This window comes from Bradyrhizobium ottawaense, assembly GCF_002278135.3.
Lineage (GTDB): Bacteria > Pseudomonadota > Alphaproteobacteria > Rhizobiales > Xanthobacteraceae > Bradyrhizobium > Bradyrhizobium ottawaense.
Window position 1 is genome coordinate 1194204 of the sequence record NZ_CP029425.2, and the last position, 55509, is coordinate 1249712.

The following is a 55509-nucleotide window of genomic DNA, read 5'->3' on the forward strand; positions in this document are numbered from 1 at the left end:
CGGCGCCATCAACTTCATCACCACGATCTTCAACATGCGCGCGCCGGGCATGACCCTGCACAAGATGCCGCTGTTCGTGTGGTCGATCCTGGTGACGGTGTTCCTGCTGCTGCTGTCGCTGCCGGTGCTTGCCGGTGCGATCACCATGCTGCTGACCGACCGCAATTTCCACACGACCTTCTTCGCGCCTGACGGCGGCGGTGACCCCGTGCTGTTCCAGCATCTGTTCTGGTTCTTCGGTCACCCCGAGGTGTACATTCTGATCCTGCCCGGCTTCGGCATGGTCAGCCAGATCATCTCCACCTTCTCGCGCAAGCCAGTGTTCGGCTATCTCGGCATGGCCTACGCCATGGTCGCGATCGGCGGCATCGGCTTCGTGGTGTGGGCGCACCACATGTACACGGTCGGCATGTCGTCGGCGACGCAGGCCTATTTCGTCGCTGCGACGATGGTGATCGCGGTTCCGACCGGCGTGAAGATCTTCTCGTGGATCGCCACGATGTGGGGCGGCTCGATCGAATTCCGGGCCCCGATGATCTGGGCCGTGGGCTTCATCTTCCTGTTCACGGTCGGCGGCGTCACCGGCGTCGTGCTGGCGAACGCCGGCGTCGACCGCGTGCTGCAGGAGACCTACTACGTCGTCGCACACTTCCACTACGTGCTGTCGCTCGGTGCGGTGTTCGCGATCTTCGCCGGCTGGTACTACTGGTTCCCGAAGATGTCGGGCTACATGTACAACGAGACGCTCGCGAAGGCGCACTTCTGGGTCACCTTCATCGGCGTCAATCTGGTGTTCTTCCCGCAGCACTTCCTCGGCCTGTCGGGCATGCCGCGCCGTTACGTCGACTATCCCGACGCGTTCGCGGGCTGGAACCTGGTCTCGTCGGTCGGCTCCTACATCTCCGGCTTCGGCGTGCTGATCTTCCTCTACTGCGTGCTCGACGCCTTCATGAAGAAGGTGCCGGCGGGCGACAATCCGTGGGGTGCAGGTGCGACCACGCTGGAGTGGACCTTGCCCTCGCCGCCGCCCTTCCATCAGTTCGAAGTGCTGCCGCGCGTGCAGTGATCGATCTCCCGCGGCGCCCGTGACGGGCGCCGCGGCTCTATAACGAAGCGAGTTGAATTAAGTGTCCGTCCTCGACCACAACGCCATCGACATCAATCCCCGCATCTCCGAAGCGGAGGTCGGCGACTACATCGCGCTCTTGAAGCCGCGGGTGATGTCGCTGGTGATCTTCACCGCGCTGGTCGGGATGGCGATGGCGCCCGGGCATTTCCACTGGGTGCTGGCGATCACCTCGCTGCTCTGCATCGCCGTCGGCGCGGGCGCCTCGGGCGCGCTCAACATGGCGCTGGAAGGCGATATCGACTCCAAGATGTCGCGCACGGCGAACCGGCCGATTCCGCGCGGCCGCATCACCCGCCCTGAAGCCATGGCGTTCGGCCTGACGCTGTCCTTCTTCTCGGTGATGACGCTCGGCATCCTCGTCAACTGGATCGCGGGCGCGCTGCTCGCCTTCACCATCTTCTTCTACGTCGTGATCTACACCATGTGGCTGAAGCGCTGGACCGCGCAGAACATTGTGATCGGCGGTGCCGCCGGTGCGCTGCCGCCGGTGGTGGCCTGGGCCGCGGTCACAGGCACGGTCGACGTCGAGCCGCTGCTGCTGTTCGCCATCATCTTCTTCTGGACCCCGCCGCACTTCTGGGCGCTGGCGCTGTTCCGCTCCGACGATTACGCGCGCGCCGGCATTCCGATGCTGCCCAACGTCGCCGGTCCCGACGCGACGCGGCTCCAGATCCTGCTCTACACCATCGTGCTGATCGCGGTCGCCGCCGCGCCCTGGGCGCTCGGCTATTTCGACGCCGTTTACGGCATCGTCTCGCTGATCCTCGGCGCCGGCATGCTGGTGCTCGCGATCAACGTCTATCTGCGCCGCGAGCGAGCTGCGTCGCTGCGTGCGACCCGCAAGCTATTCGCCTTTTCGATCCTCTATCTGTTCGTGCTGTTCGCGACCCTGCTGGCCGAGGTCGTGTTCCGGGCACTTGCTCCGCTGGTAGGGGGCGCATGATCGCAGGGATGGTCGACAAACCCGAGCCAGATGGAATCGTCCTCACCGAGGCGCAGAAGAAGAGCCGTCGTCAGCGATCGATTGCGATCGCGCTCGCGCTCGGCGTGCTCGTGGTGCTGTTCTTCGCCGTCACCATGGTCAAGGGGCCGGCAGTCCTCGTGCGGCCGATGTAGGAAACATGGATCACGAGCCGACCATATCGCAGGATGTCAGCGCCAAGCCGGCCAAGCGTGAGCCGACCAAGGGCCGCGGGCTGGGCCGCGATGTGGTGGTTGCTTCCATCTGCGGCGGCGTAGTCGCGCTGATGGTCGGTGCCTCCTACGCGGCGGTGCCGTTCTACAACTGGTTCTGCCGCGCCACCGGCTTCAACGGCACGACCCAGGTTGCGACCTCCGCGCCGGCCACCGGCCCGATCGCGCGGAAAATCTCGGTGCGCTTCGATTCAAACGTCGCGCCCGGCCTGCCCTGGAAGTTCGAGCCGGAGCAGAGCGAGATCGAGGTCAATATCGGCCAGGTCGTGACCGTCTTCTACACCGTGACCAACCAGGCCGCGCGCACCACTGCCGCGCAGGCCGCCTACAATGTCGCGCCGCTGACGGTCGGCTCCTACTTCCAGAAGATCAACTGCTTCTGCTTCACCGAGCAGACCATGGCGCCCGGCGAGAAGCGCGAGATGCCGGTCGTGTTCTACGTCGATCCGTCGATCGCCGACGATCACGAGAACGACGGGCTGAACACGATCACGCTGTCCTACACCTTCTATCCGGTGAAGGATCCCGTGGTGAAGCCGCTGGCATCGGGCGAAGCAGACAAGCGCAAGGGAAATCTCTGACCGCCGGGGCTCGCGCTCGGAAGGTCGGAAACAAGGGGATAAGTGCCTGACAGGCACGGGATTGAGGAGAGAGACCGAAATGGCTACGGCGCACACCAAGCATCACGACTATCACCTGGTCGACCCCTCGCCATGGCCGGCCGTCGGTTCGCTCTCGGCCTTCATCATGGCGGTCGGCGCGATCACCTGGATGCATCACATGTTCTCGGCCGCGCCGATCGTGTTCGGCGTCGGCACCGTGGGCGTGCTCTACACTATGGCGAGCTGGTGGGGCGACGTGATCAAGGAAGCCCAGTACAAGGGCGACCACACCCGCGTCGTGCAGCTGCATCACCGCTATGGCATGATCCTGTTCATCGCCTCCGAGGTGATGTTCTTCGTCGCCTGGTTCTGGGCCTATTTCAACGCCGCGCTGTTTCCGGCCGACGCCGTTCACGCCACCCGCGATGCCGTATTCGGCTGCGGCCTCGGCACCCAGGCCGGCGCCTGCGCCGTCCCCGGCACCTGGCCGCCGAAGGGCATCGAGACCTTCGATCCCTGGCATCTGCCGCTCCTCAACACGCTGATCCTGCTCACGTCGGGCACCACCGTGACCTGGGCGCACCATGCGCTGCTGGAGAACGACCGCCAGGGCCTGAAATACGGCCTGATCCTGACCGTCGTGCTGGGTGCGCTCTTCACCTGCGTGCAGGCCTACGAGTACAGCCATGCGGCGTTCTCGTTCGGCGGCAACGTCTATGGCGCGACCTTCTTCATGGCGACTGGCTTCCACGGCTTCCACGTGCTGGTCGGCACCATCTTCCTGCTGGTGTGCCTGTTCCGCGCTTACGCCGGCCACTTCACGCCGAAGCAGCATCTCGGCTTCGAGTTCGCCGCCTGGTACTGGCACTTCGTCGACGTGGTCTGGCTGTTCCTGTTCCTCTGCATCTACGTCTGGGGACACGGCGCCGAGACCATGGCCCACGGCGCGCACTGAGCCGCGACAACGAGATCAGAAAGGGCGGCCGCCGGGCCGCCCTTTCGCTTTTGGGCCGCCGGAAGCTCCCGCGAAAATTGTGATAGAGTCTGCCATCATGAACGACACCGCCGGCAAGCCCGAGCCTGAAACCACCGTCCTGCAAAGCGCGCTGCGCGGGCTTGCCTGCCGATGCCCGCGCTGCGGCCAGGGCAAGCTCTATGCGGGCTTCCTCAACCTCGCACCCGCCTGCGACCGCTGCGGTCTCGACTACGCCTTCATCGATACCGGCGACGGGCCGGCGATCTTCATCATCATGCTGGCCGGTGGGATCGTGGTAGCAGCTGCGCTCATCGTCGAGGTCAAATACCAGCCGCCTTACTGGCTGCATGCGGCGCTGTGGTTGCCGCTGATCCTGGCCACCACGCTGCTGCCGCTGCGCGCGATGAAGTCGCTGCTGATCGCGCTGCAATTCCACCACAAGGCGGCGCCGGGCCGGTTGGTCGACCGCGCGAAATGAACCAGCCTGCGCGCAAGCCCCGCGTGGCCGGCTTCGCGCTGTTCACGCTGTTCCTGACGGCCGTCTTCGTCGCGCTCGGTGTCTGGCAATTGCAGCGCCGGACCGCCAAGCACGCGCTGGTCGCGGCGCTCACCGAGCGCCTTGCAGAGGCGCCCGTCGCGCTGCCGCCGTCTTCGCAATGGGCTGCACTCAATCCCGCGCGCGACGAATTCCGCCGCGTCAGCTTCACCGCGACCTACGCAGCCCTGCCGGATGCGATGGTCTATTCCTCGGGCTCGGCGGTGCGCAAGGACGCCTCCGGCCCCGGCACCTGGGCGTTCCTGCCGGCGCGACTTCCCAGCGGCGAGACGGTCGTGATCGATGCGGGCTTCGTCGAGAACACCATGCAGGACCGCAGCGTCGAGGATGGCGCGGTGAAGAAGCTCGTTACCGGGCAGCCGGTCGCGCTCACCGGTTATCTGCGCTTTCCCGAGCCGTCCGGCTGGCTGACGCCGGCGGAGAACCGCGACAAGCGGCTCTGGTTCGTGCGCGATCATCCGGCCATCGCAAGCGCGCTCGGCTGGGGCGCGGTTGCGCCGTTCTATGTCGACCTCGAGCAACCGGTGCCCGAGAACGGCATCCCGCGCCCGGGGCCGCTCGACGTGCATTTGAAGGACGACCACCTGCAATACGCCGTCACCTGGTTCATGCTGGCAGGCGCCGTGCTGATCGCCTTCGCCGTGTGGGCAAGAGGCCGGCGGCAGAGCTGGGCTCGACCGTAGATACCCCGTGGGAACCCGGTATCGCCCGGGGTTTATTATTCAGCGCACATTCACGAGTGTGGTTCTAAGCCGCCGGTGAGTTTCCGCGGCAGACAGGATTGCGGCGTGAGCGATTTCGACCAGATGGGAATTGTCGTCGATTGGGTGGACGCCTGCCGGAAGGGCGACCTCACGTCGTTGCTCGACCTCTATGCGGACGACGCCCAGGTCGAATGCACGTGCAACGGTGCGCAGCGCTATCGCGGCCGCAGCGAGCTCGAGGCCTATTGGCAGCCGCGACTCAGTGCCTTCTCCTTGGCCGGCTTCGGGCTGGAGGAGATCCATCCCGCGCCCCATGGCGTCGATCTCGAATATTCCGTCGCCGGCGCGCTACGGATTCACGCCTCGTTTCGCTTCAGCCCCGAAGGCAAGATCCGTAGCACGCTGTGCGAGCCGGCGCAACAGAACGCGCATCATGGCTGCGCCTGTTAGGGCATGATCCCGAAGGGCCGCGTGGGCGTAAAGTGTGCGGCGGTTTTCCGACAAGGTCAGCTCAACCAATTGGCTGGACCGGCGCCTCGCGTGCCGGCTCGGCCGGAAGGCGGCAGCGTACATGGGTTCGCCCATCCACGCGCAACAGTGACAGCGATCCGCTGAGCGCGCGCACGCGCTCATGCATGCCGGTCAGGCCGCGGCCGAAAACGTTGCCGTCGGGAAAGCCGCCGCCGTCGTCGGAGATCTCGACGACGAGCGCCTTATCGGTGACGGCTGCCTGGACATGGGCGTTGCTGGCCTTGGCGTGGCGCAGCACGTTGGTCAGCGCCTCCTGGATCACGCGATAGACGGTCTGGGCCAGCGGCCCGGCGATGCCGTCGAGACCCGGATCGATCGTGTCCGTCAGGACGATGTGCGGCGCCTGCTTGCGAAAGTTCTGGAGCAGCGTCTGCACGCTGGTCGAAAGGCCAAGCTCCTGAATGTAGAGCGGCCGCAACCGATCGAGGATACGGCGGTTGGTCTGCTGGAGCGCCTCGACCGATTGCAGCACATCCTGGGCCGACTTGCCGAGATTTCCCGCCGGCGGCGAGGCGTCGACCAGCGCGATCGTGCCGGCGCGGATGCTGAACAGCAGCGGTCCGAGCTCGTCGTGCAATTCGCGGGCGAGATCGCGCCGCTCGTCGTCCTGGAGCGACACCAGGCGGTGCATCAGATCGCGATTGTCCTGGCTCAATTGCGCCAGCGTCGCGGCTAGCGCATTTGCTTCCGCACAGCTCTGCCGGATCTCCGGCGGCCCTCCGACCGGGATCGGCTTTGCGTAGTCGCCGCGCCGCATCCGTGTGAGGCCTTCACCGAGATGCTGCAGGGGACGCAGTGCCGATCCCGCGAAGACGTAAGCGATGATTCCGGTGAGCACGGTCAGCATGGCGACGAGGCCGGTCAGCGCCAGGAAGCCGATCCACTTCTCGAACAGGTCGGCCGACAGGTCCGGCAGGAACACGATATCGCCGACACGCTTGCCATCGATCAGCACCGGGGTCGCAGCGTCCATGTCCGGTACCATGAGCAGGTTGACAAACCACTGCGGAACCCCTTGCAGGTTGTGCCGGCCGTCCTTTCGCGGCTCCGCGGCAGGGCCTTCCGCGGAACGGAACTGGATGTCCGAGGAGGTGGTCAAGGATTGGACAAAGGCGTCGAGCGTCTTCCGCGGGTCGTCCGACGCGCGCAGAGTGTTGTTGAGTGCGGTCGCGATCGTCCGGGTCGAACGTCGAGCGGGCTCGTTCTCGTCGGCGAGCTGGCCGGCCGCGAAGATCTGGAGCAGAACGCCGCCCAGGATCAGCGTTGCGAGAAAGCTCGCGCCAAGTGGAAGAAACAGTTGCGTTCTGAACGAGAGCCGTTGCCACATTAGGTCAATTCTAACGCGCATCGGCGGGATTTACTCTTTCCATTTGTTCCCGCCGGTCTATGAGTCGAACAACAAGAGAGTGCGCGATGCAAGATACCGCCAAGCCGGCGACCAGGGTCCTGATTGTCGATGACCACCCCGTGGTGCTGTCCGGTTGCCGCACCCTGTTCGCTTCGGACCATTCGATCCGTATCGACGAGGCGACCGACGCCAAATCCGGCCATCGCGCCTATGTCAGCAAGCGGCCCGACGTGACCGTGATCGACATCAGCCTGCCCGATGTCTCCGGCTTCGAGCTGATGCGACGCATCCGCAAGGACGACCCCGACGCCAAGATCATCATGTTCAGCATGAACGACGATCCGGCCTTCGTGGTGCGGGCGGTCGAGCTTGGGGCGCAGGGCTATGTCTCCAAGGGCGATGATCCCAGGATCCTGCTGAAAGCGGTGCGCAAGGTGGTCGCGGGCGACAATTACATCTCACCGCAACTCGCGGAAGCCGTGACGTTTTCCGGCGCGGCGATCAAGGCCAACCCGGCCTCGCAGATGACGCCGCGGGAGCTCGAAATTCTCCGCCTGCTCGGACGCGGCGACAAGATCGTGGAAGTCGCCGAGGCGCTCGGCATCTCCTACAAGACCGTCGCCAACACCACGTCCCTGCTCAAGCAGAAGCTGGGAGCCAAGAACCATTCCGACCTGATCAGGATCGCGGTTGAAATCGGGCTGAATTGACGGCCCGGGGCACTGACGGCCCGGGCACTGACGGCCCGGGCACTGGCGGCCCGGCACCGACGGCACCGAACCGGCTGCTCCAGGATGCAGCCGGTTCGGCGAGACGGATTGGTGTCGGCGTGCAGCCGGGCAATGCATGGACACCGCCGACACCCATCCGCGGACACAATGGGTCGAGGTGGCATTCGTTCCGGACCCCCGCAATTGTCGGGATAAAACGGCAATCCTTGGCGCCGGTTCGCTGGAACGCGCTCGCCAAAGCTTGGCCAATGTCGGGAAAAATAGGAACATCTTCCCGCGCTCGTCGTTTTCGCCCTTGACGATTTCGTGACTGACGGCGAAAGGTTGCCGGACAAGTTTCCGCGGGGGCGGCGACCCCAGAGACAAACCGGTCTGCACATATCAACGACAGACCTTCCAAGAGAGGGCTGCGGCACCGCCGCAGCCCTTTTTGCTGGGCAGGGGTGAAGGCGGGAAGCGGTTTCCTGATGCCGCAAAACACTTTATGGTGGCCCAAAGCCTCTGGCTGTTAACAAGTAATTTCGTAAAATCAAAGGCTTAACGAGCGGGCGCAGGCCCGGTCGGCCTTTGGAGGGCAGTTTGACTCGTTATATCTCGACCCGGGGCGAGGCCCCCGAACTCGGCTTCTGCGACGTGATGCTGACCGGGCTTGCGCGCGACGGCGGCCTGTATGTGCCGACGATCTGGCCGCAGCTCTCTGCCGAGACCATCGCCGGCTTCTTCGGCCGCCCCTATTGGGAGGTCGCGGTCGACGTGATCCGTCCCTTCGCCGGCGGCGAGATTTCGGACGCCGAGCTTGGCCGCATGGCGAACGAGGCCTACGCGACCTTCCGCCATCCGGCGGTGGTGCCGCTGCGCCAGATGTCGCCGCACCAGTTCGTGCTGGAGCTGTTCCACGGTCCGACGCTCGCCTTCAAGGACGTGGCGATGCAGCTGATCTCGCGGCTGATGGACCACGTGCTCGCCAAACGCGGCCAGCGCACGACCATCGTGGTCGCCACCTCAGGCGACACCGGCGGCGCTGCGGTCGAAGCCTTCGCCGGCCTCGAGAACGTGGATCTCATCGTGCTGTTCCCGCACGGCCGCATCTCCGAGGTGCAGCGGCGGATGATGACGTCGACGGGCGCGGCCAATGTCCATGCCCTCGCCATCGAGGGCAATTTCGACGACTGCCAGGCGCTGGTGAAGGGGATGTTCAACAACCATCGCTTCCGCGATGCGACCTCGCTCTCCGGCGTCAATTCCATCAACTGGGCGCGCATCGTCGCCCAGGTCGTCTACTATTTCACCTCCGCCGTTGCAGTCGGCGCGCCGGCGCGCGCGGTGGATTTCGTCGTGCCGACCGGCAATTTCGGCGACATCTTCGCCGGCTACGTCGCCAAGCGGATGGGCCTGCCGGTGCGGACCCTGCGCATCGCCGCCAACGTCAACGACATCCTGGCGCGCACGCTGAAGACCGGGATCTACGAGGTGCGCGAGGTGCACGCGACGGCGTCGCCGTCGATGGACATCCAGATCTCGTCCAATTTCGAACGGCTGCTGTTCGAAGCCGGCCGGCGCGATGCCGCCGGCGTGCGCCGTCTGATGGATTCGCTGAAGCAGTCAGGACGTTTCGTGCTGCCAGATGCGACGCTGGCCGCGATCCGCGAGGAGTTCGACGCAGGGCGCGCCGACGAGACCGAGACCGCGGCTGCGATTCGCGCCGGCTGGCGCGAGGCCGGCGAGCTGGTCGATCCCCATACGGCGGTGGCGCTCGCCGTCGCCGACCGCGATACCACCGACACTGGGGTGCCGAGCATCGTGCTCTCCACCGCGCATCCGGCCAAATTCCCCGACGCTGTCGAAGCGGCCTGCGGCCAGCGGCCGCAACTGCCGGCCTGGCTCGACGGATTGATGACCAAATCCGAACACATGAAGGTGATGAAGAACGATCAGGCCGAGGTCGAGCGGTTCGTGCTGTCGGTCAGCCGCGCCGCAAAGCAGGGAGTTGCCGGATGAGCGTCGAGATTTCCAAACTTGCCTCCGGCCTGACCGTCGTCACCGACAAGATGCCCCATCTCGAGACCGCGGCGCTCGGCGTGTGGGCCGGCGTCGGCGGACGCGACGAGAAGCCGAACGAGCACGGCATCTCGCATCTGCTCGAGCACATGGCGTTCAAGGGCACGACGAAACGCTCCTCGCGCGAGATCGTCGAGGAGATCGAGGCGGTCGGCGGCGACCTCAATGCCGGCACCTCGACCGAGACCACGTCCTATTATGCGCGGGTGCTCAAGGCCGACGTGCCGCTCGCGCTCGACGTGCTCGCCGACATCCTCGCCAATCCCGCCTTCGAGCCGGACGAGCTGGAGCGCGAGAAGAACGTCATCGTGCAGGAGATCGGTGCCGCGCAGGATACGCCCGATGACGTCGTGTTCGAGCATCTCAACGAGCTCTGCTACCCCGACCAGCCGATGGGCCGCTCGCTGCTCGGCACGGCCAAGACGCTGCGCGCCTTCAATCGCGATTCGCTGCGCGACTATCTCTCGACGCATTATCGCGGGCCCGACATGGTGGTGGCCGCGGCCGGTGCGGTCGATCACAAGCAAGTGGTCGCTGAGGTCGAGAAGCGCTTCGCAAGTTTTGAGGCGACGCCGGGTCCCAAACCGCAGGCGGCCATGTTCGGCAAGGGCGGCGCCAAGGTGGTGCATCGCGAGCTGGAGCAGGCGCATCTGACGCTGGCGCTGGAAGGCGTGCCGCAGAGCGATCTGTCGCTGTTCTCGCTCCAGGTCTTCACCAACATCCTCGGCGGCGGAATGTCGTCGCGCCTGTTCCAGGAGGTGCGCGAGAAGCGCGGTCTCTGCTACTCGATCTATTCGTTCCACGCGCCCTATACCGACACCGGCTTCTTCGGCCTCTACACCGGCACCGATCCGGCCGACGCGCCGGAGATGATGGAGGTCGTGGTCGACATCATGAACGATTCGGTCGAGACCCTGACCGAGGCCGAGATCGCGCGGGCCAAGGCGCAGATGAAGGCGGGCCTCCTGATGGCGCTGGAGAGCTGCTCTTCCCGCGCCGAGCAGCTGGCGCGCCACGTGCTGGCCTATGGCCGGCCGCAGACGGTCGAGGAGCTGGTGGGCCGGATCGACGCCGTCAGCGTCGAATCGACCCGGGATGCCGCGCGTGCGCTGCTGTCGCGGAGCCGGCCTGCCGTTGTCGCATTAGGCAGTGGCAGGGGTCTGGACACGGCGGTGTCTTTTGCGGAAGGATTGACGCGGGCACGTGCCAAGGCGCGGCTGCATTAGGAGCCGCGCGCGGGCTGAGCTGCCCCGGGAAGCATCACCATGGCCCTCTTTCGCCTGCCGTCCAGTGGACCCGCCGCCCTCGCGCCGCGCGGTAACGGGCTGTTGCTGCGCGCGCCGCAGATGTCGGACTTCCTGCAATGGGCGCATTTGCGCGAGACCAGCCGCGATTACCTGACGCCCTGGGAGCCGATCTGGCCGTCTGACGATCTCACCCGCTCCGGCTTCCGCCGCCGCCTGCGCCGCTATTCCGAGGACATTGCCGCGGACCGTTCCTATCCCTTTCTGATCTTCCGGGAACTCGACGGCGCCATGGTCGGCGGCATCACGCTGGCCAATGTCCGGCGCGGCATCGTGCAGGCCGGCACCATCGGCTATTGGGTCGGCCAACCCCATGCCCATCGCGGCTACATGACGGCTGCACTGCGGGTGCTGCTGCCGACGCTGTTCGGCGAGCTCAATCTGCACCGGGTCGAGGCCGCCTGCATCCCCACCAATGCGCCGTCGATCCGGGTGCTGGAGAAGTGCGGTTTCTCCCGTGAAGGCCTGGCGCGCCGCTATCTCTGCATCAACGGGGTCTGGCAGGACCATTTGCTGTTCGGCCTCCTGCATGAGGATTTCCGCGGCTGAGCGGCTCGCTTCATTGGGCCAAGTCCCCTGGCCAAGTCCTCTGGCCAAGTCCCCTGGTCAAGTCCCCTGCCAAGTCCCTGGCCCAGTCCCCCTTTTTGCTGCCTTGGGTTCGCCGATTTTGGCGATATAACCCGCATGCCCCGGCCGGCGATCGGCCGGATAATTGTCATTGGAGTACGGGCTTTGATGGTGAAGCAGCTTCGGTCATCGCGGAATGTGCTGCGGCGGATGCCGGCGATCGCGCTGGCATTGTCGATGTCGTTCGCGACGGTTTCGCCGGTGGCCGCCCAGTCCTTGACCGACCGCTTCAAGAGCCTGTTCGGCGGCAAGTCGGATGAGCCGGCCCCGCCCAAGCCCGCGCCTGCGCCTGGCCAGCCGGCGGAAGACGACCTCGATTGCCCGCAGGTGACGGTGCGTGCGGGTGCATCGACCTACGCGGTGGGGGCGGCCGGAAAGCCGGCCGTCGGCAATGAGATCCGCTTCCAGGCCTCGATCACCAAGATGGCGCGCGAATGTGCCCGCAGCAGTGCCGGCATCACGGCCCGGATCGGAATCCAGGGCCGCGTGATCGCCGGTCCCGCCGGTGCGCCCGCCACCGTCGAGGTCCCCTTGCGTGTCGCGGTGGTGCAGGGCGGCGTCGGCGAGAAAGTGATCGCCTCGAAGGCTTACCGGACTACGGTCGAGATGTCGGAAGGGGGCAGCGTGCCCTTCACCTTCATCGTCGAGGATCTGGCTTATCCGACGCCCTCCGCCGCGACCGCCGATTCCTATGTCTTCTATGTCGGCTTCGACCCGCAGGCGCTGTCCCCCGAGCCGAAGGGACGGAAGAAGAAGTAGGGGGCTCGTGCCCCGGACGCAGCGCAGCGCTTCTTCAGCGGTGCGCTGCAGAGCCGGGGCCCATGCCGCCCGGCACACTGGGTCCCGGCTCTGCGTCGCGTCATTTCATGACGCGACGCGTCCGGGACACGAGAGTCTTTAGACAAAAAAAGCCGGCGCTCATCGCGCCGGCTTTTTGATTGGTGAAGGCAGAACGCTCAGTTCAGCTTTTGCCGGACCTCGGTGATGCCCTTGGCGATCAGATCGTCGGCAACCGAGCCCTTGACCGACTGCGACAGGATCGTCGAGGCGGCCTGGACGGCGGCTTCCGCGGCTGCGGCACGGACATCGGCGAGCGCCTGGGCTTCGGCGAGCGCGATCTTGCTCTCCGCGGTCTTGGTCCGGCGGGCGACGAAGTCTTCCATCTTCGCCTTGGCCTCAGTCGCGATGCGCTCGGCTTCGCTCCTGGCGTTGGCGATGATGTCGGCGGCCTCGCGTTCGGCCGAGGCGGTGCGCGCCTTGTAGTCGGCGAGCACCTTGGCGGCTTCCTGCTTGAGACGCGTCGCGTCGTCGAGCTCGGCCTTGATGCGGTCGGCGCGATGGTCGAGCGCAACCATCGCTTTCTTGAAGACCCCGAGATAGCCGAACAGGACCATCAGGATCACGAAAGCGATGGCGACCCAGGTTTCAGGATCGAAGAACATATCGACTAACCCTTCAAGGACGCATCAACGGCGGCATTGACCGACGCCGCGTCCGGAACCACGCCGGTGAGCTGCTGCACGATCTGGCCTGCCGCATCGGCGGCGATGCCGCGAACGTTGCTCATGGCGGTTGCGCGGGTCGAGGCGATGGTCTTCTCCGCCCCGGCGAGCTTGGCCGCCAATTGCTCTTCCAGCGTCTTGCGCTCGGCGTCCGCCTGCGCATTCGCCTTGTCGCGGGATTCGTTGCCGATCGCCTGCGCGCGCGAGCGTGCCGAAGCAAGCTCGTTCTCATAGGCCTTCAGCGCCGCGTCGGACTGGTCCTTCAGCTTCTGCGCTTCGGCGAGGTCGCCCTCGATCTTGTTCTGACGGGCCTCGATCGCACCGCCGACACGCGGCAGAGCAAGCTTGGACACGATCACGTAAAGCAGGACGAAGAAGATCGCGAGCGACACCAGCTGTGAAGCGTAGTTGCTGCTCTCGAACGGCGGAAAACCGCCACCGTGGTGACCACCGTCAGCCCCGGTGTGAGCGCCCGCCGCCGGACCTTTTGCGCCGCCATGACTTTCAGCCACGGAGTTCTCCTGTTGCTGTCACACGCGCCGTCCCAATGGGATGGAACGGCGCGAAAAACGTCGTCCTCAGAGCGGAACGAACAGCAGCAGCAGCGCGATCAGCAGCGAGAAAATGCCGAGCGCTTCGGTCACGGCGAAGCCGAAGATCAGGTTGCCGAACTGGCCCTGAGCGGCCGACGGGTTGCGAACGGCTGCGGCGAGGTAGTTGCCGAAGATCACGCCGACGCCGACGCCTGCGCCGCCCATGCCGATGCATGCGATGCCCGCGCCGATAAGTTTTGCTGCTGCCGGATCCATTTTAGACTCCTTGGAAGAAAGATTGGGTTTTGGGTGGAAATTCCCCGGACCGCTCAGTGTCCCGGATGAATGGCGTCGTTGAGGTAGATGCAGGTCAGGATCGCAAACACATAGGCTTGCAGGAACGCGACCAGAATCTCGAGCGCGTAGAGCGCGACCGTGAGAGCCAGCGGCAGCACGCCGCCAACCCAGCCCAGCGCCCCGAGCGAGAAGCCGAGCATGGCGACGAAGCCCGCGAACACCTTCAGCGCGATGTGGCCGGCCAGCATGTTGGCGAACAGACGGACGCTGTGGGAGACCGGCCGCAGGAAGAACGACAGGACCTCGATGAACATCACCAGCGGCAGGATGTAGCCGGGGACGCCGTGGGGCACGAAGATAGAGAAGAATTTCAGGCCGTTCTTGGCGACGCCGTAGATCAGCACGGTGAAGAAGACCAGAAGCGCCAGCGCCGCGGTGACGATCAGATGGCTCGACACCGTGAAGGTGTAGGGGATGATGCCGACCAGGTTCGAGACGCAGATGAACATGAACAGCGAGAAGATCAGCGGGAAGAACTTCATGCCTTCCGCGCCGGCCGTCGAACGGATGGTCGAGGCGACGAATTCGTAGGAGATTTCGGCAACCGACTGCAGGCGCCCGGGAACCAGCTGCGTGCCGCTGGCGAGCATCAGGATCGAGATCACCGCCACCGCCACCAGCATGTAGAGCGACGAATTGGTGAAGGCGATCGTGTGATTGCCGATATGGCCCAGGGTGAAGAGAGGCTCGATGTTGAACTGGTGGATCGGGTCGATTTTCATCAGCGCGGCATCTCTTGGTCTGCCGGGCAATGCCGGCGGGTCTCGGTCTGCCGGCCGGGCCGGCCCGTACCGGCAAGGCCGGCACGATCATTCCTCTGGTCCGGATCGGCTAAGACCCACCGCGCCTGTTTTGACCCGCACCCGCCGTTCTCACCACATTCACCACGCCGGCGACGAAGCCCAGCAACAGGAACACGATAAATCCGAAAGGCGACGTCGACAGCAAGCGGTCGAAACCCCAGCCAATCCCCGCTCCGACGACGACCCCGGCGACCAACTCGGAGGATAACCGGAAACCAAGCGCCATCGCCGAAGCTCTGGCCGCTCTGTCTTCACCGTCACCTGCGGGTTGCTCGGTCTTGATTCGTTGGTCCCGGAGTTCGGACAACCGCTGATCAAGTTTTCCGAGCCGTTCGGAAAGCGCAGCTTCCTCGGACGATCTATCGCGATCCCCATTCTCGCCGTGTCCCGTGCCCTGTGTCATGCAACGAAGACCCGAAACGCCGCGGCTGAATGGAAATTGCGCCCGCCACCCTCAAAAGCCGCGCGGACCATACTGATGGCCCATAATCAAGTCAAGCCAAGTCACGATTGCGTCGCTTTCGGTTATGTAGCTGATTTGTTTGATGATATTGGCGCACACGGCAGCGCTGCACACAGCGTGACGCCGCACCGCAGCAGCAGGCCTCAGGATCGGCGGATGCGGCCGCCCTTACGCCACGCTGCCGGGATCGAAGACGCCGCCGCGATCGTTGATGCGGGTGCGTGTTTTGGGCGGCGGATCGCCTCACCGGGGTGTAGAATTTGCGAGAGGGCCACCTGCACGTCGTGGCGGAGAGCGCGATGAGACCAGTGACGTCATCCACAACATCATGGCTTGCGCTGGCGGCGTTCGCCGCCGCGATGGCGATCGGCGGCGACCTCGAGGCCGCGCAATCCACGCCCGACAGCGAGAACGGCCGCTACAGCATGGCGCCGATCCCCGAGGGCGTGCTGCGGCTCGACACGCGCACCGGCACGGTATCGACCTGCACCAAGAACGGCATCGGCTGGGCCTGCTACGCGGTGCCCGACGAACGGACCGCGCTCGACGCCGAGATCGGCCGACTCCAGGCCGAGGTCGAGAGGCTGAAGGGACAGCTCGCGGCCGGGCCGACGGTGTCCGGCAAGATCGACGAGGCGCTGCCGAAATCCGACCCGCTGAAGAAAGCGGAGCCCAAGGGCGCCGAGGGCGAGCGCAAGATCGAGATCCCGCTGCCGAGCGATCAGGACGTCGACCGCGTGATGTCGTTTCTGGAAAGGGCCTGGCGGCGGCTGATCGACATGGCCAACCGCGTCCAGAAGGACGTGTCGGGGAAGATTTGAGGACCCCTTCGCGCCATCCATGCGTTGAGGTGCCGTAGGTGGGCAAAGGCGTTCTTACGCCGTGCCCATCATGTTTCCACGATGCTGAGAAAGGACGTGGGCACGTCGCTTCGCGCCTTTGCCCACCCAACGGCAGTGTTCGATCAATCGAGATATTTGATGACATCAGCCAAATCCATCACGCGCTCGGCGCCATCGTCGGTGCAAGCCGCCACCGTCGCATCGTCATTGCTGACCGTGCAGACACCGGGCCGCGGCTTCACCGATCTGACCAGCGAGGCTGCAAAATTCATCGCCGAGGTTCACGCGCGCGACGGCGCGCTGACGCTGTTCATCCGCCATACCTCGGCCTCGCTGACGATCCAGGAGAATGCCGATCCGTCCGTGCTCGTCGATCTCACCACGGCATTATCCCGGCTCGCGCCGGAGAATGCCGGGTGGATCCACGACACCGAAGGACCCGACGACATGCCGGCACATATCAAGACGATGCTGACCGGGGCCTCGCTTCAGGTTCCGGTCCTGAACGGCCGGCTTGCCCTCGGCACCTGGCAGGCGATCTACTTGATCGAGCACCGCAAGCGCCCGCACCGGCGCGAGGTGGTGCTGCAATTCGTCGGCAGCAATCAGTAAAGCAATTTTAGCGCTCAAAACAAAACCGGCCGCGGATCGCTCCGCGGCCGGTTCGTTGTGCTTATCGCTGCTTTCGATCAGGTCGCCTTGATGTCGACGTCCTTGGTCTCGGGCAGGAAGAAGAAGCCGATCACGACGGTAATCGAGGCGAAGATGATCGGATACCAGAGGCCGGCATAGATGTCGCCGGTCGAGGCCACGATGGCAAAGGCGGTCGCCGGCAGCAGGCCGCCGAACCAGCCGTTGCCGATGTGGTAGGGCAGCGACATCGAGGTGTAGCGGATGCGGGTCGGGAACAGTTCGACCAGCATCGCCGCGATCGGGCCGTACACCATGGTGACGTAGACCACGAGCACGAACAGCAGGCCGATGATCGCCGCCACCTGCGGACGGAAGATGTCGAACGGATGCGCCATCTTCACGATTCCGGCGTCGCCGCCCTTCGGATAACCGGCCGCCTGCACCGCGGCGAGCACCGCCGGGTTGCCGTCCTTGGCGTTGGCGTAGGCGATGTCCTTGCCGTTGACCACCACCTTCACGCCCGAGCCGGCTGCGCCCGGCGTGGTCGTGTACCTGACCGACGACTGCGACAGATAAGCGCGTGCGGTGTCGCAAGGTGCGGTGAAGACACGGGTGCCGACCGGGTTGAACAGGTCGCCGCAACCCGCGGGATCCGCCACCACGTCGACCTTGACCGATTCGATCGCCTTTTCCAGTGCCGGGTTGGCATTGGTGGTGATCATCTTGAAGATCGGGAAGAAGGTCAGCGCCGCGATCAGGCAGCCGCCGAGGATGATCGGCTTGCGGCCGATCTTGTCGGACAGCATGCCGAACACGATGAAGAAGCCGGTGCCGAGCAGCAGCGACCAGGCGATCAGCAGGTTGGCGGTGTAACCGTCGACCTTCAGGATCGATTGCAGGAAGAACAGCGCGTAGAACTGGCCGGTGTACCAGACGACGCCCTGGCCCATCACGCCGCCGAGCAGCGCGAGCAGCACGAGCTTGCCGTTCTGCCAGTTGCCGAAGGCTTCGGTCAGCGGCGCCTTCGAGCTCTTGCCCTCGTCCTTCATCTTCTGGAAGATAGGGGATTCATTGAGGCGAAGCCGGATCCAGACCGAGATGCCGAGCAGCAGCACCGAGACCAGGAACGGGATGCGCCAGCCCCACGCCGCGAAGTCGGTCTCGCCGAGGGCGCTACGGGTGAACAGGATCACCAGCAGCGACAGGAACAGGCCGAGCGTCGCGGTGGTTTGAATGAAGGAGGTGTAGTAGCCGCGCTTGCCGTTCGGAGCATGTTCCGCGACGTAGGTCGCCGCGCCGCCATACTCACCGCCGAGCGCCAGGCCCTGGGCGAGGCGCAGCGCGATCAGGATGATCGGAGCCGCGATGCCGATGGTGGCCGCGTTCGGCAGCAGGCCGACGATGAAGGTCGACAGACCCATGATCAGGATGGTGACGAGGAAGGTATATTTGCGGCCGACGATGTCGCCGATGCGGCCGAACACGATCGCGCCGAACGGACGCACCAGGAAGCCGGCTGCGAACGCCAGCAGCGCGAAGATGTCGCGGGTTGCCGGCGGATAGGCCGAGAAGAACTGCGCGCCGATGATGCCGGCCAGCGAACCGTAGAGGTAGAAATCGTACCACTCGAAGACGGTACCGAGCGAGGAGGCGAGAATGACGAACCGTTCGTCCTTCGTCATCCCTCCCGCGCCTGCTTGAGATACGGCCATTGTCGACATGTTGAGTCGCTCCCCGAATTGCGTTTCCTCGCGCCCCAGACGTCCGGACATGCCGGATCAACCCAGGTCTTGCCCGCAAGGTAACATCGGCGTGAAACCCGCCCCAATACGACTTTCGGCCTTGCGCACTGACGCGTAGCTGACGCCCGGTATCGGGCACCGGCGCGCCGCCACGTAGGCTTCCGGATTAACCCCTTTGCAGCAAAGGGATAATGTGCACTTGCATGCCACGGCCGCTCGGGGAAGAATTGACATACCCGGGATTGGTCCGCCGGCCCGCGAACGACAGCAAGAGAACGATGAACGCTCCCTCGACCCATCTCGTCATCGCCGATGACCATCCTCTTTTCCGCGACGCGCTGCGACAGGCGGTGGCCGGCGTCCTGACCTCGGCCAGGATCGACGAGGCCGGATCGTTCGAGGATCTGACCAAACTCCTGGAACAGACCTCGGATGTCGACCTGATCCTGCTCGACCTCTCGATGCCCGGGATCTCAGGCTTTTCCGGCCTGATCTATCTGCGCGCGCAATATCCGGCGATCCCGGTGGTGATCGTCTCGGCGTCCGACGACAGCGCTACGATCCGCCGTTCGCTCGATTTCGGCGCCTCCGGCTTCATTCCCAAGCGATTCGGCGTCGAGACCCTGCGCGACGCCATCCTCAAGGTGATGGAGGGCGACGTCTGGGTTCCCGCCGATACCGATTTGTCGGCTGCGGCCGATCCCGACATGACGCGCCTGCGCGACCGCCTGGTGACCCTGACGCCGCAGCAGGTCCGGGTCCTGATGATGCTGTCGGAGGGCCTGCTCAACAAGCAGATCGCCTATGAACTCGGGGTCTCCGAGGCCACCATCAAGGCACATGTCTCGGCGATCCTGCAAAAGCTCGGCGTCGAGAGCCGCACCCAGGCGGTGATCGCGGCCGCCAAGATCGCCGGCGGCCAGTGGAAGCAGGGCACGCCGACGGGGTGAGCGCCAAGCTCTCAAAACCCGTCATCCCGAGGCGCCCCATGGAGCGCGTTGCGTCCCATGCCTCGCACCTCATCAGGATGGCGGGGTTGATAACCTCCGCAGCAGTTCGTTGCCGATCCTGATGTCCTCCGTTTCGGCACCTTCAGCAAAGCCCTTCAGAACCGATTGAAGCAACCGTTTTGCTTCGTCACGCCGGCCGCGTTCGGCAATTAGCCGGGCGAGGTCGATCGCGGCCCGCAGCTCCCAGGCTTTCGCGCCCTTGCCGCGGCTGAGCTCCAGCGACTGCACCAGGCAGGCCTCCGCGCCCTCGACCTGCGGTTCCGGCAGGTACGATAGGACCTTGCCTTTCATGCGCAACAGCTCGGGCATGTAGAGGTGATCGCCGCTCTGCGCGACGAGGCGGATGGCGTCGTCGATCAGCTGTGCGCTCTGCTCGGTCTGGCCGAGCGCCAACCATCCCTGAACCAGCGCGATGTTGAACGTCGTGGTCAGCAGCTCGTAGCCGGCATCGTGGAGCTCGCGCAGGCAAGTCCTGATCGTCTCGACGCCACCGGCCGCATCGCCGCGCCGGATCGCCAGCTCGCCTTTGACGCCGCGGCCGACGGCGAGATAAGGCCCCATCGAGCGCGACGTCGCATGCGCGATGAAGCGGTCGATATTCGCGTCCGCACCGTCGAGGTCTCCGCTCCACAGATCAATCGCGACCGTCCAGATCAGCGCAATGCAGAGCGTGATCGGGTGATCCATCTGCGCGGCCTCGGTGACCGTCTGCCGCGCCAGCTGCAGCGCATCCGCGGGGCGGCCCTGCAACCAGAGCTCGCGAGCCAGCGTGATGCCGGCCCGGTTGCGATGATCGAAGCCGTGGACGGTGCTGATTCGCTCCGTGCCCGGTCCCCGCCAGGCGACCTCCAGCATCTCGCGCGCGTCGCGATGCTCGCCTGCCAGATGCAAGGAGACGCCGAGGAGGGAATGGGCGAGGGCGATCGAGGCGGGATCGCCCAGCGACCTCGCGACCGCGAGGCTCTGCTGCGCATAGCCGAGCGCGGCGTCGAACTCTCCCATCCGCTCGTGAAAGATATGCATCCGGCCGAGCAGCTGGAGCTGGTTGATGTCGTCGCCGCGCGCCTGCGCGATCGCAAGGCTCCGGCTCAGGGCGCTGCGCGCCGCTTCGCTGCCGCCGCGGGTGAACATCAGGGTCAGTCCGAGGGCGGCCTGGATGTGCATTTCCTCGGCGCTGCCGCGCGAGGAGGGGTCCATCGCCAGCAGCGCCCGTTCCGACCAGCGCCGGCATTCGATCAACAGGGACATCGCCAGGAAGATCGGCGCCGCGGCGGCGGTGAGCGCAATGCCGATGCCGAGATCACCGCCCGCCCCGAAGCACCAGTCGAGCGCGGCGCGCACATTGTGAAGTGCGGAGAAGTGAGCAGCTCGTTCGTCCGCGCTCGGCACGGCGGCCCATGTCATGCCGGCCTGTTCCAGCCATCGCCGGTAGTAAGTCGCGTGGCGCGCGGCGAGAGCCGCGCCGTCGGGCTCGATCTCGAGCAGATAGGCGCGCGTCGTGTCGAGCAGGCGGTAGCGCATCATGGCGCCGATGGGGCGCGGCGCGACCATCGATTTGGCCACGAGACTGTCGACGGCGTCGAACAGGCGGGCCTGGTCGACGCGCTCGTCCGGCACGACCTCGAGCGCCGCGTCGATGGTGAAATGCCCGGCGAAGACCGCAAGCCTGCGCAGCACGAGGCGTTCGAGATCCGACAGCAGTCCGTAGCTCCAGTCGAGCGTGGCCTGCAATGTCTTCTGCCGGGGCGGCGCCGTTCGCTGGCCCTGCCAGAGCAGATTGAGGCGCTCGTCGAGCAGTGCGGCCGTCTGCTCCAGGCCGTAGGCTTCGACCCGGCCGGCGGCGAGTTCGATCGCCAGCGCCATGCCGTCGAGCTTGCGGCAGATCCTCGCGATGATCGCGGCATTGGCGTCGTCGAGACTGATCTGCGCGCCGCTGGCCGTGGCACGTTCGAGGAACAGTTGCAGCGCCGGATAGGTCTGCGCTGCGGCGACCGTCAGTCCGGAGCCGTCGGGCGGAACGGCAAGCGGCGCCAATCGATAGACCTGCTCGCCCTCGACGCGCAGGGCCTCGCGGCTGGTCGCGAGGATATGGACATGTGGCGCCGCCTGGAAGATGTCCGCCGCCAGCGGTGCGGCCGTCGCGATGACGTGCTCGCAATTGTCGAGAACCAGCAGCATCCGCTTGTCCCTGACATGCGCGAGCAGCGCGGGCAGGGGATCGTCGGTCTCGGCCGGCAAGCCCAGCATCAGCAGGATCGAGGTGATCACGAGATCGGGATCGCTGAGCGCGGCGAGATCAACAAAGTGCGCGGCATCGGAGAAGGTCTCGAGCAGGTCGTGAGCGATCGCCACTGCGACCGCCGTCTTGCCGACGCCGCCCGGGCCGGCGATCGTCACAAAGCGCGAGGCGATGAGCCTGTCGGAGACGGCGGCGATCTCATCGTCGCGCCCGACCATCCGCTGTAACCGGTTCGGCAGTTTCACCGGCGGCAATTCCAGCCGCGGCGCGGGGCGCTGGGCTGCCGCAATGCCTGTTTGCGAAATCGGCGCTGCGAGTTGCGAAATCGGCGCCACGAAGCAATAGCCGCGGCCGGACAGCGTCGTGATGTAGCGGGCGCCGTCCTTGCCGTCGCCGAGCGCCTTGCGCAGCGCTGCGACGTGAAAGCGCAGATTGGCCTCCTCGACGGTGATGCCGGGCCACACCAGCGCCATCAGGTCCCATTTGCCGACGACCTGGTTCGGCCGCGACATCAGCGCCATCAGCGTGTCGAACGCTTTCGCGCCGAGCGGCAACGCGACGCCGTCGCGCATCACGAGCCGTTCATGTGGCGTCACGGAGAATGGCCCGAACGATAAAGTTCCCGTTGCGGTGCCGGCCGGCTCTGTCATGGCAAATCTCGGGTCCCTTCGACAGGCCCCGATAGCCAGATGATCGCGATCCGGCAAGGCCGTCGCTGCATCGGCATCAGACCGCGGATGCAGGCCTTGTTAAGCGCGCGAGGTCTGGCCTCACAACTTCTCACAACTCCCAACGGGTGTCCTGCACCAGCCACTGCTAGTCAGTTGCGCAACGGAAAGGACAGCTTCATGACGCAGGCGGCAAAAACACTCTACACGGCCAAGACCCACACCAGCGGCGGCCGAGGCGACGGCATATCGCGCAGCTCCGACGGCCGCCTCGACGTCAAGCTGTCGCCGCCGGGCGCCGCAGGCATCGGCACCAATCCCGAGCAATTGTTCGCCGCCGGCTGGTCGGCCTGCTTCGAAGGCGCGATGGAGATCGCGGCGCGCCAGCGGAAGATCGAGCTTCCCAGGAAATGCGCGATCGATGCGGAAATCGATCTCGTGCTCGACGAGGGCGCCTATTCGCTCCGGGCGCGCCTCAATGTCAGCCTGCCGGGCCTCGACCCCGAGATCGCGCGCGGCATCATCGATGATGCGCATCGGACCTGCCCCTATTCCAAGGCCGTTCGCGGCAACATCGACGTCACGGTCGCGCTGATCTGACGCGCCATCACCAACCATCAAGAAAGGTAGCTCCACCATGAAGCAGATCATCGACCAGCATCGCCGCCAGTTCTTTGGCGTCGCCGCAGGAACCGTGGCCGTCGGTCTTGGCGTGATCGACCTCGCGCGCGCCGAGACCGAAGCGCCGAAATCGTCCGCATCGATTGCGTCCTTCGGGGCGATCAAGCAAATCGATGCCGGCGTCCTCAATGTCGGCTATGCCGAGGCGGGTCCTTCGAACGGTCCCGTGGCGATCCTGCTGCACGGCTGGCCCTACGACATTCACGCCTTCGTCGACGTCGCGCCGATCCTGGCCAAGGCCGGCTATCGCGTGATCATCCCTCACTTGCGCGGCTACGGCACGACGCATTTCCTTTCGAGCGAGACGCCGCGCAACGGCGAGCCTGCCGCGATGGCGGCCGACGTCATCGCGCTGATGGACAAGCTCGATATCAAGAAGGCGGTCGTCGCCGGCTTCGATTGGGGCGCGCGCACCGCCGACATCATCGCCGCGCTGTGGCCGGAGCGCTGCCGCGCGCTGGTGTCGGTCAGCGGCTATCTGATCTCGAGCCAGGCCGCCGGCAACGCGCCGTTGCCGCCGTCTGCCGAGCTGCAATGGTGGTACCAGTTCTATTTCGCCACCGAGCGCGGCCGTGCCGGATACGAGAAGTACACGCATGATTTCGCCAAGCTGATCTGGAAGCTCGCCTCACCGCAATGGAAGTTCGACGACGCCACCTTCAATCGAAGTGCGGCGGCGCTGGACAACAAGGATCATGTCGCGATCACGATCCATAACTACCGCTGGCGGCTCGGGCTCGCCCAGGGCGAAGCGAAATACGAGCATCTCGAAAAGAAGCTGGCAGCGGCTCCCGTCATCGACGTGCCGACGATCACGATGGAGGGCGACGCCAACGGCGCGCCGCATCCCGACCCGAGCGCCTATGCCAGGAAGTTCTCGGGTCGATACGAGTTTCGCCTGATCACCGGCGGCATCGGCCACAATTTGCCGCAAGAAGCACCGCAAGCCTTCGCCAAGGCCGTCATCGACGCCGACGGCGCCTGAGCATCTACGACACCTCGGTCCAGCCATGGGCCGGACCGGGGATCGCCCATTGAACCCAGCTTGATGAATGGTCATGACGCCAGCCGAACCTGAAAAGAACAAATCTCCTTACGCCACGATGATCGTGCTCGCCGTGGTCCTGCTCGTCGTGCTCCTGACCTGCGTGCCGTATCTCGTCACGATCGCTTCGGCGGAGGGGCCGGCGGCACGCGACACGGCCGACGCCTCGCCGATCTTCGGCGTCACGATTCCGCCGGGCTACAAGCAGTGGGAGCTGATCGCGCCGGCCGAAGAGGCCGCGCCGCTCGACGAGCTCCGCGCTGTCGTCGGCAACCGGACCGCAATCGACGCGTATCAGGCCGGCAAGCTGCCGTTCCCCGACGGCACCATTCTGGTCAAGCGCGCCTGGAAGCGCAAACAGTCACCGGAGTTTGCGTCCGCGACCATCCCCGGCGCCGCCACCACGGTCCAGGTGATGGTCAAGGATTCCAAAAAATACGCCGCGACGGGCGGCTGGGGTTTTGGCCGTTTCATCAACGGCAAGCCGGTCGACGAGGCCCAGCACCGCACCTGCTGGGGCTGTCACGAAGCCCGCGCGGGCAGCCGCGACTACGTCTTCACACGGCTTGCGCCCTGAAGCGGACCTCGGCCGGCAATCATTTCGCCGCCATCCGCAAGGCGCACATCTGCGCGATCCTGCAAAAGCCCGGCATCGAGAGCCGGACGCAAGACGCGATGGTTGCCACCAGGGCAGGCAGGGCATACCGACGGGCTGAGGCGTTTCCTCGCTAACTCGCGGATGTCCGGTCTTGAGGCAGAGCCAAGTCATTCGGCTCGTTCAGAACATTGCCGGTTTTGACCCATTGCGGACGTTCAAGCGATGCCGCTCAATGACCGAGCGACAGAGGGCCTTGACCACCGGGTTTGCTTATCGCAGCCCGAGGCTGCCGCTGGCTATCAAGTCACTCTCGGTCAATAAAAACGACCGAAGGCTCGACCTCGATGAGGAACGCCTCATTCGCGAGGCTCGACACCCCGATCCAAGTTGCGCAAGGCGGATTCTCGCCGAAGGCCGCCTTGAGAGCTCCGGTGATGGCGCTGCTCTCATGCATATGACTTTGCCTGATATAGAGCCGAAGTGCACCGACGTCGCATAGTTTTGCACCGACGGACGCCAGGGCGGCCGCAAGATTCTCCAGACTTTTCTCGAGTTGGAGCCGAATATCACCGGCACCAACGACGTTTCGATCTGCGTCCCAAGCCACTTGGCCAGACGCATGGACGGCGTCGCCGAGGCGCGTTGGGACGATTGCTACCTGCGCAAAGCCGTAGTGCCGGCTATCAAAGAGTCCAGTGGGAGCATGTACCGTTCGGCTCATTGCGAAACCTTGGTTATGCCGACGATCGGCGGTGATCCTACGAGGATAATACCCATGATTCCGGCAAGCCGCACTTCCGGTTATGAAGTTGGACAATATCCGCGTTTTGCGCTGCTGGAGGAGATCAGCGGACATTCAAGTGCGTTCTTCAAGGCATGATTTTGCGGGCGACGTGCCCGGGTCACCCCAAGGGCTTGGGTGATCGTCAGGCAAAACAGCAACGGCTGGGTCAATCGGCTTGATCGAAAATATTCGTATTTACAGAAATTCGGCTTTGTCGTAGGTATTGCTCACCCTGATCCGGCGAAAAGGGGCGGTCGTACGTCGTCACGAGCCGCGGATCGGGCTGCGGTGGACGCATTGGCGCCGTCGCGGATGTGAGACGCGGGGCGGGGTGATGGATTGAGCCGATCCCCGTGAGCTTCTCGCAAGCCGCGTTGTACGAACGGCGCTGTGTGCGTACGGCAAAACCGTGTGGTCCTGGCCGTCGTTGCTACGGTCAAGTCTTACGGAGGCGACATGGCGCCAACCGGCGCCATGCCGGCGAATTCCGTGAGGCGAGGGAGGCCAGAGGGAAAGTTCGGCTCCCGGGAGAGCACGGCATAAGCCGTCCGACCATCGCGCAGGGAAGGCCGTGTGTTCGGCGTCACCTGTATGCTGCTGTGCGGTTCTTCCTGCGTGTGCATTTCGCGCAGCGGACCGCGGGTGCCAGCCGGCACCCGGCCTTCCCTGCGCCCTTTTCTCCAGGAGGGCGTGACGAGAAGCGCAAACCTCGGGCGAAACGCGCCGCGAGAAGGCGAAGGCGTGTCTGCGAAACGAGATGCCGATTTGAGGACGACAACATTTCACCTTGCTCCGTCATTGCGAGGAGCGAAGCGACGAAGCAATCCAGAATCTTTCCACGGGAGGATTCTGGATTGCTTCGCTTGCGCTCGCAATGACGATGTGGAGGTCGCGGTGCACCCTTCCGTCACCGTACCCGGCTCAATGGCCAAGCCGTTGTCCCTGGAGGCGCTCTTCATGAGCGCGGGCGCTGGCAGTGCGTCTCACTCCGCCGCCACCATCTGCTGCGTGCGCCACTGGCCGAGGAGCGCGCGGAGCGAGGCCGGCTTGACCGGCTTGTTGAGCACTGCGACCTTCTCGTCGCGCGCAGCGACCTGCACGGCGGGGCTGCGGTCGGCGGTGATCAGGATCGCGGGAATGGCGTCGCCGAAGCGACGGCGGATGTCGCGGATGGCGGCGATGCCGTTGCCGCGGTCGAGATGATAGTCGACCAGGAGGCCGGTGACGCGCCGTCCCGCCGTCTCGATGGCGGCGATCGCGCCTTCGGGATCGGCGACCGCGATCACCTCGGCGTCCCAGGCCTTCAGCAGCGTGCGCATGCCGTCGAGGATCGCCGCGTCATTCTCGATACAGACGATCAGGGCACCCGAGATTGGCGTCCGCGCCAGCGGCGTCGCGCTGGTCACCGCGGCGGTGTGGGTGATCGCTTTCGCCGTCGGCACGGTCACGGAGAAGACCGAGCCGCCGCTTCTGTTGCCGTCGATGGCGATGCCGTGCTTGAGCACCCGCGCCAGCCGTTCGACGATCGACAGGCCGAGCCCCAGCCCGCGCGCGATCCGCGCGCCCTGCTCGAGGCGGTGGAATTCCTTGAAGATCTCGCCGCGCTTGACCGGCGGAATGCCGACGCCGGTGTCGTAGACGCAGATCTTGAGCGAAGGGCCTTGTCGGCGACAGCCGACCAGCACGCGGCCGCGCGGGGTGTATTTGATCGCGTTCGAGATCAGGTTCTGCAGCAGGCGCCGCAGCAGGAGCCGGTCCGATTCGACCGGCAGCGAGCACGGCACGAAGGTGAGCTCCAGGTTCTTGGCGCGCGCGATCGGCGCGAACTCGATCTCCAGCGAGCGCATCAGATCGGCCATCTTGAAGCTCGAGATCGAGGTCGTCATCGCGCCGGCGTCCAGTCGCGAGATGTCCAGCAGCGCGCCGAGGATCTCTTCGATCGCCTGCAGGGATTCGTCGATGTTCTCGACCAGCCGCGTCTCCTCGCCGCTGTGCTGGCGCTCAACCAGGCTCGTGACATAGAGCCGCGCCGCGTTCAGCGGCTGGAGGATGTCGTGGCTGGCGGCGGCGAGGAAGCGTGTCTTGGAGATGCTGGCGTCTTCCGCGGCGCTCTTGGCCAGCGCCAGCTCGGAATTCAGCCGCGTCAGCTCCTCGGTGCGGTCGCGCACGCGCTTTTCCAGTGTCGCGTTGGCGCGCTCCAGTGCTTCCGCCGCCTCGAAGGTGGGGGTGACATCGGTGAAGGTGATGACGAAGCCGCCGCCGGGCATGCGGTTGGTAAGCACCTCGATCACCATGTGGCGTTCCGGCAGACGTTCGAGATATGGCTCGCTGTCGGTGGTGTAGGCGGCAAGGCGCCGCTCCAGCATGGCCTCGCGCTCGACCGGGTCGTCCGGATCGCTCACGCCGATGAATTCCAGGATCTCGCGCAGCGGCTCGCCGAACTGGACGATATGCGGGGGGACGTTGAGGAGATCGCCGAACTGCCGGTTGGAGCAGATCAGCTGCAGATCGGCATCGAACACGGCGATGCCCTGACGCACGTGGTTGAGCGCGGTCTGCAGGATCTCGCGGTTGAAATGCAGGGCTGCGTGCGAGTCGTCGAGCAGCTTGAGTGCGGCTTTGGCCGAGACCGTGCGCTTGCGCAGCAGCAGTGACATCACGAGGCGCGAGGAGGCCGCGCCGATCGAGGAGGCGATCAGGTGCTCGGCGTGCTGCAACAGCTCGAAATCGGCGGGCGCTCCAGCCTCCAGACGAACGTTGCGCCGTGCGGAGAATGCCTCGAAGGAATGCCGGGCGCGGTCGGGTCCGAGATATTGCGCCACCGTGGTCTGGATGTCCTGCACGGTGACGGTGGTGCGCCAGCGGCGGAAACTAGGCGAGATCGGCGCAAGCGTATTGGGCACGAACAGATCGGCCTGCAGCAGCTCGATGGACGAGGGCCTTCGCGCCAGCGACAGCAGCACATAGGTCAGGATGTTGAGCGACAGCGACCAGATCACGCCGTGCATCAGGGGAGGCAGATCGGCGCCGAACAGCGCCTGCGGCCGCAGCGCCTCGATGCCGAACGGACCGTGCTGCAGCAGCAGGATGCCCGATGTCGAGGAATCCATGAAACTCGGAATGAACAGCGTGTAGAGCCACACCGCGAAGCCGACCAGCATGCCGCCGATGGCGCCGCGCGCGGTCGCGCGCCGCCACAGCAGCCCGCCGAAGAAGCTCGGCGCAAGCTGCGCGATGGCGGCAAAGGAGAGCAGGCCGATCGCCACGAGCTGGGTATTGCCGAGCGCGCGATAGTAGAAATAGGCCATCACCATGATGGCGAAGATCGCGAGCCGGCGCGAGCGCAGCAGGAAGTCGCTGAAATCCGCGCCGCCGGCGCGTCCTTCCGGCCGTCGTTGCAGCACCAGCGGCACCACGAGGTCGTTCGAGACCATGATGGAGAGTGCGACGCATTCGACGATCACCATCGCGGTCGCCGCCGACAGGCCGCCGACGAAAATGGCGACGCTGAGAAGCCCCGCACCGCCCTCCATCGGCAGCGCCAGCACGTACATGTCAGGGTCGGCCGCGCCGAACGGGAAGGTGACGAGGCCGGCGAGCGCGATCGGGATCACGAACAGATTGATGGCGACGAGATAGAGCGGGAACAGCCAGCGCGCGCGACCGACCTCGGCATCCGAGGAGTTCTCGACCACGCTGACGTGAAACTGGCGCGGCAGCAGCATGATCGCGCAGAGCGACAGCAGCGTCATGGTGAGGAAGTTGCCGATCGACGGCGAATAGTTGATGGCGCGCACCGCCTCCGGCGTCTTCATGGCGCGCTCGATCAGTTCGTGCGGCGAGAACATCCAGAAGGTGACGAAGATGCCGGCGGCGAGGAAGGCGATCAGCTTGACGATGGATTCGGTCGCGACCGCCAGCATCAGGCCGTGCTGATGCTCGGTCGCGTCGGTCTGACGCGTGCCGAACAGCACGGCGAAGGCCGCCATCGCCAGCGTCACCATCAGCGCGACGTCGCCGACGATCGGGATGTGGGAGAAGGCCTGGTCTTCGCTCAGGATCGTTTCGAGCGAGGAGGCGACCGCCTTGAGCTGGAGCGCGATGTAGGGCACCGAGCCGATGATCGCGATCAGCGCCACGGTCGCCGCCACCGCCTGGCTCTTGCCGTAGCGCGCCCCGATGAAGTCGGCGATCGAGGTGATGTTGTGGGCTTTCGCCAGCTGGATCACGCGGCGCAACACGCCGGCCCCTAACCCGATCATCAGGATCGGGCCGACATAGATGGCGAGGAAGTCGGTCGAGGCGCGGGTGGCGAAGCCGACCGAGCCGAAGAAGGTCCAGGAGGTGCAGTAGATCGCCAGCGAGAGCGGATAGATCAGCCCGGAGGCACGGCCGCGCCCGGCCGGCGAGCGGCGGTCGCCATGGCTCGCCACCAGGAACAGGAAGCCGATATAGCCGAAGGCGGCGGCGATCACGCCCCAATCGTGCAGCATGGCGAGCGCGCTTTCTCCCAGGGCGCTGCCGCGCCCGAGCTCATTTTCGCTGCAAATCTAGCGCGTTGGGCGGGGGGAGGCGACAGCGAAATGCTCGGAAGGGCGGGAACTGGGGTTGTCGTTAAGGTGCGCAGCTTGGGGTTTTCCGAGAGAATCCCCGTGTGGCACCCCCCTCCCTGACCCTCCCCCACAAGGGGGGAGGGAACGGAGAGAGCCTTGCTCCTCGCGACAAAGATGCGACTGGCGCTCGAGTTATTGGGCTGGATGACGTGAGGCGGGCACACCTGTCTCGCTCACTCCCCCCTTGTGGGGGAGGGTTGGGGAGGGGGGTAGCTCCGGGAGCGGTAGAAGTGAGGCAGGAGAGGCGAAACGCCTATTCCGCCGCGAGCGACTTCTCGCGCAGTGGCAGGCCGAGACAGTCCCACACCTGCAGCAGGGCCTCGGCGAGCTGATCGATCAGGCCGTCGTCGTGATAGGGCGAGGGCGTGATGCGCAGCCGCTCGCTGCCCTTGGCGACCGTCGGATAGTTGATCGGCTGGATGTAGATGCCGTGCTCCTCGAGCAGCAGGTCGGACGCCTGCTTGCACCTCTCGGGATCGCCGACGAACAGCGGCACGATGTGGGTGTCGCTCGACATCACCGGCAGGCCGGCGGCGTTGAGGATCGCCTTGACGCGGGCGGCACGGTCCTGGTGGCGCTCGCGCTCCCAGTTCGAGGTTTTCAGATGCTTGATCGCGGCAGTCGCGGCCGAGCAGATCGCCGGCGGCAGCGCGGTGGTGAAGATGAAGCCCGGCGCATAGGAGCGCACGGCATCGATGATCTGGCCGTTGGCGGCGATGTAGCCGCCGAGGCAGCCGAACGCTTTCGCCAGCGTGCCTTCGAGGATGTCGATGCGATGCATGACGCCGTCACGCTCGGCGATGCCGCCGCCGCGCGGGCCGTACATGCCGACCGCGTGGACTTCGTCGACATAGGTCATCGCGTCGTACTTCTCGGCGAGATCGCAGATCCTGGCGAGCGGGGCGACGTCGCCGTCCATGGAATAGAGGCTCTCGCAGACGATCAGCTTCGGCCGGTTCGGGCCGGCCGCTTTCAACAGCTCCTCGAGATGCGCAAGATCGTTGTGGCGGAACACGACCCGCTCGCAGCCGGACTGGCGGATGCCCTCGATCATCGAATTGTGGTTGAGCTCGTCCGACAGGATCAGGCAGTTCGGAATGAGTTTTGCGATGGTCGGGATGCCGGTCTGGTTCGAGACATAGCCCGAGGTGAACAGCAGCGCGGCTTCCTTGCCGTGGAGATCGGCGAGCTCGGCCTCGAGCTGGACCAGCGGATGATGCGTGCCGGCGATGTTGCGGGTGCCGCCGGCACCGGTGCCGACGCGCGTCGCGGTCTCGACCATGGCGCCGACCACTTTCGGGTGCTGGCCCATGCCGAGATAATCGTTGGAGCACCAGATCACGACGTCGCGCTTGCCCTTGGGCGAGTGCCAGACCGCGTGCGGGAATCGGCCGGCCGTGCGCTCCAGGTCGGCGAACACGCGGTAGCGCCGCTCGGAATGGAGACGATCGAGGGCGGAATCGAAGAACTGGTTGTAATCCATCGGCAAAACCTGCAACGGAACCCGGCCAAGGCGGCCGCTCATTTTTAGAGCTTTTCCAGCTCCAATGTCCATGCGCCCGCACACATTTGTGACGAGGCGCGCGGGTCCATTGATAGCGGCGTATCGCCGGCGATAGTTGATGTGGATCAAACGCCTAACGCTGGTCCGCCCGCGCGGGCCGAGGCTCCCGGGAAAGTCCGGGACCGTTGCCGCTGGCTTGGACATTTTGTCCATGGGGCGCGCGCCGTCCATGATTGCTGAGCCGGTCGCGCCGATGTCGTAGCCTTTGGCGAGGCGCGGATCGGCGCCCGGCAAGCGCATGCGAAAGGACGCCCGATGAAGCGTGTCATGGTTCTGAACGGTCCCAACCTCAATATGCTCGGCATTCGCGAGCCGCACATCTACGGCACCACGACGCTCGCAGAGGTCAACGCGAGCTGCGAGGCGGCTGCCGCAACCCTCGGGCTCAAGCTCGCCTTCCACCAATCCAACCATGAAGGCGTGCTGGTCGACCTGATCCAGTCGGCGCGGCAGGACGCCGATGCAATCATCATCAATCCGGCCGGCTTTTCCTTCACCTCGGTCGCGATCATGGACGCGATCAAGACGTTCGAAGGGCCGGTGCTGGAAGTCCACATCTCCAACATCCACGCCCGCGACGAATATCACCGCCACTCCAAGATCTCGTTCGTGGCGAGCGGGGTGATCTGCGGCCTGGGCCCGTTCGGCTACATCGCCGCGCTGCACGCGATCGCGAATATGAAGTGACATGCCGCCACAAGCCCGGGCATGACGAAGCGACTCACGTCGTCCTGAACTGCAGCACGCCGTCCTTCGTCTCCGCCGTCAGCCGGCCCTCGACGATCATGTAGTTGACGTGGGCGACGAGCTCTCCGGCGGCAAAGCCCATCTGGTGTTCGTCGAGCACATGCTTGTTGAACACGACGGGTACCAAGGCGCGCGAGGTCTGCGGCACCTCGCGGCAGGCTTCCGCGATCAGGCGGCAGCGCTCTTCATGGTGGTCGGCGAGCTGCTTGATGCGGGTCTTCAGCCCGTAGAACGGCACGCCATGGCCGGGCAGCACCAGGACGTCATAGGGCAGCGTCGTGGTGAGGCTGGCGAGCGAGGCCAGATATTCGCCGAGCGAGTTCTGGTCGGGCTCGACCGCCCACACGCTGACATTGGGCGAGATCTTGCTCAGCACCTGGTCGGCGGAGAGGAACAGCTTGTCGTCGGCGCAATACAGCATCACCTGGTCGAGCGCGTGGCCGCCGCCGGTGATCACCTTGAAGCGGCGCGTGCCGATCACGACGTCGTCGCCATGGGAGATGCGGCGGTAGGAGGGCGGCAGCACCGAAACGCGCTTGAGATAATCCTGGCCGCGGCCGAGCAGCTTTTCGGTGAGCGACTCGTCCATGCCATGGCGACGGAAGAACAGCCGCTGCGCCTCCTGCCGCTCCGCGGTGCCGCGGTTCTGGTGATAGACCGATTGCAGATATTCGACCTGCGACATCACCAGCGGGCAGTTGAACCGCTCGACAACCCAGCCTGCAAGCCCGACATGGTCGGGGTGGGAGTGGGTGACGATCAGGCGCGTGATGTGGACGCCCTTCAGCGGCCCGTCGAACAGCTTGGTCCAGGCCTCGATCGTCTCCTCGTTGCCGAAGCCGGTATCCACCATCGCATAGCCGTCGCCGTCGGCGAGCAGGTAGATGTTCACGTGGTTGAGGCGGAACGGCAATTTCAGCCGCGCCCACAGCACGCCGGGCCTGACCTCGACGATCTCGTCGTGGCCAGGGTGCTGCTCCCAGGGGTAGCGCAGGGCTTCGGCTGAGGACTGTGCGGTGTCGGTTTTCGCGTTCATGCTACCGGCTTAAACCCAGCGCGCGCGGGGCGCCAGCCGAAAAAGGCTGGCCCGTGGTCTCCGCATGGCGGTCATACCGGGCGTGTTTTTCCGTAGCCCGGACGAAGCGCCGTCCGGGCTACGGGCCGGCGCTGTTACGCCGCCCGCATGTTGTTGAGGAACGCGTCGATCTCTCCGCGCAGCATGTCGGCTTCGCGGCGGAGCGCGTCGGAGGCGCCCAGCACTTCGTTTGCCGCGGCGCCGGCTTCGGCGGAAGCCGTGGAGACGCCGACGATGTTGCTGGAGACCTCGCTGGTGCCGCCGGCGGCATGCTGGATGTTGCGCGCGATCTCGCGGGTGGCGGCGCCCTGCTCCTCGACCGCGGCTGCGATCGTCGTGGTCACGTTGTCGATCTCTCCGATGATCCGGCCGATGCCCTGGATGGCGCCGACCGCCGAGGTCGTGATCTCCTGCATGCTGGCGATCTGGGTGCGGATTTCCTCCGTGGCCTTGGCGGTCTGGCTCGCGAGGCTCTTCACCTCGGAGGCAACCACCGCAAAGCCGCGGCCGGCCTCGCCCGCACGCGCCGCCTCGATGGTGGCGTTGAGCGCGAGCAGATTGGTCTGCGAGGCGATGGTCTGGATCAGGTCGACCACGACGCTGATGCGGCTCGCGCTGTCGGCGAGGCTCTGCACCGTGGTGTCGGTGGCGCCGGCCTCGTCGACCGCCTTCTTGGCGATCGCGGCCGAGGTCACGACCTGCTTGCTGATCTCCTCGATCGAGGACGACAGCTGCTCGGTGCCTGACGACACGGTCTGCACGTTGACCGAGGTCTCCTCGGCGGCCGAGGCGACCGCGTTGACCAGCGCGTTGGACTGGTCGGCGGTGGTCGACATGCTCTGCGCGGTCGATTGCATCGAATTGGCCGACTGCGCCAGATTGTCGAGCGCGGAGCGCACCGTGCTTTCGAATTCGGCGATCTTGGCTTCCATGCGCGCGGCCCGCTCGGCCTTGGCGATCCGGTCCTTGTCCTGCTCGCCGGCGAGCGCCCGGGCTTCGATCATGCTGTCGCGGAACACGGTCAGCGTTTCCTTCATCACGCCGATCTCGTCGTTCTGCCGGGAGCGGACGATCTCGGTGTCGAGGTCGCCGGCCGACAGCAGCTGCATGGCGCGCTGAAGCTCGCGGATGCGGCGCAGGATGTTGCGGCCGACATAGAGCCAGACGAACAGCGCCGAGCCGACCAGCATCAAGGCCCCAAGCGCCAGCATCACGGTGGTCGCGAGCGAGGTCTCCTGCTGCGCCTGCGAGGTCGAGGCGTTGGTCTCTTTCTGCACGCCGTCGACGAGCTGCTGCACGCTGATGCCGAGGCCGACATTGAGCTTGCGGGTCTCGTCGAGGATGGTCTGGCCGTAGTCGACGGAGTCGAGCTCCTTCTCACGCAGGTTGAAGACGCCGGTCTTGCCGGTGCCGAGCGCCAGCAGCTTCTCCGCCGTTTCGCGCAGCATCTTGTTGCCCTGATTGTCCGGCAACAGATCGAGGTTGGACCGCAGGCGTCCCTGCGCCGTCTTGAATTCCTTCTGGATGTCGTCGAGCTTGTCGCTGGTGTTCGCCGACAGTGCCGCACTCATGTTGGCGGCTGCGAGATTGCCGCTGGCGACGACGTTGCCGAGCTGGCCGACGGTCTGCGCGGCGTCGCTGGCGTCCGCGGCAGACAAGTCGGCCGAGCCGAGAATGGCGTTGACCCGGGTCTGCGCGTCGAGCATCGCCGGGCTGGCCGCGCCGACGAAGGCGCCCTGCGCGCTGCGCAGCGCGTCATATTGCTTGTCATGGAGGGCGGCGATATCGAGCCGCTCGCGGGCGGCCTTGGCGAGGCTCTGCGCCGCCTCGTTGATGCTCTTCATCGTCTCGCTGAGTCCGGAGACGACGGCCTTGTCGCCGCCGAGCTGGATGATCTCGTTGAGCTTCTGCTGTGTTTGCTCCTGCAGCTCCTTGAGCTTCTTGGTGCGCTCGTTCAGCGCTTCCTCGCTTTGTGCCGCGAGCAGGGCAGGTCCCTGTGCCGCAAGGCTCGCGCTCAATGCCGACAATTGCAGGCTGGCAGCAAGGCGCGGAATGTCCCGCCCGCTCAGTTCGGTCATGCGTCCGCCGAGATTCTGCAGCGCCAGGCCGGCGCCGGCCGCGATCACGAGGCCCATGCCGGCGATCACTGCGAAGGCGGCGAACAGGCTGCCGCGTACGCCCCAGGTCGGCATTTTGAAACGCGGCCGCATTCGGCCAAGTGGGCCGCCAAGTGAGCCGCCAAGGCTGAAACGGATCGCCATCGAAATTCCCCCAACGTTCTTGCTTCTGTTTGCGGCCGGCAGTATCCGCACGGCGGGTTAAAAATTCGCAATCTCCGCAAACGGTTGCATGTGTTCCGCAGGGCGAAAAAAGAAGGGCCGGCGAAATCGCCGGCCCCCCGTCATGGTAAGGTTGTGGTAACCGATCAGTAGCGCGCGACGGCCGGGCTTGCCCAGTTGAAGCGGTAGTTGACGCCCGCCTTGATGGTGTGGTCGTCAGTGGTGAAGCTGCCGGTGCCCGCGAGCGGACCGCCGGTGAAGCTCGCCTCGCCGAAATTGTAGTACTGGTACTCGGCCTTGGCCGACCAGTTCGGGGCGAACATGTATTCGAGGCCGGCGCCGACCGTGTAGCCGTTGCGGTGATCGCCGGTGATGACGAACGCGGTCGGCACGCCGCCGACGGTCACCTTCTCGTTGTTGTCCGAATAGGCGTAGCCGCCCTTCACATAGACGAGGCCGGGGCCCCAGGTGTAGCCGACGCGGCCGGTGATCGAGCCGAGGCCACGCTGGTCGTTGGTGTAGGCGATGCCGCCCGGAAACACGGCGCCGACGCTGCCGGAGAGCCAGGAATACTGGCCCTCGACGCCGACCACGAAGTTCGGGTGGAACTGCCAGTCGCCACCGACCTGCACGCCGCCGAGGAAGCGGCCGTTGCCGTTGTTGCCGGTGGAAAGGCCGTTGAAATTGTTGTCGCTGGAGAACGCGCCACCGACATGGCCGCCGATATAGAAGCCGGTCCAGTTGTAGATCGGCGCGGCATAGGCCGGCGCGGGCGACTTGTAATAGTTGCGGTTGCCGAGATCGGCACCGACGGCCGGTGCAGCAGCGCCCACCACGAGCAGCGCAACGGTCGCAAACAGAATCTTCTTCATCATCTTGAACTCCGACACTTAAGGTCCCCGGCAGGCGCGCTTTCCGCGCCGCGTTGGTTTTGCAGATAGCTTCCTTTTGACGAAAATGCTGTCACATGCATGGCACAACGAGACCCAACCTAACTTATTGGGCTGCAAATGATTTTCGTGCTTAATGCCGGCTTAAGAAGTGGTGAAGGAAGGCTTAACTTCGCAGGGCTTCGGTAACCTCTGCACGTCCTTCGTTAACCAAGACGCCGTCGCGCCTCATCGCGCATCTGCTCGCGGAACGCCGCGCGCTTTGCGGGGCGGTCCTCCTCGCGCACGTCATGTCGATCGAAGATGTCGAACTTCTCCAGGATGGGATAGCGCTCGCTCGCCATCGCAAGCACGCGCAGCACCTTGGTCACCGCCGGCGTCGGGCCGCTCACCTCCCAGCGTCGGATGGTGTCGCCGCCGCCTTTCTCCGGCAATCCGCAGAGCTTTGCCATGTCGGCCGCGGTGAGCTTCCGCTCGAGGGCATCGGAGAGGTCGGCGCGGAGTTGCTTCAGTTCGGGCCCGGTCATGTCGCCTCAATACGCGAAGTCGCTGAGGGCAATGCACTAGCGCTGATTCGGGTCCATCCGAAGGCGAGCATGATCCGTCCGAAGCGGAGGTGACCAACGCATTGCTTCGGCACATTCGCCAGCACACGGAGTTATGAACTTGTGCCTATGGACATCGTGCGATCAATGAACACATGGCACAAGGGCCCCAGCGATCGAGGGATCAGCCATGACAAGCATCAAACTCGCCATTGCCGCGCTCATCACGACCGGGCTACTGGCCGCGCCCTTTGCGGCCGAAGCGAAGAAGGCGCGGTCGAGCCGACACTACAGCACGGGCGTGGTGGCCCCGACCTATGGCGGCGCCGGAGCGCCGGCAGCGCAGCCGCGGGCGTCCTACGGCTCCTCCGGCCAGACGGTCGGAACGGTCACGGCACCGTCGGTCGGATCTTACAACTGGCCCTCGGTCGGCGTGACCAACTCGGCGCCCACCTGGAGCAACACCACGAGATAAGTGCGGCCGTGCGGGTTAGCGCGTGCCGGTCGCCAGACCCGAGAGAAGGTATAGCGCGACCAGCAATGTCGCTACCGACAGCATCGTCGTGACCGAGACCGTGGCCGCGACCAGTTTCTCCTCGACCTTGTGCTCGTGCGCCAGCACGTACACCGTCTTCGCCGTGGGCACGGCGGCGCATATCACGGCGGCGACGGTGTAGAGCGCGTTGAGGCCGGTGACCACACAAAGTCCGTAGACGATCAGCGGCATGATCACGAGCTTCACGAGCGCGAGCGCGAACGTTGCCTTCAGGTTGGAGCGCAGGCCCTCGACCGACAGGCCGAGCCCGATGGCGAACAGTGCGCAGGGCGTGAGCGCGGCGGCGATCATGTTGAGATAGGCCGCGACCGGCGCCGGAATCGGCAGGCCCGTGATCGCCCAGACGAGACCGCTAAGCGTCGACAGCACCATCGGATTGAGCAGGATCTGCTTCGCGAGGCCGGCGGGCTGCGCGGACGATCCGCGCGCGTCCCTTTCCAGCAGGATGACCGTGATCGGAAACATCACGGCCGCGACGAATACCGTCGCTACCGCAGCAGGCAGGACGGCGGGCTGGCCGTAGATCGCGTGCAGGATCGGCAGCGCCACGAAGCCGGTATTGGTCATCGCCGCCGCCATGCCTTGAATCGTGCTGCTGGCGAGATCATGCTTTCCGCCGGCGCGGACCACCAGGAAGACCAGCGCAAAGCAGACGAGGGAGCCGCCGCCGAACGCGAGCAGGAAACGCCATTCCAGCAGATTGCCCGCGGGCTCCTGCGTGATGGTGACGATCAATAGCGCAGGCATTGCCACGTTGTAGGCGAAATGCACCAGCGCGTCGGCGAGCGAGCGGGAGAGATAGCCGAGCTCGCCGGCCAGCCAGCCGGTGACGATGATCGCGAATACGGGAAGAACGAGGCTCGCGACTTCCATCCGGCTTCCCCCTTGCTGCCAATGGCCGCAACGAGAGGTTACCCCGGCAATGGAGTGTCGTCACTGCTTTGGTCGAGCCGTGGCCCTGGCTCAAGAGCTGCCTTCAGTCGAGACCGTCATGGCCGGGCGTGGCGCGCCGATCGAACGCGGCCGTCAGAGGCTAGATGCCCCGGCCGGCCTGTCGACCGATCACGCAGCGCCACGCAGCCAGTCGCTCCGCTGGATGCTGGTTCATCCAGTCGGCGAGCTGCGGTGCGCCCATCAGGCAGGACTGAACCGAAACCTCGGCGAAATCCGAGGTGGTGACGACCTGCTCGTGACAATTGGTCGGGGAGGAAAGGCTGCAAAGCACGGCGATGATCTTGATCACGACAGGTTACCCCCGTCGCGGCCGATATATGTACGACCCATCGCGGCCTTATCCTGGCCTTCGCTGGCCGGGTCGGTCGGCGGGAAGATACTGTCGTAGATGGCGCGCGCCTCCTGGATGAGACGTGCTCGCTCGCGCTCGGACTTGGAGACAAATCGAATGACTTCGCCCATGTTGGCTCCGAATATCAGTTGGCAAATCCCGTCATCAGATGACGCTTATCATTTCATCGTCATCTATGACGCCGTCTTCGGCTTTGAAGCGGTGTCGCCGATCACGAAGGAGTAAAAAGCGCGTGAGCGCACTCCGGAATCCCAACGTCTCCCGTGCCTTTGATGCGCCGGGTTGAGATACCGCTCACCAGCTCACATCCGTTGCGGGGCTTCGGGAGCCGCGCGAGCGAATGCTGGTGTCGACTTGCTCCTTGCGCTCATCGGCAAGGATATTTTCGTCAAGAAAATTCTTCTGGACCGAATTTGTCTCACCTCGGGCCGCGTGCAAGTTTTTGGAACCATCCCGGAATTCGGCAACTCGATACGATCGATCGTCACGCCGCCGGCGCGCGCTCTTTCCGTCCCGGCACCGCCGCCAGCAGCTCGCGCGTATAGGCATGCTCCGGCGCGGCGAACAGCTGCGCGGTCGGCTTCAGCTCGACGATGGCGCCGCGCTGCATCACCGCGATGCGGTCGCAGATCTGGGCGGCGACGCGTAGATCGTGGGTGATGAACAGCATCGAGAGACCGAGGCGCGTCTTGAGGTCTTCGAGCAGCCGCAAGACTTGCGCCTGGACGGAGACGTCGAGCGCGGAGACGGCCTCGTCCGCGACGATGATCTCGGGTTCGAGTGCGAGCGCGCGCGCAATGCCGATGCGCTGGCGCTGGCCGCCGGAGAATTCATGCGGATAGCGCTCGAGCGCGCCGGCATCGAGTCCGACCATCTTGAGGAGATCGCGGGCCCGGTCGAACGCGACCTTGGGATCAAGGCCGGCCGCGATCGGACCGTCGGCGATGATGTGGCCGATCTTGCGGCGCGGATTGAGCGAAGCGAACGGATCCTGAAAGATCATCTGGATGCGATGGCGCTCGGCACGCAGCGCCTTGCCTGAGAGCTGGGTGAGATCGGTCTCGCCGATCCGCACCGTGCCGCGGTCGGCCTCGATCAGCCGCATCACCAGGCGCGCCACCGACGATTTGCCGGAGCCGGATTCGCCGACGAGGCCGAGCGTCTCGCCCCTGAGGATGTTGAAATTGACCGCGCGCGCGGCATCGACGCTGCGGTCTTCGCGAAACCAGCCGCCCGAGGTGACATAGGTCTTGTCGAGCCCGATCACCTCGACGGCCCTGGCCTGATCGTCGAGCGGCTCGCGCGCCGGCGGGTCCATCGAGGGCACGGCGGCGAGCAGCGCCTTGGTGTAGTCGTGCTGCGGCGCGTTGAAGACGGTTGCGGCCGGACCTTCCTCGACCACCTTGCCGTGCCGGAGCACGACGACCTGGTCGGCGATATCGGCGACCACGCCGAAATCGTGGGTGATGAACATCACCGCCATGTTGCGATTGCGCTGGAGGTTGCGGATCAGCTTGAGGATCTGCGCCTGCGTGGTGACATCGAGCGCGGTGGTCGGCTCGTCCGCGACCAGCACGGCCGGCTCGAGCGCGAGCGCCATCGCGATCATGGCGCGCTGGCGCTGACCGCCGGAGAGCTGGTGCGGATAGGCGCGGACGATGCGCTCGGGGTCGGGCAGGCCGACCTCCCGTGCCAAAGCGAGCGCTCGCGCGCGCCGCTCCCTCGGCGTCAGCAGGCCGTGGGCCTCGAACATCTCCGCCATCTGGTCGCCGATCCGCATCAACGGATTGAGCGCGGTCATCGGCTCCTGGAAGATCATCGCGAGACGGCGGCCGCGCAGATCGCGCCAACCGTCGTCGTCGAGCTTGAGCAGGTCGCGTCCCTCGAACTGGATCTCGCCGGAGGCGACCGAGACCGTATCCGGCAACAGGCCCATCAGCGCATGCGCGCACATCGACTTGCCGGAGCCGGACTCGCCGACGACGCAGACGATCTTGCCGGGCCGCAAGTCGAGCGAGACGCCGTCGACGGCGAAGGGACGCTCGGCGCCCTTGGGCAGGGCAATTCGCAGGTTCTTGATGGAGACGGCGGGCGGGGCGGTCATTGTCAGCGTCCCTCCCGCGACAGGCGCGGATTGAGCGCGTCGTTGAGGCCTTCGCCGATCAAATTGAGCCCGAGCACGGAGATCAGGATGGCGACACCGGGAAACACCGTGATCCACCAGGCCTGGCGGATCACGGTGCGGCCGGCGCCGACCATGTAGCCCCAGGAGATCAGATTGGGGTCGCCGAGGCCGAGGAACGACAGCGAGGATTCCAGGAGGATCGCGGTCGCCACCATCAGTGAGGCCAGCACGATCACGGGCGACAGTGCGTTCGGCAGGATCTCGCGCATGATGATCCAGGTGTTGCTCTGGCCTGTGACCACCGCCGCCTGGACATATTCGCGCGTGCGCAGCGACAGCACCTCGCCGCGCACGAGGCGGGCGACCGGCGGCCAGCTCACCAGCGCGATCGAGGTCACGATCGAATAGATCGAGGGCTGCAGGATCGCGACCAGCACGATCGCAAGCGCGAAGCTCGGAATGGTCTGGAAGAACTCGGTGAAGCGCATCAGGGCGTCATCGACCCTGCCGCCGAAATAGCCGGCCATGGCGCCGATGGGAACGCCGACGATCAGCGCGACCAGCGTGGAGACGAGGCCGACAAGCAGCGAGACGCGCGCGCCAAAAATCATACCGGCGAACACGTCGCGGCCGAGCGCGTCGGTGCCGAGCGGCACGGCGGAGAGCGTAAACGGCGGCAGGAACGGCCGCTGCACCATCCGCCATGGCGAGTTCGGGAACAGCATCGGTCCGAACAATGCGACCGAGATCGCGAGAACCAGAATGATGAGCCCGATGACGCCGCTCGGGCTACGCAGCATCGATTTCCAGAACTGTTTCATGAGGCGAATTCGATGCGCGGATCGACCAGGCGATAGACGAGGTCGGTGATGAGGTTGAAGATCAGGACCATGGCGGAGCAGATCACGAAGACGCCGAGCAGCAGATTGTAGTCCCGCTGCAACAGCGCGTCGTACATCAGCCGTCCGATGCCGGGCCAGGCGAACACGGTCTCGGTGATGACGGCGCCGCCGATCAGCGTGCCGGAATGCACGCCGGCCAGCGTCACGACGGGGAGCAACGCGTTGCGCAGCACGTGGCGGCGCTGGATCACGGCGTCCGAGAGGCCCTTGGCGCGCGCGGTCTTGACGAAGTCGAGCCGCTTCACCTCCAGCATCGAGGCGCGCGTCATGCGGGTATAGGTCGCCATGAAGAACAGGCCGAGCGTCATCGCCGGCATGATCAGGTGTTTTGCGACGTCGACCGCGTGGGCGAAGCCGGTGAGGTTCGCACCGACCGTCTCGTAACCAAAACTCGGCAGCCAATCCATGGTGACCGAGAACAGCAGGATGCCCATCAACGCCACCCAGAAGATCGGCATGGCGTAGAAGATCAGCGCGAAAACGGTGATGGCGGTGTCGAGGAAGGTTCCGGCAAAGCGCGCGGCGAAGGTGCCGAAGAGAATGCCGAGCATGAGCGAGATCGCGAATGCCGTCAGCGTCAGCAGCAGCGTCGCCGGCAGCCGCTCGCCGATCAGCTTTGCGACCGGCGCCTGCTGGCGGAAGGAGAAGCCGAGGTCGAGGGTGACGACGCCCTTGACGTAGAGGAAGAGCTGCTCCGGCAGCGGCTTGTCGAGGCCGAATTTCTCCCTGAGCTGCTTGACGAAGATCTGGTCACTGGCCCCGGCCTCGCCCGCCATCACCACCGCGGGGTCGCCCGGCGCAAGCCGGATCAGGAAGAAATTGAGGACGACGATCGCAAGCAGGACGATCACGCCCTTGAGGACACGCTGAGCGACGAAGGAGAGCATCTAGTGAGTCATATTGGTGATGTGACCTGAAGCCACGGAGACGGAGCGACTCCCTCGCCCCGCTTGCGGGGAGAGGGTTAGGGTGAGGGGGACTCTCCGCGAGCGTATCAGCAGTTGGACTCGTGGAGACTCCCCCTCACCCGAATGTGCGCTATGCGCACATTCGACCTCTCCCCGCAGGCGGGGAGAGGTGAAGAAGGAAGGGCTCACTTGTCGAGCCATGCGTCCTTGAAGCCGTCATTGACCCCGATCCCCGTGGTGATCAGGTTCTTGACCTTGCAGCGCATGATGGTCGGGAATTGCAGCTCGAGCATCCAGGCCACCGGCACGTCTTCGACCAGGATCTTCTGCGCCTTCTCGTAGATCTCCTTGCGCTTGGAGTCCGGCGTTGCGACGGCGCCGTCGGCGAACAGCTTGTCGATCTCGGGGTTGGAGTAGCCCTCGACGTTGTTGAAGACCTGGCCCTTGGCGATGGCGCTGGAGACGTAGTTTCGGCCGACGCCGAGCGCGGGATCGCCATACTGGTAGAGATAGGTGAAGGCGATGTCGTAGTCCCAGTCGCCGATCTTCTGGTTGCCGCCAGCGACGTCTGTGGCGATGGTCTCGATGTTGATGCCGACGTCCTGGAGGTTCTGCTTCACCGCTTCACCCCAGCGCTGCCAGGTCTCGCCATAAGCGAGCGGCAGCAGGCGGATCTTCTCGCCCTTGTAGCCGGCTTCCTTCAAGAGGGCCTTGGCCTTGGCCGGGTCGTACGGATATTTCGGCACGTCGTCAGTATAGTATTTGATGGTCGAGGCGGAGGGGCCGGTCGCGACCTTGCCGAGCCCGTTCCAGATCACGTCCTTGGCGAATTCGCGGTCGATCGCATACATGACCGCCTGCCGCACCCGCTTGTCGGCGAGCGGGCCCTGGCGGTTGTTGAGCCACAGCCAGGCTAGCGGCGAGAAGAACTCCCAGCCGGCGCCGGTGACGCAGGTGTCCTTCAACTTGGACAGCCTGGGCACGTCGAAGTTCTCGACCGAGCCGCCGGGCAGCACGTCGACCTTGCCAGTCTCGTAGGCCACCGAGCGCGCGGCGGCGTCGGGAATGATCTGCCAGTAGATCTCGTCGAGATAGGGTTTGCCCTTCTCGTGATAGTTCGGGTTCTTGGCCAGGCGAATGAACGAGCCCTTCTGCCATTCCTTGAACATGAAGGGGCCGGTGCCGACCGGGGCGTTGTTGTAGGGATTGGTCTTCCAGTCGGTGCCGTCATAGAGATGCTTCGGCACTATCGGCATCGAGCCGACCTCGAAGATGCCGAGGAACGGGCCGAACGGCTGCTTGAGCGTGAAGACGACCGTGTAGTCGTCGGGCGCCTCGACCTTGTCGACCTGCGCGAGGTTGTTGCGGGCGCGCGCGTGGGTCTGCTTCAGCATCTCGACCGAGAACAAGACGTCGGCGGCGGTGAAAGGCTTGCCGTCATGCCAGGTGACGCCCTTCCGGAGCTTGAAGGTGTAGGTCTTGGCGTCCTCGCTGACGCTCCAGCTTTCGGCGAGCTCCGGCTGCGGTTCGAGCTTGGGGCTGTAGCGCAGCAGCCCTTCGAAGATGTTGCCCGACACCATCTGCACCGGGCCGTTCTGGACCATCGCCAGCATCAGGCCGGGCGGCTCAGGCTGGATCACCGCATTGATCACACCTCCCGTCTTCGGCTCTTGCGCCAGTGTCGGGGCCGTGAGGCCGCACGCCAGGAGGAGACCAAGCAACACTCGTTTCGGCATGTCGTATCTTTCTCAAGCGAGACCAGCCGTCAACGCTTCGCACGTCATGGCGCGCAAAGCTACGGCCGGCCCATCCCAGTCCCCATCCGGTATCGAGGCTCACACAGTCCCGTTCGGCGCCGCAAGATGAAAGTCGCGACAGTGTTCGCACAAAAAATGTACAGCGCGTCCTGTTTTCACTTGATTCATCGTCGTGCCGCGGAGACAAGTCGGCGATGGACAATGCCACGCGCTCCGAACGGTCCCGCAATGCTGCGCTCGAAGCAGCCATCGCGATCATCGCGCGCGACGGGCCGGGCCGGTTGACGCTCGATGCGATTGCGCGCGAGAGCGGGCTGAGCAAGGGCGGCGTGATGCATCAGTTCCGCACCAAGGAGGCGGTGCTGAAGGCACTCCTCGAGCGGCAGATGGCGCATTTCGAGGAATTCTCGACGCGTTATATGGCGAAGGCGGGCGAGACCTCCGCGAATCCTAATCTGGCGACCCAGCTGGCCACTGTGCGCGAAGCGGCGACGTCGCCGAATTCCGCCGCGCTGGCGCTGGTTGCGGCCATGGTGGAGAATCCGCGTCTGATGGCGCTGCCGCGCGAGCGCGAGATGGAGCGGATGGCCGCGATCAGGGAAGAGGCCACGGATCCCGATCTCGCGATGCTGCGCTGGGCCGGAGCGATGGGACTGCTATTGAGTTCGCTGTTCGGCATGTCGCCGCTCAGCAAGGACGAGCACCAGCGACTGTTCGCGCGCCTGCTCGACGATGCGCAGTGGACCAGCCTCGAACAACCGGCCGCAAAACGTGCCGCCAAATCCGGAACGGCAGCGGTCGCGAAGGCTGCAACCCGGCGCAAACGCGCCTGATTCATCGTTAACGAATTCGAACCGGGCCTGCCCAAAGCCGCGCCTGCGGCCAAATGCGTCAGGACGTGACTTTCGAACTTTACAAACCGTCTGGTCGGTTTTATAAGACCGGGCACTGGGGCAGCCCAACGCTTCCGAAACGCCCCGGACGAAGCCGAGGGTTGGCAATGGTGAGCCCCGCAGCCGCGTCCGGTCCCTGACGTGGCTGCGGTCGCCATCGCCAGAACAGTGCCAAGAGGAGTCTGGAATGAATCGCTCGATCGCGGTGCGCGGTCCGGGAACGCTGGTGCTTTGCGTGGCCGTGGCCGGCTGCGCGTCGATCGCGCCGGTACCCTATTCGGAGATGGCGTCCTCGGCCTACATGGCGCCGGACAAATCGGACGTCTCCGGCCGCGTACCCTACCGCTATTCCACGCCGGTCGACTGGCGCATCTATAGCAAAGTGATCCTCGATCCCGTCGTGGTCTATCGTGGCCGGGATCATCAGTTCGGCGACATGTCCGGCAGGGACAAGGCGACGCTCGCTGCCTACATGCAGAACTGTTTCGCCGACCGGCTGCGCGGCCGCTTCGTGCTGGTGCGCGAGCCCGGGCCGAACACGCTGCGGATCAGGCTGACACTCACCGGCGCCGTCGCCAACACGCCGGTGCTCGGCACGCTCTCGCGCTTCGACCTTGCCGGCGCCGTCTACAACGGCGTGCAGGCGGCGCGCGACGGCGAGGGGACGATGACCGGCTCGGTCGTCTACGGCGTCGAGATCTTCGACGCAACGACCTCGCGGCTGCTCTCCGCCTACGTCACCAAGCAATACCCCGCTGCCTACGACATCAAGGCCACCGCCGGCGCGCTCGCGGCCGCCACGGCGGGCCTCGACAAGGGCGCCGACGCGCTGATGGCGCAGCTGAACTGACGCCGCGATCCATTCAACGAAAGGTGTTTGCTGATGAACATTCTCCTTCGCTTCGTGCTGCGCATCGCGATCACGATCGTGATGCTGGCGTTTGGCGGCCGCGCCGGCGCCGTCACGCCGACAGATCCGAGCGGCACCTGGCTGGTCGAGGACGGCCGCGCGCGAATCCGCCTCGAGCGCTGCGGGCCCTCACGCGATCGCCTCTGCGGCTTCATCGTCTGGATGAAGGAGGCGGCCGACAAGCGCGGCCAGCCTTACCGCGACAGCCAGAATCCGGATCCGGACAAGCGCGCCCGCACATTGCTCGGCCACCAGCTCATCATGGGTCTGCAGGGAACGCCCGAGGGGCGCTTCGCCGGCGACATCTACAACGCCGAGGACGGCAAGTCCTACTCGGTGTCGATCTGGCGCGAGTCGCCTGATCGCCTCAAGCTCAAGGGCTGCCTCATCAAATTCCTGTGCCAGACCCAGACCTGGCAGCAGACCCTCGACGTGCTGCCCGGCCAGCTCGTCGGCCTCACCGGCGATCTCAACGGCCCGCGCGCCGACAAGGAATGGGCGGCGGTGCCGGCCCCGAGGCCGATCCAGGCCAAAGCGAAGTAGTCTTCAGGAGGTCCGCAGCGCCCGGCGCAATTCGTCGAGCGCGTCCGCGAGCTGCTCGCGGTGTGCGATGTCGTCCTTGGGGAGGGCGGCGACGCTGACGGCGAGCTCACGCAGGATGCCGGCGAGGAGGCCGAAATTGAGGTGCAGGTGCACCGATTTGCGTTCGTCGGCCGCGCCGGGATGCTGCAGCACCAGCGCAACACCGCTGCCATCGAGCCGCGCCTCGAACCGCGACGAATGCTCGAAGGTGCCGACATAGAACTTGTCGGGATATTCGAGCGCGATCTCTGCTTTGTCGGGAACCGGCCTGGACATCTGAACCTCGTCGATATCAGCCATTTCTGGCCGGGAATAAACCCGGCTGCCTTGCGATAGGTCAGAGACGGCTTTCGAATTTGATCCGGATCAAAGCCAGGCCGCCGCTTTTGCGATCGAATAGCAACTGGCGGGACCCGGCGCGGTGCGTCCTGCCCCCCTGAGCCGTGAGACGCGTGAGACGATCGATGGACATCCAGGCCACGAATATCCCTGCGGTCGACGATAGCGGACCTGATGTCGCCGGCCTCGAGCTGCCGCCCGATGCGGGCGTGCAGCATTGTCTGCAATTGCTCGGCAATGCCGGCCTGCGCCCGACGCGCCAGCGCCTGGCGCTCGGCCAGTTGCTGTTCCTGCGCGGCCATCGTCATGTCACCGCCGAGAGCCTCTTCGAAGAAGCGATGGCGGCGAGCGCCGATCTGTCGCTCGCGACCGTCTACAACACGCTGAACCAGTTCACCGAGGCCGGCCTCTTGCGCCGGATCGCGGCCGACGGCATCAAGTCGTTCTTCGACACCGACACATCGGTGCACCCGCACTTCTATCTCGAAGGCGAGGATGTGCTGGTCGACGTCGCCGAAGGTCTCGCCTTCACCAAGATCCCCGAGGCGCTTCCCGGCCACGAGATCGCGCGGCTCGACGTCATCGTCCATTTGCGCCGCAAGCGCGCGTAGCGCCGGGGTAAGAGAAGCCGCCTAGCGCAGCCCTGCGCGCCGGAATCCTTCCAGATAGTGTTCGCGATCCCCGTCATTGGCCCACGGCAGTTGCGTCGCGATCCAGTGCAGGGAGATGTCGGGCTGGGTGCGGCGGAGCTCGCCCAGCGCCGTCTCCGCAAGCGTTCCGTCACCGGTCATGCCGGCGGAGACCGCGAGCACGCGGTAGGCGCCGGTGAGATCGCCGCGATGGCGGATCGCCTCGCGCGCCAGCGCGATGGCCTCGTCATAACGGCGTTCGGTGAAGCGCGCATAGCCCGCGATGCCGTGATAGATCGCCAGCGACGGATCGCGCGGTGACAGCCGGATCGCCCGTTGGGCGGCCTCGAACGAATCCTTCGAGCGCCCGGCATAGGACAGCGCCAGTGCGTAATAGCCCTGCGCCAACGAGAAGTTCGGATTGAGTGCGAGCGCCTGCTCGAACTCGGACAGCGCGTCCGCAAGCCTGCGTGTCGAGAAGCAGACGCTGCCGAGGCCGACATGCGCCCAGGCATCCTCATGGTCGCAGCGCACCGCGGCCAGCGCGGCGGCTTCCGCCACCGGCGCCACGGTGGCGAGCTCGGCCCAGCCGAGATGCACGCCGAGCATGTAATTCGCCGCCAGCACCGACAGCGCCTGACCGTAATTCGGATCGATCCCGATCGCGCGTTCCAGCAGCGTCCGTGCGGCCTCGTGATCGCGCCGGGTCACGCGCCAATAATGCGACAACGCCTGCATCAGGAAATCCCAAGCGTCCAGGCTCGCAGGTCCCTTGCGGTGGGCGCGAAAACTCTCGGCCGCGTGAATCTGCGGTTCGATCGCCGCAGCGATCGCGTTGGTGATCTCGTCCTGGACGGCGAAGACGTCGACCAGCTCGCGGTCGTAGCGCTCGGCCCACAGATGGCTGCCTGACGTGGCATCGTTGAGCTGTGCGGTGATGCGCACCCGGTTGTTCGCCTTGCGCACGCTGCCTTCGATGACGTAGCGGACGCCGAGCTCCTCCGCGATCTGCCGGAGGTGGACTGCGCGCCCCTTGTAGGTGAAGGACGAGTTGCGCGCGATCACCATGAACCAGCGCTGCTTCGACAGCGCCGTGAGGATGTCCTCGCTGATCCCGTCGCCGAAATAGTCCTGCGCGGGATCGCCGCTCATGTTCTCGAACGCGAGCACCGCGATCGCCGGGCGGTCCCCCACGCGCGAGGGGGCGGGCCTGGCTTCGGCCGGCACGATCGACGCTGCCACATCTTCCCGGACCTCGCCGACGAAACGAAAGCCCTTGCGTGGGATGGTCTTGATCAGCCGCTGCGTCGCGCCGTCGTCGCCGAGCGCCTTGCGCGCGGCGTTGATGCGGCTGTTCAGCGCCGAATCCGAGATGATGCGATCGCTCCAGATCTGACTGATCAGGTCATCCTTGCTGACCACACGCGCGCGTTGCGCGACGAGATAGAGCAAGAGATCGAACACCTGCGGCTGCAACGGCACGGCTGCCCCGCCGCAGGTGAGTTCCCGCAGGTCGCCGTCGAGCACGTTGTTTTCAAAGCGAAATCGCACGTTTCTGTCGTCTCAAGCAAAAATCAAAGTCGTCTCAGGCGAAAATCAACCGTCCGCGAAAGTCTGGGGGCGTCCGATCCGGCATGGTGCGAAGACCAAACAGTGCCGATGCCTCGGCACAACGGAGCGTTCTATGACCCAACTTGATCACCAGGTTCATTCTATCAGCCCGGAGGTTGCGGGCTCACGCATTTTCAAGTTCATCGCCTTTCTGTACGGAATTGCGGCATATCTCGTGTTTTTCGTCACCATTCTCTACGCCATCGGCTTCGTCATGGGGCTGGTGGTGCCCAAGACCATCGATACCGGAACCGACACGCCGACGGCCGAAGCCGTCATCGTCAATCTCCTCCTGATGTCGCTGTTCGCCCTTCAGCACAGCGTGATGGCACGCAAGCAGTTCAAGGCGTGGTGGACGCAGTTCGTCCCCAAGCCGGTCGAGCGCTCGACATATGTGCTGTTCGCGAGTCTGTCATTGCTGCTCCTGTTCTGGCAGTGGCGTCCGCTGCCTGCGATCGTATGGAATGTCGAGAACCCGGATCTCGCCGTGACGTTGGTCACGCTGTCCTTCGCCGGGTGGATCCTGGTGTTCGCCAGCACCTACCTGATCAATCATTTCGAATTGTTCGGATTGCATCAGGTGACCAACCATCTGGTCGGCAAGGAGATGACGCCGCCGCGCTTCAGGACGCCGCTGCTCTACAATTTCGTCCGCCATCCGATCTATCTCGGCTTCATCATTGCGTTCTGGGCGGCGCCGACCATGACCGCGGGGCATCTGCTGTTTGCGGTCGTCACCACGCTCTACATCTTCGTCGGCATCGCGCTGGAGGAGCACGACCTCGTCGCTCTCTTCGGCGACGAGTACCGGCAGTACAAACAACGGGTGTCGATGCTTATTCCCTGGCGCCGGTCACTCTAGCCTCGGCGCGGCACCGCGCGCGTCCGCCGAACGGAGGACGCTTGGCCGCGCCAACTGAGGTATGCGAGCATCTCGCACGCCCGTCCCCTCAACGTCCCCCGGGGTGATGTCCCCCTTCACCCCGACACCTCTCCCCACATTCCCATCGGTCCCGACATATTGTGGACGAGGAGCGGGGAGAGGATTTCTTCCTCTTCATCAAACGGAGACGACCAAATGAAACATGTCGGAAATTGCTTCTGTGGCGCGGTCACGATCGAGGTCACGGGCGCACCGGAGGCGATGGGCTATTGCCATTGCCGTTCCTGCCGCTCCTGGTCGGGCGGCCCGGTCAACGCCTTCAGCCTGTGGAAGCCCGAAGCCGTGCGCGTCACCGAAGGCGCCCAGAATGTCGAGACGTTTGCCAAGACGCCGCTCAGCGAGCGCAAATTTTGCAAGAAGTGCGGCGGCCATCTCATGACCAACCATCCGCCGCTCGGACTGGTCGACGTCTTCACCGCCACCATCCCGACGCTCGCATTCGCGCCCGGCGTTCACGTCAACTATGCCGAGACCGTGCTGCCGATGCGCGACGGCCTGCCCAAGCTGAAGGATTTTCCGGCCGAGTTCGGCGGCAGCGGCGAGATGATGCAGGAGTAGCGGCGCCGGTGTCGAGAGGGCGGCAACGCGCCGCCCTCTTTGTAGAGAAGGATAACGGATTAGCCGCCGCGCGATTCGACGACCTTGCGGCAGCTGTCCGAGAGCTTCGACTTGTTCTCGCGCAGGCAGGCATTCATCTGCGGCGGCTTGCCGATATGTTCGGCGCAGAATTTGCTGGCATCGCCACGGCAGGCCATTTGCTCCTGGACCGATGGACCGGATTGCGCAGCAGCGGGCAGGGCGGAAGCGGCGAGCAGCAGCGCGGCAACAGCTGAAATCTTCATAAAGCACCTCTCTGGAATCGACGTTGTCCCGACCGGGATCAATCGGGCCGGACCATCTCGCGAAGGCCGTGCACGGGTCCATGCCATGTTCATGGCGTCGGCCCGGTGTCCCGGCCGCAGCGACCCCCATCTTCATGGCATGTATCCGCGCGCCGTCTTTTGTCATTCAGGCTGCACCTCGGCTGCGAAACCCGGTGATTGCATCGGGACGCCGAACGGGAAGCAGGAGAGCAAAGGATGTCGAAGAGAGCTGGAGCGCTGAGTGCGGGGCTGACGGTCATGGCGCTGGCCGGCGCGGCGATGGTATCGCTGGGCACGAGCCCGGCACAGGCGGTGGTCTATTGCAAGACGGTCGGCGTGCCCAAGGGCTGCGTGGTGCGGCCGACGGCGGCGGTGGTGGTCGCGCCGGGAGCGCCGGTCGCAAGGGCCGCGGTCGCAACACCCGGCGTCGGCGCGCCCGGGGTCGGCGTGCGCGCGGGAACGCCGATGAATCGCGGCGGCCCGGTCAATCGTGTCGGCGTGCGCTGATATTTCCATTCGATTGAATTGATTGCATCGCCTCGGGCCCAGGGCGCTCTGCGGACGACCCCCCCGTCCTCCGCCGGCAAATCACCCGGCCCGTTCCCTCTCTCCGCGCGTCCCACACGTTCGGAGAGGGGGCTTTTCAGCCCGCAGCCGCGTCGCTGTCGGGAAAACGCTGCGGCAATTGCAGCCGCACGCGCGTCCCGGAAGCATCGGAGCTCAGGTCGAGCAGCGCGCCGCAGCGCGCGGCGCGATTTCTCATGTTGCGCAAGCCGCGCGCGGTCTGGCCGGTGCGCCCGGCTTCGTCATGGCCGGCCAGCGCAAAGCCTTGGCCGTCGTCGGTCACGCTGATCAGGCCGTACGGCCCCTCGCTTGCATCGAGCGTCTCGATGGTGACCGCGATGCGATGTGCCTGTGCGTGCTTGACCGCATTGGTCACGGCCTCGTCGAGGATGCGCACGATCTGGATGACGTGCCATGGCCTGAGTTCAGGGTGCAGCGGCAGGCCCTGCGGGGTCGCCACGCGCCAGTCGAGCGTGATGTCGTGCGGCCGCAATTGTGCGCTCGCGCGCTCGCGCCAGGAGCCGAGCGCGAGCATCAGGTCGCCGCCGATGTCGTCCATGGAATCGATGACGAGGCGCAGATCCTTCAGCGCGGCCCGGGCAGCGTCGGTGATGGTCGCGCCCTCATGGCCGCGCTCGGAGAGCGCGACGATGCTGACCAGCTGGCCGCCGAGGCCGTCATGCAGGTCGCGCATCAGGCGCGTGCGCTCATTGGCGAGCGCGGCGGCGCGCGCGCGCTCCTCCTCGCGGACGAAGCTCGCCTTCAGCCGCTCCTCGGCCTCGCGCACGCGCGTCACCAACTGGCCGGCGAAGCTGTCGACCTGGTTCAGCGCGCGGGCGAAGCGCCAGGTCAGTCCCGCGCCGATCGCGACCAGCATCGCCGAATAGGACAGGCGCGAGACGAAGATGCGATCGTTGCTCACGATCTCGAGCACCGTGAGCATGTCCTGGATCCAGCAGACCAGCACGATGGTGACGGCGCAGCCGATCGTGAAGCTCGCCGCGTCCTGCCGCCGGACGACCGCGGTCGCGGTCACCCAGGCCATCAGAACCAGGCAAAGCCCGACCGTGGGGATGCCGAGCACCAGAAAGAGGATGCGCGGCAGCGGCGGGCCTCCGATCAGCCCGACCACGAACACGACCAGGCCCGGCACGAACAGCAGCATGCCGTAGCGCGGCCAGCGCCAGCCGAAGAACAGCACGCCGAACATGACGACCAACGCGCTCTCGATCGGCGCGGACGCCAGCAGCACTGCGGCAAGCCGCGACGTGGCGGCCGGCGGCACCGGCGGCGGGACGTAGGCCTGCACCACGCCGAGCACCATCGCAGCCGCCAACACGCCGTAGACCGGCTCGCGGCGCCGCATCAGCCACATGATCGCGAGGATGACGGCGAGGATCGACTGCCAGGCCGAAAACACCACCGGGAGGGTGACGAACAGCAGCGTCCGCGTCTCATAGGCTGGCCGCAAGGCGGCGTCGGGTCCGACATACACCGTGTCGAGAAAGCCCTTCAACGGTCCCCACACGAACAGGCGCACCGTGATCTCGTTGGCGCCCTCGCGCAGCAGTGAGGCGGGGATCGCTGCGATCTGCGGCGTGTTGCGGTCGGGCCGGTTGGCGTTGGCGTCGCGCCGGGAATCGAGCACGACGACGCCGTCGACGGCGACCCCCACCGCGTTGCTGAAGCGCGGCAGGTAGACCGACCATCCCGATGCCGCTTCGCCGCGCCGGAACGTGAAGCTGCCGGTGTAGATCGGCGGGTCGTCCAGGGAATAGCGCGACGCCGTGAAATGCGGCAGGTTCACGGGCAGCGTCACGCCGTCCTGCCGCAGCGAAAATCCGCTCAGCGCAAAATCGTCGGGGTCGTTCGGCTGCAGCAGCCGCAGCCCGAGAATGGTGGCGATCACGATCAGCGCCTGCAGCAGCAGATAGGGCACGAGGCGCGAGGCGATCAGCCGGCGCCGCGGCCGCGTGGGCGCCTTCGGAGCTGCCTTTGTAGGTGCCTTGGCCGCGATCTCGCTCACAGCTTGATCAGGCCCTGCTGCACCGCTTCGAACACCGCTTCGCTGCGCGTGTGCACCTCGAGCTTGCGATAGATGTTCTTGATATGGCCGGGCACGGTCTGCTTGGACAGGCCGAGATGGCTGGCGATCTCGGCATAGCTGAAGCCTTTTGCGATGCCCCAGAGGATGTCGATCTCGCGCGGGGTCAGCCTCGCCGTATTGAGCAGGGGTCCCGGCGGTGGCTCCGCCGAATTTGGCGCGGCACCTTGGGTTCTGCGCACGATGAAGCGCGCGATGGAGGCCGAGATCGGCGAATGGCCGGCGACCAGATCGCGCACGGTGGTGGCGATGTCGGTGGGGAAGGCGTCCTTGAGCAGATAGCCGGTGGCGCCGACCGTGATCGCCGAGATCACGCTCTCCTCGTCGCCGAGTGCCGAGATCACCATGATCTCGGTGTCGGGGAAGCGCTGCCTCATCTCGCGGATCAGCTCGATGCCGTGGCCGTCGGGCAGGCGCAGATCGGTCAGCAGCACGCGGGGCGCGCCGCCGGCAAGCGCGGAACGGGCTTCGCCGAGCGTGCCGGCGCTGCGCACCTCGTAGCCGGCCTTGACCAGCGCATCCTGCAGCCGCCAGCAGGTCGGCGCGTCGTCCTCGACGAGGAGGATGGTGATGGGTTCACCCGTCTCGCCCTGTTCGGTCATGATCATGGTCCCGCGACCCGCGTGTCCCCCGCGGCGCAAGGGCAAGTTTAACCGCCGGACGCGGGCAGCGACACCCATAATCATGGGGGCGGGAATGTCCCGTGTCCAAGTCGCGGCGCTGAGCGCTCCGACGCTGCGTCCCCACTGGACCTCAGTTGCTCGCCAGCGGTAATGCCGGCTTGTCCGGCGGCATCGGTGGGGCCGGCAGGCGCTGGACCTTGATCTTCGCAGTGCCGCTGTTGTTTCGGTAGAAGAGATCGTGCGGCCCCTGGATCGCATCGAGCCAGGACGGGACCAACGACTCCGGAAGCAGCCGCGGGAATATCTGGACGGCGTCATTGACGTAGAAGAACAGCTCGCCGGACTCGGGCGCCACGAATTCGGCGACGACGCGGCCGGTCAACAGCTGCTTCGTCCAGGCCTGGCCTGCCTCGGCGAGCATGACCGGCGGAATCGGTTCGAATTTGCCGAGGCCGTCGAGCCTGCCCTTGAACTCGGCCGTGTCGTCGAGCCGCACGGGGTACCTGTTGCGGCTCCTGCTG

General features: G+C 65.4%; 57 protein-coding genes (2 of these 57 running past the window's edge). 29 read left to right on the forward strand and 28 right to left on the reverse strand.

Annotated elements, in window-relative coordinates:
• From ctaD to CIT37_RS05705, 8 genes are all read left to right on the forward strand, one after another.
• Window positions 1-1066, forward strand: partial view of a cytochrome c oxidase subunit I gene (ctaD, locus tag CIT37_RS05670; RefSeq protein WP_028139836.1) — the 3' portion only. The gene continues 554 nt to the left of window position 1, outside the view; 1066 of the gene's 1620 nt are visible here — the last part of the coding sequence; the start codon falls outside the window, past its left edge; its stop codon occupies window positions 1064-1066.
• A gap of 61 nt (window positions 1067-1127) precedes the next feature.
• Window positions 1128-2072 (forward strand): heme o synthase, encoded by a 945-nt coding sequence (locus CIT37_RS05675; protein ID WP_038948601.1) that lies wholly within the window; start codon window positions 1128-1130, stop codon window positions 2070-2072.
• Window positions 2069-2245, forward strand: a complete 177-nt coding sequence (locus tag CIT37_RS05680; RefSeq protein ID WP_018316353.1) for a cytochrome c oxidase system small membrane protein — start codon at window positions 2069-2071, stop codon at window positions 2243-2245. The genes CIT37_RS05675 and CIT37_RS05680 overlap by 4 nt, the downstream gene beginning before the upstream one ends.
• 5 nt (window positions 2246-2250) lie before the next feature.
• Window positions 2251-2904 (forward strand): cytochrome c oxidase assembly protein, encoded by a 654-nt coding sequence (locus tag CIT37_RS05685; RefSeq protein WP_095425112.1) that lies wholly within the window; start codon window positions 2251-2253, stop codon window positions 2902-2904.
• A 79-nt stretch (window positions 2905-2983) separates the two neighbouring features.
• Window positions 2984-3880 (forward strand): cytochrome c oxidase subunit 3, encoded by an 897-nt coding sequence (locus tag CIT37_RS05690; RefSeq protein WP_028139839.1) that lies wholly within the window; start codon window positions 2984-2986, stop codon window positions 3878-3880.
• A gap of 97 nt (window positions 3881-3977) precedes the next feature.
• Window positions 3978-4379, forward strand: coding sequence for a DUF983 domain-containing protein (locus tag CIT37_RS05695; RefSeq protein ID WP_038948599.1), 402 nt, complete (start codon window positions 3978-3980; stop codon window positions 4377-4379).
• Window positions 4376-5140, forward strand: a complete 765-nt coding sequence (locus CIT37_RS05700; protein WP_095425113.1) for an SURF1 family protein — start codon at window positions 4376-4378, stop codon at window positions 5138-5140. The genes CIT37_RS05695 and CIT37_RS05700 overlap by 4 nt, the downstream gene beginning before the upstream one ends.
• Window positions 5141-5245: 105 nt before the next feature.
• Window positions 5246-5611 carry a nuclear transport factor 2 family protein gene (locus CIT37_RS05705; RefSeq protein WP_028139842.1) on the forward strand — a complete coding sequence of 122 codons (366 nt, stop codon included), beginning with the start codon at window positions 5246-5248 and terminating at the stop codon, window positions 5609-5611.
• Between the two features lie 61 nt (window positions 5612-5672).
• On the opposite strand, the gene CIT37_RS05710 is transcribed toward CIT37_RS05705, so the two are convergent.
• Entirely contained in the window at window positions 5673-7019 is a 1347-nt protein-coding gene (locus CIT37_RS05710) for a histidine kinase (RefSeq protein WP_038971881.1), read from the reverse strand.
• Window positions 7020-7105: 86 nt separating this feature from the next.
• On the opposite strand from CIT37_RS05710, the gene CIT37_RS05715 reads away from it, so the two are divergent.
• The 5 genes from CIT37_RS05715 (at window position 7106) to CIT37_RS05735 (ending at window position 12519) form a co-directional block, all read left to right on the forward strand.
• On the forward strand, window positions 7106-7750 hold the full coding sequence (locus CIT37_RS05715) for a response regulator transcription factor (RefSeq protein ID WP_028139844.1): 645 nt from the start codon (window positions 7106-7108) through the stop codon (window positions 7748-7750).
• Between the two features lie 600 nt (window positions 7751-8350).
• Entirely contained in the window at window positions 8351-9769 is a 1419-nt protein-coding gene (thrC, locus tag CIT37_RS05720) for a threonine synthase (protein ID WP_028139845.1), read from the forward strand.
• Window positions 9766-11055 carry a M16 family metallopeptidase gene (locus CIT37_RS05725; RefSeq protein WP_028139846.1) on the forward strand — a complete coding sequence of 430 codons (1290 nt, stop codon included), beginning with the start codon at window positions 9766-9768 and terminating at the stop codon, window positions 11053-11055. The genes thrC and CIT37_RS05725 overlap by 4 nt, the downstream gene beginning before the upstream one ends.
• A gap of 39 nt (window positions 11056-11094) precedes the next feature.
• Window positions 11095-11682 (forward strand): GNAT family N-acetyltransferase, encoded by a 588-nt coding sequence (locus CIT37_RS05730; RefSeq protein WP_018316343.1) that lies wholly within the window; start codon window positions 11095-11097, stop codon window positions 11680-11682.
• Window positions 11683-11868: 186 nt separating this feature from the next.
• Window positions 11869-12519, forward strand: coding sequence for a hypothetical protein (locus CIT37_RS05735; protein ID WP_038971883.1), 651 nt, complete (start codon window positions 11869-11871; stop codon window positions 12517-12519).
• Window positions 12520-12716: 197 nt separating this feature from the next.
• Here CIT37_RS05735 and CIT37_RS05740 read toward each other — a convergent pair whose 3' ends face one another.
• From CIT37_RS05740 to CIT37_RS05760, 5 genes are all read right to left on the reverse strand, one after another.
• On the reverse strand, window positions 12717-13202 hold the full coding sequence (locus tag CIT37_RS05740) for a F0F1 ATP synthase subunit B family protein (protein ID WP_028139848.1): 486 nt from the start codon (window positions 13200-13202) through the stop codon (window positions 12717-12719).
• A 5-nt stretch (window positions 13203-13207) separates the two neighbouring features.
• Window positions 13208-13774 carry a F0F1 ATP synthase subunit B gene (locus CIT37_RS05745; protein ID WP_028139849.1) on the reverse strand — a complete coding sequence of 189 codons (567 nt, stop codon included), beginning with the start codon at window positions 13772-13774 and terminating at the stop codon, window positions 13208-13210.
• A 66-nt stretch (window positions 13775-13840) separates the two neighbouring features.
• Window positions 13841-14071, reverse strand: coding sequence for a F0F1 ATP synthase subunit C (locus CIT37_RS05750; protein WP_007599451.1), 231 nt, complete (start codon window positions 14069-14071; stop codon window positions 13841-13843).
• Between the two features lie 53 nt (window positions 14072-14124).
• Complete coding sequence (locus tag CIT37_RS05755; protein WP_028139850.1) at window positions 14125-14874, reverse strand: F0F1 ATP synthase subunit A; 750 nt, start codon at window positions 14872-14874, stop codon at window positions 14125-14127.
• Between the two features lie 109 nt (window positions 14875-14983).
• Window positions 14984-15358, reverse strand: a complete 375-nt coding sequence (locus CIT37_RS05760; protein WP_109866586.1) for an AtpZ/AtpI family protein — start codon at window positions 15356-15358, stop codon at window positions 14984-14986.
• Between the two features lie 359 nt (window positions 15359-15717).
• Here CIT37_RS05760 and CIT37_RS05765 point away from each other — a divergent pair, with 359 nt between their 5' ends.
• Both CIT37_RS05765 and CIT37_RS05770 read left to right on the forward strand, forming a co-directional pair.
• Window positions 15718-16239, forward strand: coding sequence for a hypothetical protein (locus tag CIT37_RS05765; protein ID WP_028139852.1), 522 nt, complete (start codon window positions 15718-15720; stop codon window positions 16237-16239).
• Window positions 16240-16398: 159 nt separating this feature from the next.
• A complete protein-coding gene (locus tag CIT37_RS05770; protein WP_095425198.1) occupies window positions 16399-16872 on the forward strand; it encodes a secondary thiamine-phosphate synthase enzyme YjbQ in 474 nt (157 codons plus the stop codon).
• Window positions 16873-16949: 77 nt separating this feature from the next.
• Here the strand turns inward: CIT37_RS05770 and CIT37_RS05775 are convergent, their stop codons facing one another.
• A complete protein-coding gene (locus CIT37_RS05775; protein ID WP_173015728.1) occupies window positions 16950-18575 on the reverse strand; it encodes an MFS transporter in 1626 nt (541 codons plus the stop codon).
• A gap of 338 nt (window positions 18576-18913) precedes the next feature.
• Here CIT37_RS05775 and CIT37_RS05780 point away from each other — a divergent pair, with 338 nt between their 5' ends.
• A complete protein-coding gene (locus tag CIT37_RS05780) occupies window positions 18914-19585 on the forward strand; it encodes a response regulator (protein WP_018316334.1) in 672 nt (223 codons plus the stop codon).
• A 72-nt stretch (window positions 19586-19657) separates the two neighbouring features.
• On the opposite strand, the gene CIT37_RS05785 is transcribed toward CIT37_RS05780, so the two are convergent.
• A complete protein-coding gene (locus CIT37_RS05785) occupies window positions 19658-22534 on the reverse strand; it encodes an ATP-binding protein (protein ID WP_095425118.1) in 2877 nt (958 codons plus the stop codon).
• A 198-nt stretch (window positions 22535-22732) separates the two neighbouring features.
• Between CIT37_RS05785 and CIT37_RS05790 the strand changes: the two genes are divergently transcribed.
• From CIT37_RS05790 to CIT37_RS05800, 3 genes are all read left to right on the forward strand, one after another.
• Window positions 22733-23152 carry an organic hydroperoxide resistance protein gene (locus CIT37_RS05790; protein ID WP_028139856.1) on the forward strand — a complete coding sequence of 140 codons (420 nt, stop codon included), beginning with the start codon at window positions 22733-22735 and terminating at the stop codon, window positions 23150-23152.
• A 37-nt stretch (window positions 23153-23189) separates the two neighbouring features.
• Entirely contained in the window at window positions 23190-24218 is a 1029-nt protein-coding gene (locus CIT37_RS05795) for an alpha/beta fold hydrolase (protein ID WP_028139857.1), read from the forward strand.
• Between the two features lie 73 nt (window positions 24219-24291).
• Complete coding sequence (locus CIT37_RS05800; RefSeq protein ID WP_095425199.1) at window positions 24292-24855, forward strand: cytochrome P460 family protein; 564 nt, start codon at window positions 24292-24294, stop codon at window positions 24853-24855.
• Between the two features lie 325 nt (window positions 24856-25180).
• On the opposite strand, the gene CIT37_RS05805 is transcribed toward CIT37_RS05800, so the two are convergent.
• Window positions 25181-25597 carry a RidA family protein gene (locus CIT37_RS05805; protein ID WP_095425119.1) on the reverse strand — a complete coding sequence of 139 codons (417 nt, stop codon included), beginning with the start codon at window positions 25595-25597 and terminating at the stop codon, window positions 25181-25183.
• Here CIT37_RS05805 and CIT37_RS05810 point away from each other — a divergent pair.
• Window positions 25496-25756: a hypothetical protein gene (locus CIT37_RS05810; protein WP_167456547.1), complete on the forward strand. Its 261-nt coding sequence runs from the start codon at window positions 25496-25498 to the stop codon at window positions 25754-25756. The genes CIT37_RS05805 and CIT37_RS05810 overlap by 102 nt on opposite strands.
• 887 nt (window positions 25757-26643) lie before the next feature.
• Here the strand turns inward: CIT37_RS05810 and CIT37_RS05815 are convergent.
• Together CIT37_RS05815 and hemA are read right to left on the reverse strand one after the other, a co-directional pair.
• Complete coding sequence (locus tag CIT37_RS05815; protein WP_095425120.1) at window positions 26644-30153, reverse strand: PAS domain-containing hybrid sensor histidine kinase/response regulator; 3510 nt, start codon at window positions 30151-30153, stop codon at window positions 26644-26646.
• Between the two features lie 373 nt (window positions 30154-30526).
• Window positions 30527-31756 (reverse strand): 5-aminolevulinate synthase, encoded by a 1230-nt coding sequence (gene hemA, locus CIT37_RS05820; RefSeq protein ID WP_095425121.1) that lies wholly within the window; start codon window positions 31754-31756, stop codon window positions 30527-30529.
• A gap of 336 nt (window positions 31757-32092) precedes the next feature.
• Here hemA and aroQ point away from each other — a divergent pair, with 336 nt between their 5' ends.
• Entirely contained in the window at window positions 32093-32524 is a 432-nt protein-coding gene (gene aroQ, locus CIT37_RS05825; protein ID WP_095425122.1) for a type II 3-dehydroquinate dehydratase, read from the forward strand.
• 34 nt (window positions 32525-32558) lie between these two features.
• Here aroQ and CIT37_RS05830 read toward each other — a convergent pair whose 3' ends face one another.
• The 4 genes from CIT37_RS05830 to CIT37_RS05845 form a co-directional block, all read right to left on the reverse strand.
• On the reverse strand, window positions 32559-33620 hold the full coding sequence (locus CIT37_RS05830) for an MBL fold metallo-hydrolase (protein WP_028139863.1): 1062 nt from the start codon (window positions 33618-33620) through the stop codon (window positions 32559-32561).
• Between the two features lie 134 nt (window positions 33621-33754).
• A complete protein-coding gene (locus CIT37_RS05835; RefSeq protein WP_038948585.1) occupies window positions 33755-35920 on the reverse strand; it encodes a methyl-accepting chemotaxis protein in 2166 nt (721 codons plus the stop codon).
• 164 nt (window positions 35921-36084) lie between these two features.
• Window positions 36085-36810, reverse strand: a complete 726-nt coding sequence (locus CIT37_RS05840; RefSeq protein ID WP_038971905.1) for an outer membrane protein — start codon at window positions 36808-36810, stop codon at window positions 36085-36087.
• 224 nt (window positions 36811-37034) lie between these two features.
• A complete protein-coding gene (locus tag CIT37_RS05845; RefSeq protein WP_028139866.1) occupies window positions 37035-37355 on the reverse strand; it encodes a hypothetical protein in 321 nt (106 codons plus the stop codon).
• Window positions 37356-37563: 208 nt separating this feature from the next.
• Here CIT37_RS05845 and CIT37_RS05850 point away from each other — a divergent pair, with 208 nt between their 5' ends.
• Complete coding sequence (locus CIT37_RS05850; RefSeq protein WP_028139867.1) at window positions 37564-37848, forward strand: hypothetical protein; 285 nt, start codon at window positions 37564-37566, stop codon at window positions 37846-37848.
• 15 nt (window positions 37849-37863) lie between these two features.
• On the opposite strand, the gene CIT37_RS05855 is transcribed toward CIT37_RS05850, so the two are convergent.
• The 7 genes from CIT37_RS05855 to CIT37_RS05885 form a co-directional block, all read right to left on the reverse strand.
• On the reverse strand, window positions 37864-38802 hold the full coding sequence (locus CIT37_RS05855; protein WP_095425123.1) for an AEC family transporter: 939 nt from the start codon (window positions 38800-38802) through the stop codon (window positions 37864-37866).
• 160 nt (window positions 38803-38962) lie between these two features.
• Window positions 38963-39172 carry a hypothetical protein gene (locus tag CIT37_RS05860; RefSeq protein WP_095425124.1) on the reverse strand — a complete coding sequence of 70 codons (210 nt, stop codon included), beginning with the start codon at window positions 39170-39172 and terminating at the stop codon, window positions 38963-38965.
• Complete coding sequence (locus CIT37_RS05865) at window positions 39169-39345, reverse strand: hypothetical protein (RefSeq protein WP_162832263.1); 177 nt, start codon at window positions 39343-39345, stop codon at window positions 39169-39171. Before CIT37_RS05865 ends, CIT37_RS05860 begins: the two co-directional genes overlap by 4 nt.
• A 374-nt stretch (window positions 39346-39719) precedes the next feature.
• Window positions 39720-41339 (reverse strand): ABC transporter ATP-binding protein, encoded by a 1620-nt coding sequence (locus CIT37_RS05870; protein ID WP_161966334.1) that lies wholly within the window; start codon window positions 41337-41339, stop codon window positions 39720-39722.
• A 2-nt stretch (window positions 41340-41341) separates the two neighbouring features.
• On the reverse strand, window positions 41342-42181 hold the full coding sequence (locus CIT37_RS05875) for an ABC transporter permease (RefSeq protein WP_028139871.1): 840 nt from the start codon (window positions 42179-42181) through the stop codon (window positions 41342-41344).
• A complete protein-coding gene (locus CIT37_RS05880) occupies window positions 42178-43149 on the reverse strand; it encodes an ABC transporter permease (RefSeq protein WP_028139872.1) in 972 nt (323 codons plus the stop codon). Before CIT37_RS05880 ends, CIT37_RS05875 begins: the two co-directional genes overlap by 4 nt.
• 206 nt (window positions 43150-43355) lie before the next feature.
• Entirely contained in the window at window positions 43356-44906 is a 1551-nt protein-coding gene (locus CIT37_RS05885) for an ABC transporter substrate-binding protein (RefSeq protein ID WP_095425126.1), read from the reverse strand.
• 215 nt (window positions 44907-45121) lie between these two features.
• On the opposite strand from CIT37_RS05885, the gene CIT37_RS05890 reads away from it, so the two are divergent.
• The 3 genes from CIT37_RS05890 (at window position 45122) to CIT37_RS05900 (ending at window position 47273) form a co-directional block, all read left to right on the forward strand.
• Entirely contained in the window at window positions 45122-45760 is a 639-nt protein-coding gene (locus CIT37_RS05890) for a TetR/AcrR family transcriptional regulator (protein ID WP_028139874.1), read from the forward strand.
• 247 nt (window positions 45761-46007) lie between these two features.
• Window positions 46008-46670 (forward strand): DUF3313 domain-containing protein, encoded by a 663-nt coding sequence (locus CIT37_RS05895; protein WP_095425127.1) that lies wholly within the window; start codon window positions 46008-46010, stop codon window positions 46668-46670.
• Between the two features lie 33 nt (window positions 46671-46703).
• Window positions 46704-47273, forward strand: a complete 570-nt coding sequence (locus CIT37_RS05900; protein ID WP_095425128.1) for a DUF2147 domain-containing protein — start codon at window positions 46704-46706, stop codon at window positions 47271-47273.
• Between the two features lie 3 nt (window positions 47274-47276).
• Here the strand turns inward: CIT37_RS05900 and CIT37_RS05905 are convergent, their stop codons facing one another.
• Window positions 47277-47588, reverse strand: coding sequence for a hypothetical protein (locus CIT37_RS05905; protein ID WP_095425200.1), 312 nt, complete (start codon window positions 47586-47588; stop codon window positions 47277-47279).
• Between the two features lie 188 nt (window positions 47589-47776).
• Between CIT37_RS05905 and irr the strand changes: the two genes are divergently transcribed.
• Window positions 47777-48262, forward strand: coding sequence for a Fur family transcriptional regulator Irr (irr, locus tag CIT37_RS05910; RefSeq protein ID WP_038971895.1), 486 nt, complete (start codon window positions 47777-47779; stop codon window positions 48260-48262).
• Window positions 48263-48283: 21 nt separating this feature from the next.
• Here irr and CIT37_RS05915 read toward each other — a convergent pair whose 3' ends face one another.
• A complete protein-coding gene (locus tag CIT37_RS05915; protein WP_095425129.1) occupies window positions 48284-49831 on the reverse strand; it encodes a winged helix-turn-helix domain-containing tetratricopeptide repeat protein in 1548 nt (515 codons plus the stop codon).
• A 133-nt stretch (window positions 49832-49964) separates the two neighbouring features.
• Between CIT37_RS05915 and mddA the strand changes: the two genes are divergently transcribed.
• Window positions 49965-50753, forward strand: a complete 789-nt coding sequence (gene mddA / locus CIT37_RS05920; protein ID WP_028139880.1) for a methanethiol S-methyltransferase — start codon at window positions 49965-49967, stop codon at window positions 50751-50753.
• A gap of 216 nt (window positions 50754-50969) precedes the next feature.
• Window positions 50970-51392 (forward strand): GFA family protein, encoded by a 423-nt coding sequence (locus tag CIT37_RS05925; RefSeq protein ID WP_028139881.1) that lies wholly within the window; start codon window positions 50970-50972, stop codon window positions 51390-51392.
• Between the two features lie 59 nt (window positions 51393-51451).
• On the opposite strand, the gene CIT37_RS05930 is transcribed toward CIT37_RS05925, so the two are convergent.
• On the reverse strand, window positions 51452-51676 hold the full coding sequence (locus CIT37_RS05930) for a hypothetical protein (RefSeq protein ID WP_028139882.1): 225 nt from the start codon (window positions 51674-51676) through the stop codon (window positions 51452-51454).
• Between the two features lie 237 nt (window positions 51677-51913).
• Here CIT37_RS05930 and CIT37_RS05935 point away from each other — a divergent pair, with 237 nt between their 5' ends.
• Window positions 51914-52204: a hypothetical protein gene (locus CIT37_RS05935; protein ID WP_018316308.1), complete on the forward strand. Its 291-nt coding sequence runs from the start codon at window positions 51914-51916 to the stop codon at window positions 52202-52204.
• A gap of 136 nt (window positions 52205-52340) precedes the next feature.
• Here the strand turns inward: CIT37_RS05935 and CIT37_RS05940 are convergent, their stop codons facing one another.
• From CIT37_RS05940 to CIT37_RS05950, 3 genes are all read right to left on the reverse strand, one after another.
• Entirely contained in the window at window positions 52341-54287 is a 1947-nt protein-coding gene (locus CIT37_RS05940; RefSeq protein WP_095425130.1) for a sensor histidine kinase, read from the reverse strand.
• Window positions 54284-54967, reverse strand: a complete 684-nt coding sequence (locus tag CIT37_RS05945) for a response regulator transcription factor (RefSeq protein ID WP_161966335.1) — start codon at window positions 54965-54967, stop codon at window positions 54284-54286. Before CIT37_RS05945 ends, CIT37_RS05940 begins: the two co-directional genes overlap by 4 nt.
• Before the next feature lie 151 nt (window positions 54968-55118).
• Window positions 55119-55509: the end of a T6SS phospholipase effector Tle1-like catalytic domain-containing protein gene (locus tag CIT37_RS05950; RefSeq protein WP_095425132.1), read on the reverse strand. 2372 nt of this gene lie beyond the right edge of the window; 391 of the gene's 2763 nt are visible here — the last part of the coding sequence; its start codon lies off the right edge, out of view; it ends in the stop codon at window positions 55119-55121.

Bases quoted from the DNA above. Each gene is read 5' to 3' on its own strand.
- CIT37_RS05680 (WP_018316353.1), top strand. From the start codon at position 2,069: ATGATCGCAGGGATGGTCGACAAACCCGAGCCAGATGGAATCGTCCTC.
- CIT37_RS05685 (WP_095425112.1), top strand. From the start codon at position 2,251: ATGGATCACGAGCCGACCATATCGCAGGATGTCAGCGCCAAGCCGGCC.
- CIT37_RS05690 (WP_028139839.1), top strand. From the start codon at position 2,984: ATGGCTACGGCGCACACCAAGCATCACGACTATCACCTGGTCGACCCC.
- CIT37_RS05695 (WP_038948599.1), top strand. From the start codon at position 3,978: ATGAACGACACCGCCGGCAAGCCCGAGCCTGAAACCACCGTCCTGCAA.
- CIT37_RS05700 (WP_095425113.1), top strand. From the start codon at position 4,376: ATGAACCAGCCTGCGCGCAAGCCCCGCGTGGCCGGCTTCGCGCTGTTC.
- CIT37_RS05710 (WP_038971881.1), bottom strand. From the start codon at position 7,019: ATGTGGCAACGGCTCTCGTTCAGAACGCAACTGTTTCTTCCACTTGGC.
- CIT37_RS05715 (WP_028139844.1), top strand. From the start codon at position 7,106: ATGCAAGATACCGCCAAGCCGGCGACCAGGGTCCTGATTGTCGATGAC.
- CIT37_RS05725 (WP_028139846.1), top strand. From the start codon at position 9,766: ATGAGCGTCGAGATTTCCAAACTTGCCTCCGGCCTGACCGTCGTCACC.
- CIT37_RS05730 (WP_018316343.1), top strand. From the start codon at position 11,095: ATGGCCCTCTTTCGCCTGCCGTCCAGTGGACCCGCCGCCCTCGCGCCG.
- CIT37_RS05735 (WP_038971883.1), top strand. From the start codon at position 11,869: ATGGTGAAGCAGCTTCGGTCATCGCGGAATGTGCTGCGGCGGATGCCG.
- CIT37_RS05740 (WP_028139848.1), bottom strand. From the start codon at position 13,202: ATGTTCTTCGATCCTGAAACCTGGGTCGCCATCGCTTTCGTGATCCTG.
- CIT37_RS05750 (WP_007599451.1), bottom strand. From the start codon at position 14,071: ATGGATCCGGCAGCAGCAAAACTTATCGGCGCGGGCATCGCATGCATC.
- CIT37_RS05755 (WP_028139850.1), bottom strand. From the start codon at position 14,874: ATGAAAATCGACCCGATCCACCAGTTCAACATCGAGCCTCTCTTCACC.
- CIT37_RS05760 (WP_109866586.1), bottom strand. From the start codon at position 15,358: ATGACACAGGGCACGGGACACGGCGAGAATGGGGATCGCGATAGATCG.
- CIT37_RS05765 (WP_028139852.1), top strand. From the start codon at position 15,718: ATGAGACCAGTGACGTCATCCACAACATCATGGCTTGCGCTGGCGGCG.
- CIT37_RS05770 (WP_095425198.1), top strand. From the start codon at position 16,399: ATGACATCAGCCAAATCCATCACGCGCTCGGCGCCATCGTCGGTGCAA.
- CIT37_RS05775 (WP_173015728.1), bottom strand. From the start codon at position 18,575: ATGACGAAGGACGAACGGTTCGTCATTCTCGCCTCCTCGCTCGGTACC.
- CIT37_RS05780 (WP_018316334.1), top strand. From the start codon at position 18,914: ATGAACGCTCCCTCGACCCATCTCGTCATCGCCGATGACCATCCTCTT.
- CIT37_RS05785 (WP_095425118.1), bottom strand. From the start codon at position 22,534: ATGACAGAGCCGGCCGGCACCGCAACGGGAACTTTATCGTTCGGGCCA.
- CIT37_RS05790 (WP_028139856.1), top strand. From the start codon at position 22,733: ATGACGCAGGCGGCAAAAACACTCTACACGGCCAAGACCCACACCAGC.
- CIT37_RS05795 (WP_028139857.1), top strand. From the start codon at position 23,190: ATGAAGCAGATCATCGACCAGCATCGCCGCCAGTTCTTTGGCGTCGCC.
- CIT37_RS05800 (WP_095425199.1), top strand. From the start codon at position 24,292: ATGACGCCAGCCGAACCTGAAAAGAACAAATCTCCTTACGCCACGATG.
- CIT37_RS05810 (WP_167456547.1), top strand. From the start codon at position 25,496: ATGGACGGCGTCGCCGAGGCGCGTTGGGACGATTGCTACCTGCGCAAA.
- CIT37_RS05805 (WP_095425119.1), bottom strand. From the start codon at position 25,597: ATGAGCCGAACGGTACATGCTCCCACTGGACTCTTTGATAGCCGGCAC.
- CIT37_RS05815 (WP_095425120.1), bottom strand. From the start codon at position 30,153: ATGCTGCACGATTGGGGCGTGATCGCCGCCGCCTTCGGCTATATCGGC.
- hemA (WP_095425121.1), bottom strand. From the start codon at position 31,756: ATGGATTACAACCAGTTCTTCGATTCCGCCCTCGATCGTCTCCATTCC.
- aroQ (WP_095425122.1), top strand. From the start codon at position 32,093: ATGAAGCGTGTCATGGTTCTGAACGGTCCCAACCTCAATATGCTCGGC.
- CIT37_RS05830 (WP_028139863.1), bottom strand. From the start codon at position 33,620: ATGAACGCGAAAACCGACACCGCACAGTCCTCAGCCGAAGCCCTGCGC.
- CIT37_RS05835 (WP_038948585.1), bottom strand. From the start codon at position 35,920: ATGGCGATCCGTTTCAGCCTTGGCGGCTCACTTGGCGGCCCACTTGGC.
- CIT37_RS05840 (WP_038971905.1), bottom strand. From the start codon at position 36,810: ATGAAGAAGATTCTGTTTGCGACCGTTGCGCTGCTCGTGGTGGGCGCT.
- CIT37_RS05845 (WP_028139866.1), bottom strand. From the start codon at position 37,355: ATGACCGGGCCCGAACTGAAGCAACTCCGCGCCGACCTCTCCGATGCC.
- CIT37_RS05850 (WP_028139867.1), top strand. From the start codon at position 37,564: ATGACAAGCATCAAACTCGCCATTGCCGCGCTCATCACGACCGGGCTA.
- CIT37_RS05855 (WP_095425123.1), bottom strand. From the start codon at position 38,802: ATGGAAGTCGCGAGCCTCGTTCTTCCCGTATTCGCGATCATCGTCACC.
- CIT37_RS05865 (WP_162832263.1), bottom strand. From the start codon at position 39,345: ATGGGCGAAGTCATTCGATTTGTCTCCAAGTCCGAGCGCGAGCGAGCA.
- CIT37_RS05870 (WP_161966334.1), bottom strand. From the start codon at position 41,339: ATGACCGCCCCGCCCGCCGTCTCCATCAAGAACCTGCGAATTGCCCTG.
- CIT37_RS05875 (WP_028139871.1), bottom strand. From the start codon at position 42,181: ATGAAACAGTTCTGGAAATCGATGCTGCGTAGCCCGAGCGGCGTCATC.
- CIT37_RS05880 (WP_028139872.1), bottom strand. From the start codon at position 43,149: ATGCTCTCCTTCGTCGCTCAGCGTGTCCTCAAGGGCGTGATCGTCCTG.
- CIT37_RS05885 (WP_095425126.1), bottom strand. From the start codon at position 44,906: ATGCCGAAACGAGTGTTGCTTGGTCTCCTCCTGGCGTGCGGCCTCACG.
- CIT37_RS05890 (WP_028139874.1), top strand. From the start codon at position 45,122: ATGGACAATGCCACGCGCTCCGAACGGTCCCGCAATGCTGCGCTCGAA.
- CIT37_RS05895 (WP_095425127.1), top strand. From the start codon at position 46,008: ATGAATCGCTCGATCGCGGTGCGCGGTCCGGGAACGCTGGTGCTTTGC.
- CIT37_RS05900 (WP_095425128.1), top strand. From the start codon at position 46,704: ATGAACATTCTCCTTCGCTTCGTGCTGCGCATCGCGATCACGATCGTG.
- CIT37_RS05905 (WP_095425200.1), bottom strand. From the start codon at position 47,588: ATGTCCAGGCCGGTTCCCGACAAAGCAGAGATCGCGCTCGAATATCCC.
- irr (WP_038971895.1), top strand. From the start codon at position 47,777: ATGGACATCCAGGCCACGAATATCCCTGCGGTCGACGATAGCGGACCT.
- mddA (WP_028139880.1), top strand. From the start codon at position 49,965: ATGACCCAACTTGATCACCAGGTTCATTCTATCAGCCCGGAGGTTGCG.
- CIT37_RS05925 (WP_028139881.1), top strand. From the start codon at position 50,970: ATGAAACATGTCGGAAATTGCTTCTGTGGCGCGGTCACGATCGAGGTC.
- CIT37_RS05930 (WP_028139882.1), bottom strand. From the start codon at position 51,676: ATGAAGATTTCAGCTGTTGCCGCGCTGCTGCTCGCCGCTTCCGCCCTG.
- CIT37_RS05935 (WP_018316308.1), top strand. From the start codon at position 51,914: ATGTCGAAGAGAGCTGGAGCGCTGAGTGCGGGGCTGACGGTCATGGCG.
- CIT37_RS05945 (WP_161966335.1), bottom strand. From the start codon at position 54,967: ATGACCGAACAGGGCGAGACGGGTGAACCCATCACCATCCTCCTCGTC.